Genomic DNA, 56,290 nt, shown 5'->3' on the forward strand with positions numbered 1-56,290 from the left:
TCTGAAGGCCAATCATTCTTCGGCGGCACTGACCGTCGGCCTGTTGGGCGGGCTGTTGAGCATGCTGCTCAGTGCCTTGCTCTACAACCTGTTCAGCCAGCGCCAGCGCGCCTTGACCCTGGTCGAGCAGCGCACGGCCGAGCTGCGGGTCAGCGAACAGTCCTTGCGCGGTACGCACAACCAGCTGCGCAGCGTGCTGGATGCAGCGACTCAGGTGGCGATCATCGCCACCAACCTCAAGGGGGTGGTCAGCACCTTCAATGCCGGTGCCGAGCGCATGCTCGGCTATTCGGCCAACGAGGCGATCGGCCATTTGCGCCTCGAGGACCTGGTGTTGCCCGACGAGCTCAGCCAGCGCGCCCACGCCTTGAGCCTGCAATACGGGCGTCACATTGCCGGCGGCCAGGCCATGTTTGCCGAAACGGTGCAGGAAAGGGGTGAAGAGCCTGGCGAGTGGACCTTGGTACGCACCGATGGCAGTCACCTTGTGGCCAACATGCTGGTCACCGCCATGCTCGATGAACAAGGCCTGTGGGTTGGCTACCTGGCCATCTGCATCGACGTCACCGAGCGGCGCCGGGTACACGAGGCGCTGGCCGCGCGTGACCGGCTGCTGGAAAAACTCAGTGCCGAAGTGCCGGGCGGCATCTACCAGTACCGCCTGGATGGCAATGGCCATTCCTGTTTCCCGTATGCCAGCAAAGGCCTTTACGACATTTATGAGGTCGACCTGCAGCAGTTGCGTGAGGATGCCACGGTGGTGTTCGAGCGCATTCATCCCGATGACCTGGAGCGCGTGCGCCGTTCGGTGGGCTATTCCGCCGACCACCTTACGCCGTGGCGCGAAGAATACCGGGTGTGCTTGCCGCGGGCGGGGTTGCGCTGGGTGCGTGGCGAGGCGACCCCGGAGGTGGGTGAAGCGGGGTGTACCCTGTGGCATGGCTACCTGACCGACATCTCCGACCTCAAGGGGGTGGAGGAGGAGTTGCGTGCCCTGTCGGTGACCGACTCACTGACTGGTATCCATAACCGGCGCTATTTCCAGGAGCGGCTCAAGGCCGAGCTGGACCGCGCCCAGCGCGATGGCGTGGCGCTGGCGGTGATCATGCTCGATATCGATCACTTCAAGCGCATCAACGACCAGTTCGGCCATGCGGTGGGCGACCTGGTGCTGCGCAGCCTGTGCCAGCGCATCGGCCATCGCCTGCGGCGAACCGACGTGTTCTGCCGGTTGGGTGGGGAAGAGTTTATGGTGCTGTGCCCAGGCAGCGATGCCGAGCAGGCGCGGTTGCTGGCGCTTGAGCTGTGGCAAAGCGTGCGCAACGTCCCGATCGAGGGCGTGGGCGAGGTGACGGCGAGCTTTGGTGTGGCGGGCTGGCGGCCAGGGGAGGGTGCTGACGCGTTGTTGTTGCGGGCGGATGCCGGGGTGTATGCGGCCAAGCAGGCAGGACGGGACCGGGTCGAAGCGGAGTTGACCTGAGCGCCAACTCAGCCGGGACCCTGTGGGAGCGGGCTTGCCCGCGAAGCAGGCGCCGCGTTGGATGGCACGGGCTTCGCCCGTGTTCGCGGGCAAGCCCGCTCCCACAGTAATTGGGTCAGCTTTAAGAAGCTGGGCCAGACAGTTGGCCCCACAGGAAACGTGCTGACCTTTTCGCCTACACAGCAATCACTGTGCCGCTGCCGCAGCGCTCGCACCCAGCTTCGGCTGGCGATACAGGTCCAGTAGCACCTGGTCCAGCACCTGCGATGCCCCCCACGGTTTCGGGTCGTTCAAAATCGCCGCCACTGCCCAGGTATGCCCATTGCTATCACGGCTGAAGCCCGCGATGGCGCGCACGGTGTTCAACGTGCCGGTCTTGATGTGGCCTTCACCGGTCATTGCCGTGCGTTTCAGGCGCTTGCGCATGGTGCCGTCCATGCCCACCAGCGGCATGGAACTGATGAACTCGGCGGAGTAGGGGCTCTTCCAGGCGGCCTGGAGCAGCGCCGCCATCTCGCGGGTGCTGACGCGCTCGGCGCGTGACAAGCCGGAGCCGTTTTCCATCACCAGGTGTGGCGCGGTGATGCCCTTTTTCGCCAACCACTGGCGCACTACACGTTGCGCCGCGCGGGCGTCATCGCCATCGGCATCGGTACGGAACTGCGCGCCCAGGCTAAGGAACAGCTGCTGGGCCATGGTGTTGTTGCTGTATTTGTTGATGTCTCGGATCACTTCGACCAAGTCAGGCGAGAAGGCCCGTGCCAGTAGGCGTGCGCTTTTGGGGACATTCTCGACGCGATCGCTGCCCTGAATGCTGCCACCCAGTTCGTTCCAGATCGCCCGCACGGCACCGGCGGCATAGGCCGGGTGATCGAGCAGCGACAGGTAGGTCTGCGAGTTGCAGCCATCACCCAGCTGGCCGCTGACCACCACGCTGACACCATCGGCCTGTTGCACGGGGTTGTAGCGCACGTCACCGGTGCACTGCTTGGACGCCACGGCTTTGACCTGGTTGTCGATGCGAATGTTGGCAATCGGCGGTTCGACCGCGATCGTCACCTTGCCGCCATCGTTGCGGGCAACGAAGCGCAGTGCCTTGAGGTTGACCAGCAGCGAGTCGGGTTTGACCAGGAAGGGCTTGTTGACGTCACCGCCGTCATCGTTGAACTGTGGCAGGTTAGGCTGTACGAAGTGGCTACGGTCCAGCACCAGGTCACCGGTGATGGTGCGCACGCCGTTGGCGCGCAGGTCACGCATCAGCAGCCACAGTTTTTCCATGTTCAGTTTGGGGTCGCCGCCACCTTTGAGGTAGAGGTTGCCGTTGAGCACACCGTTGCTCAGGGTGCCGTCGGTGTAGAACTCGGTTTTCCACTGGAAGGTCGGGCCAAGCAGTTCCAGGGCCGCGTAAGTGGTGACCAGTTTCATGGTCGAGGCCGGGTTTACCGACACATCGGCATTGAACACCGTCGCCGCGCCAGGCCCATCCAGTGGCAGCATCACCAGCGACAGTGCGGTGTCCTGCAGTTTGTTGGCTTTCAGCGCCTGCTGCACCTTGGGCGGCAGGCTGGTATTGACGGCGGCGGCCTGGCTGGGCAAGGCGAAGGGCAGCAGCAGGCCGGCGAGAACGAGGGGACGGAGCGTTTTGATCATATTCAGTAAATACCCTGCGGCGAGGGAAAAGGACATTGGGGCTGTAAGAGATGATGGCCCCAGAACGTAATAGAACGCGCATTATGCCCCAAGCGTAGCCACGATGGGCCACGTTCGACGGAAAACGCCACCCATAAAAAAGGCCACCGCAAAGGGTGGCCTTTTCAGCGTTCAAGCCGCTGGGTACCGCGCAGGTATCACTCAGCCGCGTTGATCGGCTTGTCCGGATACCAGGCGTCGAGCAGTGGGCTGACTTCGATCTTGGTCAGTTCGCCACGGCCTTTGAGCCAGGCTTCGACGGCAGCGCGCTGTTCTTCGCTGACCGAACCGCGTTTGGCCGAGCACACCAGGCCGAAATCGTCACCGCCAACGTAGTCGAGGCCATTGGCGTCCATGGCTTCTTCCAGGAAGGCATCGAGGAATGCATCGATTGCCTGGTCATCCAGATCTTCCTTGAAGTCCAGGTTCAGCTCGAAGCCCAATTCCTGAAACTCGTCGACACACAGCTTTTTGCGCAGGCGACGGGAGCGGTTAGTGGCCATGAAACAATCCTCTTAGGTAATATCGCCGCGCAGTCTACCAGCTTCGGCGTTTGGCTGCCTTGCTGATTGACGTTCGTCGGTACCTGCAAGCTCTCCAGCCAAGGCCATTTCCACGCGGCGCATGTGCCGCGCCAGCGCCTGACGCCTTAGCAGACGTTGCGGGGTTGTTAAAACCATGTTTTCCAGCGCTTCGCACGCCGCCATCAGCTGCGTGGCTTCCAGCAGGCGCGCGGCACTGAGAATCTTGTGCGCCTGGTCGGCAACGGCGGCGGCGTCGTCGGGGGGCAGGTCCATCAAGATCATCAGGTCGGTGCGCAGGCTCTGGTGCAGCGCCGTGAGAAAACGCTTGCGGTCCTTTGGGTCCGGCCCGACGATCGCGCCCAGGCCATTCAGGTCAAAGGGTTTGCCTCGCCACGGCTGCCGGCTCTGCGGCTTGAGGCCGGCCAAGCGCTGGCTGAGCGTACTCAGGCTGATGGGTTTGAGCAGGCAGTCATCCATGCCGGCATCCAGGCACTTGCGCATGACCTCGGGTTGCGCGTTGGCGGTATAGCCGAGGATGGTGCAGCGCGGTCGCCCGCATTGCCGTTCTTCAGCACGTAGCGCACTGGCCAGCTGATAGCCGTTCATGTGCGGCATGTTGCAGTCGAGCACCAGCACATCGAAGGTGCCGGCACGCCAGCTGCTCAGGCCTTCGCGGCCATCCCTGGCGCATGTATGGCCAAGGCCCAGGTAGCCCAGCTGCTGGGCCATCAACTGCAGGTTGGCGGGGTGGTCGTCGATCACCAGCACATTCAAGCGTGGATCGGGCACGTCGAGGTTCTCGATAACCGGCAGCCCGACCGACTCGGCACTGACGGTTTGCAAAGGCATCTTAAGGCGAACCTGGGTGCCAACATCCTCCAGGCTTTTGATCGTCAAGGTGCCGCCCATCATGTCGCAGAGGGTTCGGCAGATGGCCAGCCCAAGCCCGGTGCCCGCACGGGCGCCTGGGCTGTGCGGGTTGGCCTGGATGAACGGGTTGAACAGGCGCTGCAGGTCATCGGCGTGAATGCCGATGCCGCTGTCCCGCACCTCCAGTTCGAGCATCGGGGAGGAGGGCGTGCCTTCGTCCTGCAAACAGACGCAGATGCGCACCTGGCCATGTTCGGTAAACTTGATGGCGTTGTTGACCAGGTTGGACAAGACCTGCTTGAAGCGCAGCGGGTCGAGCAATGCATGGCAGCGGGCCGATGGCTCGATGATCACTTCCAGCGCCAGGCCTTTCTGCCGTGCCTGGCCATCGAAGATGCGCCCCACCGACTCGACCAGCGCCGCCAGGTCGACCGGTTCTGGCGCGAGTGACAGGTGCCCGGATTCGATGCGCACGATGTCGAGGATGTCGCCAATCAGCCCCAGCAGGTCCTTGGCTGAGTGATAGGCCAGCTCCAGCGCGGAGCGGTCCACCCGCCCTTGGTCGGCGCGTTTGACGGCCAGCTCCAGCATGCCGATGACTGCGTTCATCGGGGTGCGAATTTCATGGCTGATGGTGGCCAGGAACGTGCTCTTGGCACGGTTGGCATCCTCGGCTTGCTGCTTGGCCTGGCGCAGCTCCAGCACCAGCTGGCGGCGGTCACTGATATCGATCCAGCCGCCGATGATGCCTTGTACCTCGCCCAGCGAGTCACGGTACGGCAGTATCCAGTGGTAGATGGTCATTTCCCGGCCTTTGACCCGCAAGGGGCGATCGATGATCAGCGGAGTGCCTGCCGCCATGACCTTCAGGTAGTCAGCGTGGATCTGGCGGGTCTGCTCGCGGTCAGCGAACAGGCTTTCTTCCAGGTGCTTGCCCATGACTTCCTCGTTACAGGCCTGTACAGCCTCCAGGTAACTGTCATTGCAGCTTTGCAGGCAGCCCTCACGGTCACGCACATACATGGGGTGGGGGGTGCCGTTAAGAAGCGCACGCATGAACGCCAGTTGGTCGTTCAATGCCCGCTCGGCGCTTTGCCGCTGCCTGATCTGCAGGCGCAGGCGGGCATTCCAGATCAGTGCCAGCAGCAACAGAAGCGCCGTGCCCAGCAGCACTTGCCAGGCAAGCCGGCGAAATTTCTGCCAGGTGCTGTCGTCATGCAGGCTGTAGCCACGCCAGCGGTTATTGATCACCCCCAGTTCTTCCGGCGAAATGCTCAACAGCGCTTTGTCCAGAATCGAAACGAGCGTCGGCGACTGGTCGCTGGCTGCCATGGCGTAGCTGGCAGGCTCGCTGCCGACCGTGGTGCGTATGACTAGGTCGGGGTTGGCGGCCACAGCATGGTTGGCATCGATCAAGGTGGTGATCACGGCATCGACAGCGCCGCTTTTGAGCAAGGCCATGGAATAGAAGGTGCTCTCGGTTTCGATCCGGCCAATGCGCGGATAGCGCGTGGAGAGCATGACGTCCATCGCGCTGTATCGGGTAATCGCGACCCGCCGGTCCTTCAGCTGTTCCAGGGAGGCGAATTGCACCTTGTCAGCGAGGCTGACCAGCACATAGACGCTGTCCAGATAGGGGCGGCTGATTTGCAGGGTCTGCTTGGCCACGCCATCGGTGGTGAGCGCCGCAATTACATCCGCCCGGCCGTCCTTGAGCCGGGCGATCATGTCGGCGATACCGCTGGCACGCTGCACCTCGAAGCGCAGGCCCGTGCGCAGGCGGATGAGCTCCAGCAGGTCGGCAGTGATGCCCCTGAAATAGCCCGAACTGTCGAAGAAGGACACCGGGGCTGCCGTGTCGTCGATCGCCACGCGCATGACGGGGTGGCGTTGCAGCCAGAATTCTTCAGTCTTCGTCAGTTGCAGCTTGCGGTCGGTCAACAGCAGGTCGCTGCCTGCACTCCAGCGCTTGAAGATGCTGGTGCGCAAGGTGGCGGACTGGCTGTCGAGCGTGGCGTTCACCAGCTCCATCAGCAGCGTGTCCTGCTGGCGCACTGCAAAACTGAAGCCGATGGCTTCGTGCTTGCTGAAATTGGCAATGCGCAGGCCAGGCAGGTGGCCGCGGTTGAGTTGATAGTGGGTGGAGATGGTGTCGCCGATGAACACGTCGGCTTGGCCGAATGCCACGGCATTCAAGGCTTGGGAAGACGAGCCGAACGCCAGCAGATGGGCTTTCGGGTAGGCGCTGCCAACCTCCTGCCTTGGCAGGTAGTGGTAGAGCATGCCCAGGCGCATGTCTTCCAGGCCCATGTCCAGTGCGCGGCCTTCGTTCTCACGGGTGACCAGCACCGGTTGGTCAACCGCGTAAGGGTGCGAAAGTGCCAGGCCGTCCGTGGTTGCCTCATAGCCATTGGCGCTGCCGAGCAGGTCGATGTCGCCGCGTTTCAGTGCATCAACGGCAGCCTGACGGTTTGAAAAGCGCAGCACCCGCACCGGCAACTGCAAGGCGAGGCCGATCAGGTTGGCATATTCGGCAGTGAGGCCTTGATAGTCACGCCCGCCACTGGTGATGTCGAAAGGCGGGTAGTCGGGTGCTGAAGTGCCCAGCACCAGCTCGTGACGGCTTTCGAGCCATTGGTGCTGTTGGGGCGTGAGCGAAAGCGGAGCTGGCTTTGCCGGTGAACGTGCCAGCAGCGCGTAGGCAGAAGCGCTGTGTTGGTGGGCCTGGGCCCCAGCGCTGAACAGCGCCAGGGCGAGTAACAGCCGGGCGAGAAGGCGCGCCATGAAACCCTCAGACCAGCGCGTTGCGTTTGGCCATTTCGATCAGGTCCACCAAGGTGTCGACCTGGAGTTTGTGCATCAGGCGCTTCTTGTAGGTGCTGACCGTCTTGTTGCTAAGGAACATGCCCTTGGCGATTTCCTTGTTGCTTCGGCCTTGAGCGAAAAGTTGCAACACCATCAATTCACGGTCATTGACCTGTCGGAAAAGTTGCAGGTCTGCATTGACCGTCTGATTGTGTTTGATGGCCTGGCTGGGGAAATAGTTATACCCGGCCAGCACGGCTTTGATTGCACTGAGCAGTTCGCTCAGGTCTTCTTGTTTGCACACATAGCCTGCAGCGCCCGAGTGCATGCAGCGCACGGCGAACAACGCCGGGGACTGGGCGGTCAATACCAGCACCTTCAGTGGCAGGGACATGGCCTGGAAGCGGGAAAGTACCTCCAGCCCGTCTAGCTTGGGGATGCTGATGTCGAGGATGACCAGGTCGGGCGTGGTCTCTCGAATCATCTGCATGGCATCTACGCCATTGTCCGATTCGCCGACGATCTTGTAGTTCTGATTCTCCAGCAACATACGGACGGCCAGACGGATAACGGGGTGGTCGTCGACTATAAATACGGAATGCATGTTCAACTTCCCTGCGGGCGAGTGAGGGTGACGGCTGGCACCTTATCCCAGTTGGAAGTCATCGGGCATGCGAGGAAGGGCTATTAGCCCTATATGGGAAATGGCTTACAGGATAAAACAAATCGGGCTACGCAATGAGCGTATGGAACTCGATGTCAAACCTTGTTTGGTAACTTTTCATTGATTGTTAGTCGTGTTGTTTATCGATGACGGGCATAGGTAGGAAGTTTCCTAGGTAGACAGGTGCAGCGAGCGCCTTAGCACAGGCTGCACCTGCCTGGCTCAGGTCGGGCTGGAGCGCCCGGTCATTTCGCGGGCCATTTCGCTGGCATAGCTGTCGGTCATCCCGGCGATGAAGTCGATCATGCGCAGGAACGCGCTGTGCAATGAGGCGTGCGGGTCCGGTGCATTGTTGCCAATCAGGTCGAGTACACGGCGGCTCTTGAACGACGGTGTGCGGCCGCCGTGCTGTTCGAGGGCCGCGCCGCAGAAGGTGTTGAGGAGGATCTCGAGCGTGGTGTAGGCGCCGATCTCGTGCAGGGTCTTGCGTTTATCCTGGAAGATCTTGTTGCGCGCCATGTCTTTGGCTTGCAGTACGCAGTGCTTGGCCGGGCCGTGCATGTGCTCGACCAGGTCGCCGCTCAGGTGCCCGCCAAGCAGCGCCGTTTGCTGCTCGACGAAGGCGCGGGCGGCGGCGTTGGTCAGGTGTTCGATGGCCTTGCCGCGCAAGATCGCCAGCTTGCGCCGGCGCGAGTCGCGGGGGCCGAGTTGGCGATAGGTCTCCGGCAGGTCGTCACCTACCAGGTCGAGCAGCAGCGCCTCGACTTCCGCATACTGCAGCAATTCCATTTCCACGCCGTCTTCCAGGTCGATCAGCGCGTAGCAGATGTCATCTGCGGCCTCCATCAGGTAGACCAGAGGGTGGCGTGCCCAGCGCTGGTCCTCCAATTGTGGCAGGCCCAGTTTGCGGGCGATCTGTTCGAGCAGTGGCAGTTCGCTCTGGTAGCTGCCGAACTTGTGTTTCTTGTAGCCCAGGGCATCTGCATGACGGGCGCTCCAGGGGTACTTCAAGTAAGTACCGAGGGTGGCGTAGGTCAGCCGGGTGCCGCCGTCGAACTGGTGATACTCCAGTTGGGTGAGGACGCGAAAGCCTTGGGCGTTGCCTTCGAAGTTGAGGAAATCGGCACGCTCGTCGTCGCTCATGTCGTCCAACCAGCCACGCCCTGCTGCCTGCTGGAACCAGTGGCGGATGGCGTCTTCGCCGGAATGGCCGAACGGTGGGTTGCCAATGTCGTGGGCCAGGCAGGCCGATTGCACGATCATCCCCAGGTCACTGGGCTCGCACCAATCCGGCAGGCTGTCACGCAAGGTTTCGCCTACCCGCATGCCGAGCGAGCGGCCGACGCAGCTGACTTCCAGTGAATGAGTCAGGCGCGTGTGAATATGGTCGTTGCTGGAGACGGGGTGTACCTGGGTCTTGCGCCCAAGCCGGCGGAAGGCGCCGGAGAAGATGATCCGGTCGTGGTCCTTGTGGAAGGGGCTGCGCCCGAGTTCTTCGGGGCTGTACAGGGCTTTGCCCAGGCGTTCGCGGGTCAGCAGGGTATGCCAGTCCAAGGCTCGATCTCCTGTCGGTCGATGGGCATAGCTTCCTGGGTCGAGAGGCACCATGCAAGCTGAAGGTTGACGCGGTTTTTTGTAGGGGTAGCCTTGTGCTGCGAAGAGGCTGGTGTGGGCTGCAGGTATCTGCCGGGCCTGCACCGGCCTCTTCGCAGCACAAGGCTGCTCCTACACGGGGCGTGTTGGGGGCTAAATGTCAGGGTCGCCGGCCATTTTGCAGATACAGCCGGACCAGCGGCAGCAAGCTGCTGCCCAAGCGCACCAGCCGTGTCAGGTTGCCGCTGCGCACGCCCTTGCCAGTCAAAAAGCCCAAGGCGACCACGGCGCCAATGCCCCACAGCGGGGCGTGCTTGATGCCAAGCCCCCCGTGCAGCGAACTGCCCATGCCGCGTATGCGCTGCAGGGGTTCGAGCAGTTGCCCCGACTCGTGGCGGATTTCCTGGCGGTGCATCTCCATGCGCAGGCGCAGCAGCGCTTTGCGCAGTTCGCGTGGGTTACGCGTGTTGGGGAGTTCAGGCAGGCTCATGGCAACAGGCGCTCCCGGTCCTTGGCGAGTTCTTCGAGGGTCGCTCCGAAAGGCGATGACTCGTCGAACACTGCCGCTTTCAAACGCAACCCGCAGTACAGCGCGGCTAATCCATAGAACACGCACAGGCCGATGATGCCCGCCAGGCGATAACTGTCCCACAGCAGCACCAACAGCAACCCTGACAGTGCTGTCAGCAAGAGCAGGGCGAACACCAGTGCCAAGCCTGCGAACAGCAACAAGCTCAAGGTGCGGCCTTTTTGTTCCTGCAGCTCGATCCCGAACAGTTCGATGTGGCTGTGCAGCAGCCCGAGCATGGCCGCGCCCAGGCGCTTGCCGGAAGCGCTGGTGCCGATGGCGTCATTCTCCATGGGTGACCTCTCAGCGCCTGGCCAGCAGGCCGATCAACAGACCGACGCCTGCGGCAATACCGATGGCCTGCCAGGGGTTCTCCTGTACGTACTGCTCGGCGCTGCCGAGGGCCGCCTGGCCACGGTCGCGCACCGATTCCTGGGTCAGCTGCAGGGTTTCGCGGGCCTGGGTCAGGCGGTCGTGGATCTGCTCGCGCAATTCATCCGCTTGGTCGCCGGCCAGGTTGGCCGTGTCGGCAAGCAGCTTCTCGGTATCGCGGACCAGGGCCTGGAAGTCAGCCATCAATATCTCTTGCGCAGTCTTTGCCGATTTGCTGGCCATGGGGTCTCTCCCTGTCGATGTGTGATGGTAGTTCGAGTGATAGCACGCGCGGAAGGTTCAAGTGCCTGTGCTGGTATGGGCTTTGCTAAGTGTTTGCCACGTTGCGGGGCGCCACCGGCGGGCATTGCGCCGATTCAGGGCATCCTGCGTGACGTGTACCGTTAAACCTTAACCCAATCCACGACAAACCCAAGAAAAAACCACGCAGGCCTCGCCCATGTCATCCGATAGGGCAGGGGGCTGGCACCGATTCGGTGCAGGGATGCAGGTTCTTGAACTGTCCTGGTGCCTTTTCAGCAGGTCTGCCTATTTCATGGAACACATGCACAGCGCGATGGACTCTCTGGTCCACGGTTCAAATACCCTGTTCATCCTCATGGGCGCCATTCTGGTGCTGGCCATGCATGCTGGCTTCGCTTTTCTCGAAGTGGGCACCGTGCGGCACAAGAACCAGGTCAATGCGTTGTCGAAGATTCTCAGCGACTTTGCCATCTCGGCGCTGGTGTACTTCTTCATCGGCTACTGGATCGCCTATGGCGTGAACTTCTTCCAGCCGGCGACGGCACTGGCAGCCGACCATGGCTATGCGCTGGTCAAATGCTTCTTTCTGTTGACGTTCGCGGCGGCCATCCCGGCGATCATCTCTGGAGGGATTGCCGAGCGGGCGCGTTTTGTCCCGCAGCTGTGTGCCACGGCGTTGATCGTGGCGTTTGTCTATCCGTTCTTCGAAGGCGTGGTGTGGAACGGCAACCTGGGCGTGCAGGCTTGGCTGCAAGCACGCTTTGGCGCGCCGTTCCATGACTTTGCCGGTTCCGTCGTGGTGCATGCCATGGGCGGCTGGCTGGCACTGGCCGCCGTCGTGCTACTGGGCGCCCGGCGCGGGCGGTACCGCGATGGGCGCCTGGTGGCATTCGCACCGTCGAGCATTCCGTTCCTGGCGCTGGGGTCGTGGATCCTGATCATTGGTTGGTTCGGCTTCAATGTCATGAGCGCCCAGACCTTACAGGGGGTCAGCGGCCTGGTGGCGATCAACTCGTTACTGGCCATGGTCGGGGGCACCTTGGCGGCGCTGCTGGCCGGGCGTAACGACCCAGGGTTCTTGCATAACGGGCCGCTGGCTGGGCTGGTGGCGATTTGTGCTGGCTCCGACCTGATGCACCCGATTGGCGCGCTGGCCACCGGCCTGGTGGCCGGGGTGCTGTTCGTCTGGAGTTTTACCGCGGCGCAGAACCGCTGGAAAATCGACGACGTGCTGGGTGTGTGGCCGTTGCACGGCCTGTGTGGCGTGTGGGGTGGCATTGCCTGCGGCGTGTTCGGCCAGGTGGCGCTGGGCGGCATGGGTGGCGTCAGCCTGGTCAGCCAGTTGCTGGGCAGCTTGATGGGGGTAATGGTGGCATTGCTGGGGGGCTTTACCATCTACGGTGCAATCCGCGCAGTGCACGGCTTGCGCTTGAGCCACGAGCAGGAGTTCCAGGGCGCGGACCTGTCGCTGCACCGCATCGGTGCAACCAGTCAGGATTGAGCGAGGTCAGGTGCGCGCAGGGCGGGACGGACCTAGAATAGGCTTTTCCAAAGCCAAACCGAGACCCGCCCCATGCTGCCTGAATGCCAACTGTTCGGCACCCTCGGCTGCCACCTGTGCGAAGTGGCCGAGGCCGTGCTGATGCCTTTCGTCGATCATGGCCTGTTGGTGGAACTGGTCGACATTGCCGATAACGAGGCCATGTTCGAGCGCTACGGCCTGATCATTCCGGTGCTGCGGCGGTGTGACACCGGTGCTGAGCTGCACTGGCCGTTCGATGCCGAGCAAGTGGTGACGTTTCTCGCGCCGTGAGCCCGAGGCTCTGGCCAATTTGCAGATGCTGTGTGGCGCGCTTGAAGAATACGCGCGCTGTTCGGCGCACCGGTGGTCACGGGGTACCTGCCGGGGCTGCAATGAGCCGAGGGTGAATTGACGACGGCGAGGGCAAGACCGTATGCTGTATATAAATACAGTATCCGAGGTAAAGCCATGCTCAACGTCGAGCAACTCAAGTACAGCGTCAACCGCATGCCTGTAGAGCGGGTGTGCGACGCCGTTCTGGAACTGCGCCTCGAGGGCCTGGTGACCGATGACCGCACACCGTTCGGCAAGGTCCACTTCAACACCTGTTTTGCCGAAATCGAGGCCTTGTTCCAGCGTGCCGGCTACCACCGTGGGCTGGATGTGGTGGGTTATCAGGGGTTGTTGTATGCCTTGTATGACCCCGGCCGCTGGGAGGCGGTGCAGGTGCTGCGCTGGTTGAAGGAGCGCAGCGAGGCGCGGGATCAGGCTGGTTGAGGTGGCGGGCTTGGGGGATAATGCGCGGCCTTGTACCTTTCGAGCACTGCCATGACCCCGCCTTTCGACCCCGCCCGCCAGCAAGCCAGCACGGTGTGCCTGCCACCCGGCAACTGGGCGACGGTGCTCGATTGCCTGTGTGACCATTTCAAGGCCATCGATCGTGCGCAGTGGCTTGACCGCTTTGCCCGTGGCCGGGTGCTGGATGCCCAGGGGCAGGCCATCCCTGCCGAACTGGCTTACCGACGTGGCATGCGCTTGCATTATTTTCGCGAGGTGCCCAACGAGCGACCTATCCTTGTGCAGGAGGCCGTGCTGCACGTGGATGAGCACTTGGTGGTCGCCGATAAACCGCATTTTCTGCCGGTTACACCCACCGGTGAATATGTCGAGCAGACCCTGTTGCGCCGGCTGATCCGGCGCCTGGACAATCCGCACCTGGTGCCATTGCACCGCATCGACCGGCATACCGCAGGGTTAGTCCTGTTCTCTGCCAATCCGCAGACCCGCAGTGCGTATCAGCGCTTGTTCCCCGAGCGACGGATCGACAAGCGCTACCAGGCCATCGCCGCTGCCATGCCGCAGCATGAGTTCCCGCTGGTGCATAAAAGCCGTCTGGTGCATGGCGAGCCGTTTTTTCGCATGCATGAGGTCGAGGGCGCGGACAACAGCGAAACCTTTGCCCAAGTGCTGGAAACGCAGGGCGATTTGTGGCGTTACGGTTTGTCGCCTGTAACCGGCAAGACCCATCAGTTGCGTGTGCACATGGCGGCGTTGGGGGCGGCGATCTGCAACGACCCGTTCTACCCCGATCTGCTCCAGGTCGAAGACGATTACCAAAAGCCGTTGAAGTTGTTGGCGCAGAGCTTGCGTTTTGATGACCCGTTGACGGGGGAAGAGCGCTACTTCGAGAGCCGGTTGCACCTGGACTGGTAACGCCCAGCCTGCCATCCGCGGCCTCTGTAGGAGCAGCCTTGTGCTGCGAAAGGGCCGGTGCAGGCAAAGCAGATATCTGCAGCCCCCACCGGCCTCTTCGCAGCACAAGGCTGCTCCTACAAAAGCGCAGCGTTTCAGCGGTTGAAGCGCTCCACCAGCGAGTACTGGCTCCCCGCCGTGCTGGTCAGCTCTTCGCTGAGCTGTGCCGAATGTTGGGCCTGTTCGGCGGTCTGGTCGGCCAGTGTGGCGATGGTGCTGATGTTGCGGCTTATCTCGTCGGCCACAGCGGTCTGCTCTTCGGTAGCGGCCGCGATCTGGGTCGCCATGTCGGTGATGTTGGCCACCGCTTCGCTGATCCCGACCAAAGCCTCATCGGCCTGCATCACCCGGTCGACCCCTTCCTGCGCCTGGCGATGGCCGGTTTCCATGGTCAGCACTGCATTGCTGGCGGTCTGCTGCAGCTTGGCGATCAGGTTGTGGATCTGCCCGGTGGACTCGGCGGTGCGCTGGGCCAACTGGCGTACTTCATCGGCCACGACGGCAAAGCCACGGCCCATCTCACCGGCGCGGGCCGCTTCGATGGCAGCGTTCAGCGCCAGCAGGTTGGTCTGGTCGGCGATGCCTTTGATCACATCGACCACACCGCCGATTTCGTCACTGTCCTTGGCCAATTGCGTCACCGTCTGGCCAGTTTCACCCACGGCGGCCGACAAACGCTCGATGGCCTCGCGGGTTTCACCGGCAATCTGCCGGCCCTGGCTGGTCAGGCGATTGGCTTCCTGGGTGGCGTCGGCGGTGCGCTGTACGTGGTTGGCCACTTCCTGGGTGGTGGCGGCCATTTGGTTGACGGCGGCCGCCACTTGTTCGGTTTCCACGCGTTGGCGCTCCAGCCCGGAGGAGCTCTGGTGGGCCAGGGCGTCGGATTGCCGTGCCTGTTCGCTGAGGTGTTCGGCACTGTCCTGCAGGCGCGTCAGGCAGGTCTTCATGCGTGCATCCTGGCTGAGCATGGCCATTTCCAGGCGGGCCTGAACCCCACGGCTGTCGGTGTACATCTGCGCGATCAGCGGGTCGGAGGTGGTTTGCTCGGCCAGCCGTAGCAGACGCTTGAGGCCACGCTGTTGCCAGGTCAGCCCGAGCAGGCCGAGTGGTACCGACAGGGCGGCGGCCAGGCCGAAGCCCCAGGAGTGGCCCAGCCAGTTGCCGATCAGGAAGCCCACCTGGCTGACCAGGATAAACGGCAGCCAGTCCTGCAGAATCGGCAGCCACTGATCGCGACGTGGCACCGCCGACTTGCCCTGGTTGAGGCGCTGGTAGAGGGCTTCGGCACGACGGATCTGTTCGGCGGTGGGCTTGACCCGCACCGACTCGAAACCGACCACCTGGTTGTTGTCGAAGACCGGCGTGACATAAGCGTTGACCCAGTAGTGGTCACCGTTCTTGCAGCGGTTCTTGACGATGCCCATCCACGGCTGGCCTTGCTTGAGGGTCTGCCACATGTGGGCAAACACCGCCGCCGGCACGTCAGGGTGACGCACCAGGTTGTGCGCCGCGCCGGTCAGCTCCTCGCGGGTGAAGCCACTAATGTCGATGAACGCGTCATTGCAGTAGCTGATCACGCCCTTGGCGTTGGTGGTGGAGATCAACCGCTGCTGGGCAGGGAAAGTCCGTTCTCTCTGGGTAATCGGCTGGTTGTTACGCATGGGTCGGTAATCCGCAAGAATCCGCAAGGCTTTGGTGAGGTATCGGCAAGCCACTGGTTTTATTGAATGGATATTTAATGTGCTTGATTTGTGGCAATGAGCCATCTTCTGATTTGAGCTAGGGAGCGGCTGATTTCGATGAAGATAGCGGCATTATTGCTAATTTATGACGGGCGGGTCGGATGATGACTTAGTGGGCGGCAAAGAGCCAGCATCCTAATGGTGCGTGATTGGGGAGGCGGTGTAGTGTGTATGCCATCAGAGCGTTGTCGCCTGTGAGATCGAGCGCCGCGCGGGCGGCGCTCGATCTCAAGAGCGCCGCAGAACCACCGTCAATCTACCCCCCAGCAATCAGCTGACGTAGCACGTAATGCAAGATCCCCCCGGCCTTGAAGTACTCGACCTCATTCAAGGTATCGATCCGGCACAGCACGTCGATCTGCTCCTGTTGCCCGTCCTCACGGGTGATGCGCAGTTTCAGGCTCATGCCCGGTCGAATGTGCGCGTCGTTCAGGCCCAGCACATCGATCTTCTCTTTTCCGGTCAACGCCAGTTGCTTACGATCGTGCCCGGCGTTGAACTGCAACGGCAGCACGCCCATGCCCACCAGGTTTGAACGGTGGATGCGCTCGAAGCTTTCCGCCAGCACTGCCTTGACCCCCAGCAGGTTGGTGCCTTTGGCGGCCCAGTCGCGGCTGGAGCCGGTGCCGTATTCCTGGCCGGCGATTACCACCAGCGGCGTGCCGTCTGCCTGATAGCGCATGGCGGCATCGTAGATCGACAGTTTTTCACCCGTGGGCACGTACAAGGTGTTGCCGCCTTCCTCGCCCGCGAGCATCTCGTTGCGGATACGGATGTTGGCGAACGTACCACGCATCATCACCTCATGGTTGCCCCGCCGCGAACCGTAGGAGTTGAAGTCCCGCGGCTCCACACCCTTGTCGCGCAGGTAGCGCCCGGCAGGGCTGTCGGCCTTGATGTTGCCGGCCGGGGAGATGTGGTCGGTGGTGACCGAGTCGCCCAGCAGGGCCAGGATGCGTGCCCCTTGGATGTCCTTGATCGCTGGTGGCGGCCCGCCGATGTCGTCGAAGAACGGCGGGTGCTGGATGTAGGTAGACGCGTCCTGCCAGACATAGGTGGCCGCTTGCGGCACCTCGATGGCCTGCCACTGTGCATCGCCCTCGAAGACTTCGGCGTACTCCTTGTGGAACATCGCGGTGTCGACCTTGGCCACAGCGGCGGCGATTTCCTGCTGGCTGGGCCAGATATCGCGCAGGTACACCGGCTGGCCGTCCTTGCCGGTACCCAGCGAATCGCGGGTAAGGTCCACGCGCACGCTGCCGGCCAGGGCATAGGCCACCACCAGCGGCGGCGACGCCAACCAGTTGGTCTTGACCAGCGGGTGCACGCGACCCTCGAAGTTACGGTTACCCGAGAGCACCGAGGCCACGGTCAGGTCGGCGCTGCCAATGGCTTTCTCGATCGCCTCATCCAGTGGGCCGGAGTTGCCGATGCAAGTGGTGCAGCCATAGCCCACCAGGTCAAAGCCCAGCTCATTTAGGTACGGCGTCAGCCCGGCTGCCTCGAAGTAGTCGGTGACCACCTTGGAGCCAGGGGCCAGCGAGCTCTTGACCCAAGGTTTGCGCTGCAGGCCTTTTTCCAGGGCCTTTTTCGCCACCAGCCCGGCGGCCATCATCACGCTTGGGTTGGAAGTGTTGGTGCACGAGGTGATCGCGGCGATCACCACCGCGCCGTCACGCAGGGTGTGGGTCTGGCCTGCGTGGCTGTAGTCGATTTCGCCCGCCTGGTCGGCGTTGCCCACCGCCACACCGCCGCCGCCCTCACTTTCCAGGCGGCCGACTTCCTTGGCCAGCGGCTTGGGCTGCAGTTCGATGAAGTGGTTGAACGCTTGGCTGACCTGGCCCAGGGCGACGCGGTCCTGAGGGCGCTTGGGCCCGGCCAGGCTGGCCTCGACCTCGTCCATGTCCAGCGCCAGCGTGTCGCTGAACAGCGGTTCCTGGCCCGGCAGGCGCCACAGGCCTTGTGCCTTGCAGTACTGCTCGACCAGTTGCACCGTTGCCTTCGGGCGGCCAGAAAGCCGCAGGTAGTCGAGGGTCACCTCGTCGACCGGGAAGAAGCCGCAGGTGGCGCCATACTCGGGGGCCATGTTGGCGATGGTGGCGCGGTCTGCCAGGGGCAGGTCGGCCAGGCCGTCGCCGTAGAATTCGACGAACTTGCCCACCACGCCCTTCTTGCGCAGCATTTGTGTCACGGTCAGCACCAAGTCGGTGGCGGTGATGCCTTCACGCAGCTTGCCGGTGAGTTTGAAGCCGATCACTTCCGGGATCAGCATCGACACCGGCTGGCCAAGCATGGCCGCCTCGGCTTCGATGCCGCCAACGCCCCAGCCCAGCACGCCCAGGCCGTTGATCATGGTGGTGTGCGAATCGGTGCCGACCAGGGTGTCGGGGAAGGCGTAGGTGCGGCCGTCTTCGTCGCGGGTCCAGACGGTGCGGCCCAGGTATTCCAGGTTGACCTGGTGGCAGATGCCGGTGCCCGGCGGCACGACGCGGAAGTTGTCGAAGGCGTTCTGGCCCCAGCGCAAAAAGGCGTAGCGTTCGCCATTGCGCTGCATCTCGATGTCGACGTTCTGGGTGAAGGCCTGGGGGGTGGCGTAGCGGTCGACCATCACCGAGTGGTCGATCACCAGGTCGACCGGCGACAGCGGGTTGATCCGCTGCGGGTCGCCACCGGCCTTGGCCATGGCGGCACGCATGGCCGCCAGGTCGACCACGGCGGGCACGCCGGTGAAGTCCTGCATCAGCACCCTGGCCGGCCGGTACTGGATTTCCCGGTCGGATCGGCGCGCTTCAAGCCATTGGGCGATGGCGCGCAGGTCGTCGCCGGTGACGGTCTTGCCGTCCTCCCAGCGCAGCAGGTTTTCCAGCAACACTTTCAGCGACATGGGCAGGCGTTGCAGGTCGCCCAGCTGGCGGGCGGCCTCGGTAAGGCTGTAATAGTGATACGTAAGGTCATCGACCTTGAGGGTTTTAAGCGTGTTCAGGCTATCGAGCGAGGGCATTGCCAACTCCTTCTGCGCCGGTGCCCGGCAAATCGGGTGTTTGCCGGTGTCACCGCTCTGTTTCGATCCGCACGGTACGGACCTGGCTGAATGGTCAGGTTAGACCGGTTTGGCTTGGCTGACCCTTTTCTGGACCGGCGGGACGTGTCGCAGGTTCCGAACTTCCTTTATTATCGCCGCCCTGCCGGCGCCTGTTGCGCGCCCGCCGTAGTGGAGTGAGAGATGAGTACCCTGTTCATGCATTGCCGGCCCGGTTTCGAGGGCGAGGTCTGCGCCGAAATCAGCGAACACGCTGCCCGCCTGGGGGTTGCCGGCTATGCCAAAGGCAAACCGCAGAGCGCCAGCGCCGAGTTTGTCTGCACCGAGGCCAACGGCGCCGAGCGACTGATGGGGGAACTGCGCTTCGCTGAGCTGATTTTCCCGCGTCAGTGGGCCCGCGGCGGTTATGTCGAGTTGCCAGAGAGCGACCGCATCAGCGTGTTGCTGGAGCACCTGGCCGACCTGCCTGTCTTCGGCAGCCTGTGGCTGGAGGTGCTCGACAGCAACGACGGCAAGGAGCTGTCGACGTTCTGCCGCAAGTTCGAAGTGCCCCTGCGCAAGGCACTGGAAAAGGCCGGCCGCCTGGTCGAAGACGCCAGCCGCCCGCGGCTGTTGCTGACCTTCATCACCGGCCGGCGCGTGTTTGTTGGCCTGGCCGCAGGCAACAACAGCGCCCTCTGGCCGATGGGCATCCCGCGCCTGAAGTTTCCCCGGGAGGCGCCCAGCCGTTCGACCCTCAAGCTGGAAGAGGCCTGGCACCAGTTCATCCCCCGCGAGCAGTGGGAGCAGCGCCTGGGCGACGACATGACCGGTGTCGACCTGGGTGCCTCGCCGGGTGGCTGGACCTATCAGCTGGTGCGCCGCGGCATGCTGGTCACCGCCATCGACAACGGCCCGATGGCCGAAAGCCTGATGGACACCGGGCTGGTCCAGCACCTGATGGCAGATGGGTTTACCTGGCAGCCGAAGCAGCCGGTGGACTGGATGGTTTGCGACATCGTCGAGAAGCCGGCGCGGACCACTTCGCTGATTGAGACCTGGCTGGGGGAAGGCCTGTGCCGCGAGGCGGTGGTCAACCTCAAGCTGCCGATGAAGCAGCGTTACGCCGAGGTGCGGCGCCTGCTCGACCGGATGGAAGCCACGTTCAAGGCGCGCAAGATCCGGGTTTCGATCGCCTGCAAGCAGCTGTATCACGACCGTGAGGAAGTGACCTGCCATCTGCGCAGGCTGGACCTGAAGCCGCGTTGAGTGCAGGTGCGGCGCGTGGCCCTTGGTCCGCGCCGCACGATGCGCGACAATGACGATCATTTTTGGAGCCACCCATGACTGACTTCACCCCCGACGCCGTCCTCGATGCCACCGGCCTGAACTGCCCGGAGCCTGTGATGATGCTGCACCAGCACGTCCGGGACCTGGCTGCTGGTGGCCTGCTCAAGGTCATCGCCACCGACCCGTCGACCCGCCGCGATATCCCCAAGTTCTGCAACTTCCTCGGCCACGAGCTGCTGCAGCAGCAAGAGGATGCGGGCACCTTCCTGTACTGGATCCGCAAGAAAGCCGACTGAGCCGCTCTGGAACACGCCGCGCGTAGCGCCTACACTGCGTTCCCCTGACAGGAGAGCGCCATGCTGATAGTTGCCGACGAGAACATTCCGCTGCTCGATGCCTTCTTTGAAGGTTTCGGCGAGATCCGCCGCTATCCGGGCAGAAGCCTCGATGCCGCCAGCGTCAAGGACGCCGACGTACTGCTGGTGCGTTCGGTGACCAAGGTCGACCGCCAGCTGCTCGAAGGCAGCCGGGTGCGTTTTGTCGGCACCTGCACCATCGGTACCGACCACCTCGACCTGGACTACTTTGCCGAAGCGGGCATCCACTGGAGCAGCGCGCCGGGCTGCAATGCCCGCGGTGTGGTGGACTACGTACTGGGCAGCCTGCTGACCCTGGCCGAGCTGGACGGTGTAGCGCTGCCCGTGCGCACGTATGGCGTGGTGGGCGCAGGGGAGGTCGGTGGCCGCCTGGTGCGTGTACTGCATGGCCTGGGCTGGAAGGTGCTGGTGTGTGACCCGCTGCGTCAGGCCACCGAAGGGGGCGATTACGTCAGCCTCGAGACGGTGCTGGAACAGTGCGATGTCATCAGCCTGCACACCCCCTTGCAGCGCGGCGGCGAGCACCCTACCTGGCACCTGCTGGGCCAGGCGCAACTGGCGCAGCTGCGCCCTGGCGCGTGGCTGATCAACGCCAGCCGTGGCCCGGTGGTGGACAACGCGGCCTTGCGTGAGCTGCTGCTGGACCGTGAAGACGTGCACGCCGTGCTCGATGTGTGGGAAGGCGAACCGCAGGTCGACCTGCAACTGGCCGACCTGTGCACGCTGGCGTCGCCGCACATCGCCGGCTACAGCCTTGATGGCCGGCAGCGTGGCACGGCGCAAATCTATCAGGCGCTGTGCCGTTTTCTCGGCCAAGCTGAGCGCGTGAACCTGGCCGACCTGCTGCCCAAGCCGCCGCTGGCGCAGATCGAGCTCGATGCCAGTACCGACCCGGCCTGGGCCTTGGCCACCCTGTGCCGCGCCGTGTACGACCCGCGCCGTGACGACGCGGACTTCCGCCGCAGCTTGAGCGACGACCCGGCCGAGCAGCGCGCGGCCTTCGATCAGTTGCGCAAGCAGTATCCGCCGCGGCGTGAGGTCGAAGGGCTGGCGGTGCGGATTCGTGGCGAGTCGCCGCAACTGGCGCAGTTGGTCAGTGCGTTGGGTGGGGTGTTGGTCTGAGTGACGGGCAATAAAAACCCGGCGCACGCGCCGGGTTGTAATGAATTCGCCGATCAGCCCTTCTGGGCGTTTCCGACCCGGCTTTGTTCCAGTTTCTCGCAGGCTTTCTGGATCATCTGCTCGGTGATCGGAACCTCGCGCCCCTGGGCGTCGATGATCGAACCGCACGCCTGAGGTTGCGGGGTGTTCTGCGGTTTTGCGGTGTCGCTGCTGTGCTGCAAGCTCATATCGGTCTCCTCATCAGGTTCAAACTCAGGGTAACCCTGTGCGATGACTGGCCAGTGACAGCCCCTTGGGCGTCACGGCAGAAACAGTCCAACAGAAACGGCGCTAAAGCTCCAGAGGCTGTTTAGATCGAAAAGCTATAGCCACCCTCGGGCGCTCCTCCCGTACCGATGAGTGGTAGTCTGCTGCATCCTCGCCGTTTTGGTTACCGCCATGCCCGAATCCGTTTCTGCAGGTCAACGTCGCGCTTTGCGCCTGAGTTGGCAGTTCGTTTGCCCGTACCGCCGGCAGATGCTGCTGGCGTTGCTGGCGTTGGTGGTCACCGCTGCTATCACGCTGTCGATGGGGCAGGGCATTCGCCTGCTGGTGGACCAGGGTTTCATGACCCGTTCCGCGCACCAGCTCAACCAGACCATAGGCCTGTTCCTGCTGCTGGTGTTGGCACTGGCGGTAGGGACGTTCAGCCGCTTCTACCTGGTCTCGTGGATCGGCGAGCGCTGTGTGGCTGATATTCGCCGCGCGGTGTTCGATCATCTGGTCGGCCTGCACCCAGGCTTTTTCGAGGACAACCGCAGCTCCGAGATCCAGTCGCGGCTGACGGCCGACACCACGCTGTTGCAGTCGGTGATCGGCTCTTCGCTGTCGATGTTCCTGCGTAATGCCTTGATGGTGATCGGGGGCGTGGTGCTGCTGTTTATCACCAACCCCAAGCTGACCAGCATCGTGGTCGTGGCCTTGCCACTGGTGCTAGCACCGATTCTGTTGTTTGGCCGTCGTGTGCGCAGCCTGTCGCGGCAGAGCCAGGATCGGGTGGCAGATGTCGGCAGCTACGTGGCCGAGACCCTCGGGCAGATCAAGACCGTCCAGGCCTACAACCACCAACCGCTCGATCGCAAGCTGTTCGCGGGCACTGTCGAGGCGGCCTTCAACGTGGCCAGGCAGCGTATTGCCCAGCGCGCCTGGCTGATCACCCTGGTCATCGTGCTGGTACTTGGCGCTGTGGGCGTCATGCTCTGGGTCGGTGGCATGGACGTGATCGCCGGGCGTATTTCGGCAGGCGAACTGGCCGCCTTCGTGTTCTATAGCCTGATCGTCGGCAGCGCGTTCGGCACCCTCAGCGAGGTGATTGGCGAGCTGCAGCGTGCCGCAGGCGCGGCCGAGCGCATTGCCGAGCTGTTGGCGGCGCGCAGTGCGATTCTGCCGCCCCACGTAGCGGCCTCGCTGCCGCACGGCCGTGTGACTGGGCATATCGAGTTACAGCAGGTGCACTTTGCCTACCCGTCACGGCCCACAGTCGCTGCCATCGACGGCCTGAGCCTGACAATCGAGCCGGGGCAGACCGTGGCGCTGGTCGGGCCTTCGGGCGCTGGCAAATCCACCCTGTTCGACCTGCTGCTGCGGTTTTACGACCCTCAGCAGGGGCGCATCCTGCTCGACGGGCAGGCAGTTACCGAACTCGACCCCGCCGAGCTGCGCCGGCAGTTCGCCCTGGTGGCGCAGAACCCTTCGTTGTTTCGTGGCACGGTAGAGGCCAACATTCGCTATGGCCGGCCAGAAGCAACGCTGGCGGAAGTCGAAGCGGCGGCCCGTGGTGCGCATGCCGACGGGTTTATCCAGCAGTTGCCGCAGGGCTACCAGACGCAACTGGGGGAGGGCGGCATTGGCCTTTCTGGCGGGCAGCGGCAGCGCTTGGCAATTGCCCGTGCGTTGCTGGTAGATGCGCCGATCCTGTTGCTGGATGAGGCCACCAGCGCCCTCGACGCGCAAAGCGAACACCTCATTCAGCAAGCCCTGCCCAGCCTCATGGCCGGTCGCACGACGCTGGTGATCGCTCACCGCCTGGCCACGGTGCAGCACGCTGATCGCATCGCGGTGATCGACAAGGGGCGCGTGGTGGCAGTTGGCACACATCGCCAGCTGATCGAAGAAAGCCCGCTGTATGCCCGGCTGGCCTCGCTGCAGTTCACCACAGGCTAGCCTGTCTTGGTTCTGTAACATTTCTGTAGGAATTGCCTGACACTATTGGCTTCAACTGTTGCGCAAGTGCTCAAGCTGGCTGCTATCGAACGATGGCAGCCTTTTTTTTGCATGCCAGCCTACGAGGACATGGAGTGTCTTTCCCAGCGCTGCCGGTGTGCGCTGTTCCTTCCCTACTGGTCTTGAGATCTGCGATGTTGCGTAAATCCCTCAGAGTGCAAATTCTCTCCCTTCTGGGCGGCAGCCTGGCAGCCATGCTGCTGATCGCCCTGGTGTGTTTCCAGTTTTTGTCTTCCAGCGTGCGCGGCTATGCCGAGTTAGTCGATGGCCCGCTGCGCGCTTCGCAATTGATCGATGAAGCCAACCTGCAGTTCAAGGTCCAGGTGCAGGAATGGAAGAACGTGCTGTTGCGCGGTCGCCAGCCCGCCGAGCTGGACAAGTATTGGCAGCAGTTTCAGGCACGCGAGCAGCAGGTTCAGCAGTTGCTGGGGCAATTGATCGACAGCAGTGACACTAGGCTCAAAGCCCCCTTGCAGCAGCTGCGAGATAGCCATCGGCAGTTGGGCCAGGCCTATGCGCAGGGCCGCCAGGCGTTTATCGCTGCAGGGGGCGACCCGGTAGCAGGCGACCTGGCGGTCAAGGGCGTGGACCGTGCCGCCAGCGAACAGATGAGCGAACTGGTCGAACAACTGCGCGGCGATGCCCGTGAACGGGCTGCGGCCATCAATGCCAGCGCCGAGCGCACCGTGTGGCTGGGCCTGCTGGTGATGCTGGCGTCGGCGGTACTGGTTGGCCTGCTCAGCCTGTGGCTGATCAACCGCAGCCTGATCGAACCGATCCGCCAGTTGATCGACTATGTCGCACAACTGAGCCAGGGCCGCTTCGGCGCCCGCGTCGACAGCCGCCGCGAGGATGAGCTGGGGCGTTTGGCACGGGCGGCCAATACCCTGCGTGACTTTTTGGCCGAGACCGTCGGCCGGCTGCAGGACAACGCCCAAGAGCTGGAAGGTGCCAGTGGCCAGTTGCGCAGCATCGCCGCCGACATGGCGCGCGGCACGCATGACCAGTTCCAGCGCACCGACCAAGTGGCGACGGCCATGCATGAGATGTCCGCCACTGCCCAGGAAGTGGCCCGCCACGCCGTCGACGCCGCCCGCGCTGCCGATGATGCCGACCACAGTGCACAGGCTGGTGAGCAGGTGATGCAGCAGACCATCGACATCATTGGCGTGGTCAACCGCGAAATCGCCGGCACGGCGGCGGTGATTCGCGACCTGGAACATGACAGTACGCGGATCGGCAAGGTGCTCGAAGTCATCCGTGGCATTGCCGAGCAGACCAACCTGCTGGCGCTCAACGCCGCCATCGAAGCAGCCCGCGCGGGCGAGGCCGGACGAGGCTTTGCGGTGGTGGCGGACGAGGTGCGCAGTTTGGCCCAGCGCACGGCCGCGTCGATTGCCGAAATCAACCAGATCATCGAGGCGGTGCAGTCGGGTGCGGTGGAGGCGGTCAAAGCCATCGAAAGTGGCCAGCAGCGCAGCGAAGAGGGGGCCGAGCAGGTCCAGCAGGCCGGGCAGATGTTGCAGCGCATCACCTTGGCGGTGGAGGCCATCCGCGACATGAACCGGCAGATCGCCACGGCGGCGGAGGAGCAGACCAGTGTGGCCGAGGATATTTCGCGCAACCTGATCGAGATCACCCGCATCGCCACCACCAACCAGGAAGCGGTACAGCAGACCGAACAGGCTGGGCAGCGTTTGCATGGGTTGTCGGGGCAGTTGGGCGAAGTGACGTCGCGGCTGACGGCCTGACCTGCTGTTCAAGGCCGCTCCTACAAGGGGAAACCCGCCACTAGCACTGGGAATCCAGGCGTAAGTGTGGCGGATTGTCGCCATGCGACCCGCTGTCTCACCCCTTAGCCATTGGTCTAAGCCCGGTTGGCACATTCCCTGCTTAAGCGCGCCCGGGCCACGGCCCGAGGCGATCGTGCCCCGATCTCGCGAAACACCCAACGAGAACACAACAACATCCGGGCGTGCATGCCGGGGCCAACGACTGCCAATCCTTCACATCAATTGGATTGAGCTAATGAAAAAAATACTGCTGACGCTCCTTTGCCTGAGCGTCATCGGCTGCTCCAAACCCGCGGAGCCGGAAAAGACCGTCGACGTCCTGCTGATTGGCGGCGGCATCATGAGTGCAAGCCTGGGCACTTACCTCACGGAGCTTGAGCCGAACTGGAAGGTCGACGTCTACGAGCGCCTGGACCAGGTCGCCGAAGAAAGCTCCAACGCTTGGAACAACGCCGGCACCGGCCACTCCGCGTTTTGCGAGCTGAACTACACCAGCGTCGGCAAGGATGGCAGCATCGACATCAGCAAGGCCGTGGGGGTCAACGAGCAGTTCGAGGTGTCCAAGCAGTTCTGGGCCTACCAGGTCGAGCAAGGCGTGCTGAGCAACCCGAAGTCGTTCATCAACAATGTGCCGCACATGAGCTTCGTCTGGGGTGACGACAACATTGCCTTCCTCCACAAACGCGTCGATGCCCTGCAGCACAGCTCGCTGTTCCGTGGCATGGAAATCAGCGAAGACCACGAGCAGATCCGCCACTGGGCACCGCTGGTGATGGAAGGCCGCGACCCTGCGCAGAAGGTCGCCGCCACGCGCATGGCGATCGGCACCGACGTGAATTTCGGCGAGATCACCCGTCAACTGTTCGCGTCGATGACCCGCAACCCCAACGTCACCCTGAACCTTAGCCACGAAGTGCGTGACATCGTGCGCAACGACGATGGCACCTGGCGTGTGGTGGTGGCCGACCTGGCCAAGGGCGGTCACGAGGTGGCGGTCAATGCCCGGTTCGTCTTCATCGGTGCCGGGGGCGGTGCGCTCAAGCTGCTGCAAAAATCGGGCATCCCCGAGGCCGAAGGCTATGCCGGCTTCCCAGTGGGCGGCCAATTCCTCATGACGGATAACCCGGACGTGGTTGCACGCCATCAGGCCAAGCTGTATGGTAAAGCCTCGGTCGGCGCACCGCCGATGTCGGTCCCGCACCTGGACACCCGGATGATCGACGGCAAGCAAGTGTTGCTGTTCGGGCCGTTCGCGACCTTCTCCACCAAGTACCTCAAGCAGGGCTCGTTGCTGGACATGTTCGCCTCGCTGAACAGCCACAACGTGCTGCCCATGGTGAACGCCGGCATCGACAACATCGACCTGAGCACGTACCTGATGGGGCAGTTGATGCTCAGCTTCGATGACCGCATGAATGCGTTGCGCGAGTACTTCCCCAACGCCAAGAACGCAGACTGGAAGCTGCTGCAGGCCGGTCAACGCGTGCAGGTGATCAAGAAGGACCCCGTGCTCGGTGGCGTGCTGCAGTTCGGTACTGAAGTGGTCGCCGCCCAGGATGGCAGCATTGCTGCACTGCTGGGGGCTTCCCCGGGTGCCTCGACCGCAGCGCCAATCATGCTGACCGTGCTGGAGAAGACCTTCAAGGACCGCCTCAAGACCCCTGAATGGCAGGCCAAGCTGAAGCAGATCGTGCCCAGCTATGGGCAAAAGCTGAACAACGACCTGGCGCTGACCAACCAGACCCGGGCGTGGAGCAGCGAGCGCCTGCAACTGCTGTATGTGCCGGTACAAGCCGAGCAATAAGTAGCGTTGCGTCACTGACTGTAGGAGCAGCCTTGTGCTGCGAAGAGGCCGGTACAGGCACCCACTGATGGGTAGGCCTGCGCCGGCCTCTTCGCAGCACAAGGCTGCTCCTACAGGTCAGGGGGATTTTTTCGCGCACAACAAAAAGCCCGCGCAAGGCGGGCTTTTGAATAGGATTTGGTCGGAGAGACAGGATTCGAACCTGCGGCCTTCTCGTCCCGAACGAGACGCGCTACCTGGCTGCGCTACACTCCGATGAACGAAATCCTACTGCATCCCTTTTTTGCACGCAAGCCCTTGTTGTTAAAAGGGCGTTTGCCAAAAAGGGCGGCTGAATCACAGCTCTTTGACGGTACGAATCTGGTCTTTGTTCAGGCGCGTACGCTTGCCATCGAGTTGCTCGAATTCGTAGAAACCAGAGTCCTCATCAAAGGATGGGGTGTCCACAGCCTGGATCTCGCGGCCATCATTCAGGGTAATGACGGTCGGCGATGCGCAGCCGGCGAGGGCGCCCAGGCCCAAGGCAAGCAGGAAGGCGGGAAGGGTCCGTTGAATCATCGTGTTTCTCCAGTGCGACAGTGCTAGATGACTTTAAGACGCAGGGCGTCCACGCAAGTTCCTTTCCAGTGCAGCATAGCGGTAAAGCCAGGGTATTGACCAAGGGCAAGCCATAGGGGCACGAGGTTGTATCGGGGGGGCTGTGTTATAAATGCGCCATCCCATCTTCTTGTGACGGACCCCCATGAAAGCCAAGGCAGATACCCCGTTCGTGCCCCTGAACATCGCCGTGTTGACGGTCAGCGACACGCGCACCTTCGACAATGACACCTCCGGTCAGCTGTTCGTCGATCGCCTGACTGCGGCCGGCCACCAGTTGGCATCGCGGGTATTGCTCAAGGACGACCTGTACAAGATCCGCGCCCAGGTCGCGACCTGGATCGCCGATGACGCAGTGCAGGTGGTGCTGATCACCGGCGGTACCGGCTTCACCGGCCGCGACAGCACCCCGGAGGCCGTGGCTTGCCTGCTGGACAAGCAGGTGGACGGTTTCGGTGAGCTGTTCCGGCAGATTTCCGTGGCCGACATCGGCACCTCCACCGTGCAATCGCGGGCCCTGGCTGGCCTGGCCAATGGCACGCTGGTGTGCTGCCTGCCGGGCTCGACCAATGCGGTACGCACCGGTTGGGACGGCATCCTGGCCGAGCAGCTCGATGCCCGCCATCGCCCGTGCAATTTCGTGCCCCACCTGAAGCAGGCAGCGGCCTGTGAAAGCCGTGGTTGAGTCTGTCCAAGCCCGGCCCCTGATGCCGGTGGAAGATGCACTGGCGCGGCTGCTGGCCTTGGCAGAAGCCGCACCCATCCAGGAAACCGAAAATGTGTCGCTGGCCGACGCCGAGGGGCGCGTGCTGGCGCGTGACCTGGTGGCCTCGCTCGACCTGCCGCCCTGGCCGAACAGCGCCATGGACGGCTATGCCCTGCGCCTGGCGGATTGGCAGGGTGAGCCCTTGCCGGTGAGCCAGCGCATCTTCGCCGGCCATGCGCCGCAGCCGCTGCAGCCGGGTACCTGTGCCCGCATCTTCACCGGCGCGCCGGTCCCGGCTGGCGCTGACTGCGTCGAAATGCAGGAAAACGCCGAAGTGGCTGACGACGGCCGGGTGCGCTTCCTCGAACCGCTGAAGGTCGACCAGAACATTCGTCCGCAAGGCCAGGAAACACGCCAGGGCGAGCAGGTGATGAGCGCCGGCACACGCTTGGGCCCGATCGAGCTGGGCTTGGCCGCGACCCTTGGCCAGGCCCGTCTGGATGTGGTGCGCAAAGTGCGCGTGGCGGTGCTGTCGACCGGTGACGAGCTGATCGAGCCTGGCCTGCCCCTGGGGCCAGGGCAAATCTACAACAGCAACCGCCGCTTGCTGGTCAGCTGGCTGCAACGCTTGGGTTGTGATGTGCGGGATGCGGGGATTTTGCCCGATGACCTGGCGCGCACCCGTGAATGCCTGGCGGCATTGGGCGATGTCGACCTGATTCTGTCCACCGGTGGCGTTTCCGTGGGCGAGGCTGATTACCTGGGTGCCGCCCTGCGCGAGGCTGGCGAGTTGGCCTTGTGGAAGCTGGCGATCAAACCGGGCAAGCCGCTGACCTTCGGGCACTTTCGTGGCGTCCCGGTGATTGGTTTGCCGGGCAACCCGGCATCCACGCTGGTCACGTTCGGGTTACTGACCCGGCCGTATCTGTTGCGCCGTCAGGGCGTGGCTGATGTCACGCCGCTGCGCTTCGACATGCCAGCGGGCTTCGACTGGCCCAAGCCAGGTACGCGCCGCGAGTACCTGCGTGCACGCATCGAGCAGGGCCAGGTGCGTATCTACAAAAACCAGAGCTCTGGCGTGCTGCGCAGCGCGGCCTGGGCCGAGGGCTTGGTCGAGGTGCGTGAAGGCAGTACGCCGAAGCAGGGCGACAGTGTGCCGTTCATCCCTTTCAGCGAGCTACTTGGTTGATCGCCCAAGCCAGCCGCCCGCCAGTGGCGTGGCGCTGGCGGGCTGCACCTGGTTGAGGCGCATGTGCACGTTTTCCAATTGCTGGGCGGCGATGCTCCAATCGTGACGCTGGCGGGCGAATTGCCGGCCGGCTTCGCTCAATTGGGCCATGCGCCAAGGCTGGTTGAGCAGTTGGGTGATCAGCAGGGCCAGTTGGTCGCCATCGTCACTGCCCAGGTAGTGTTCGCCGTTGTTCACGGCCAGCCCTGATACCCCCTTGCTGGTGGTGATGACCGGCAGCCCCGCAGCCATCGCCTCAAGCAGCTTCACCTTGGACCCTCCGCCATACAGCAGCGGGGCGAAGAACAGTGCTGAGCGACGTTGCAGTTCGCGCAGGTCGGGGCGGTAGCCGACCCACTCGATGCGTGGGTCGTTCCAATGCAACTTCCAGCTGGCCGGCAGGGCGTGGCCGGCAATGGCCAGGCGCACGGCCGGGTTACTCATCCACACCTGCGGCATGATCTCTTCCAGCGCCCATTCGATGGCTTCAAGGTTCGAGCCATATTCGAAGTTGCCGACAAACAGCAGGCGCTGGCTGTGCAACGCCGGTTGCACGTGCTGGTAGAAATCGCAGTCCACGCCACTGACCACCACGTTCACCGGGCGCCCGCTGATCTGGGCGATCAGTTCAGCGTCGTGGCTGCTGACCGCCACTACTTCGCTGGGTTGGCGCAGCACCCGTTGCTCCCAGCGCCGATAGCGCCAGCGGTCGAATGCATTGAGCGGGCGCAGCCACAGCGGCAGGCGGTCATGGCAGGCGCCGCCCATCACCGATTCCAGGGTGTGCTCGCTGAGCATGAAGGGCAGCCCGCGCGCCTGCAGGGCTTTTTCGAACGGCTGGAAACTGTAGCTGTGCTCGATCTGGATGACGTCCCAGGGTTCGTCTAGCAATTGCTCGAAGCGGTGCCTCAGGCAGGGCGCCAAACCATTGATGATCGCCCGCATGGGGTAGTCGATGATCGGTGACGCCAGCAGGTTGAGTGGGCTGTGCAGGGCGCGCCTGGGCAACACGATCAGCCGTTCGACCCAGGGCTCAAGGGCGTCACGGGCCGCATCGCTCAGGGGGATCTTGGACTGCACCAACAGGGTGATCCGGTGGCCACGCTGGGCGAGTTCGCGCAGCAGGTGGTATTGCCGAGTCTTGCCGCCGCTGGTGGTCGGCCAGGGTAAGTAGGGCAGTGTCCAGAGTATGCGCATGACCCGGAACCCTCGTAACAGATCGCGGATAAAAAGACGCGCCCGTCGGCAGTCAGCCGATCACTGCTGCCGGGGCGCGTCCATGGCTGTCGGTGAAGCAGGCCTCAGGTGATAAGAGTCAATAGATTGACTCTTTGGAGGATTTATTCACCTGGGTCAAATACTTGTCAATGGTGGCTTTCCTGAGCATAGCCGCGCATTCGCGGGCGTGTAAAAAATGGGTGAAATCCGCTGTTATTGTGCTCGGCATGCAACGATCGGTGTGTGAAGGTGGTCGAGATCTGGGTTAGCTATTTTTTCATGGAGAAGCGCGATGCAAGGGCGCAAGGCAATGTTGATCCTGCACGGCAAGCAGGCGATGAACGAAGCGCTGCGCAGTGCCGTGCTGGCGCTGCGCGAGAGCGGCTGGGTGCTGGATGTGCGGGTCACCTGGGAAGCCGGGGACGCTCAGCGCTTGGTGGGCGAGGCATTGGCCGCTGGCTACACCCATATTGTCGCGGGCGGCGGCGATGGTACGTTGCGCGATGTCGCTGAAGCCATGGGCTTGGCAGCGGCCCAGGCCAGCCTGGCGCTGTTGCCCTTGGGCACCGCCAATGATTTCGCCAAGGCCGCGGGCGTGCCGCTGGAGCCGGACGCCGCACTGGCACTGCTGAACACCCCGGCGCGGCCTATCGACCTGGGCCAGGTCGGTGATCAGCTGTTCCTCAACATGGCCACCGGCGGCTTCGGCAGCCAGGTCACGGCCAACACCTCGGAGGACCTGAAAAAGGTCCTGGGCGCTGCGGCCTACCTGTTCACGGGGCTGTCGCGCTTCAGCGAGTTGCAGGCGGCCTCAGTGGAGCTGCAGGGCCCTGACTTCCACTGGCAGGGTGATCTGCTGGCGCTGGGTATTGGCAATGGCCGGCAAGCCGGCGGCGGGCAGGCACTGTGCCCGGAGGCGCTGGCAGACGATGGCCTGCTGGATGTCGCCATACTGCCAGCGCCGCAGGAAGTGGTGGGGGCGTTGCGCGACCTGCTGGCCGGGGATGGGTTGTTTGTCCGGGCCAGGCTGCCTTGGGTTGAGATCAAGAGTTCGCAGGGGCTGGACATCAACCTCGACGGTGAGCCGCTGCAGGTCGACAGCCTGCGCTTCGAGGCAAAGCCCGCCGCGTTGCAGGTGCACTTGCCGGTCGACTCGCCGTTGCTCAGTCGTCCAGGCTGATGATTTTTTCGCGCACCGCGTACAGCACCAGGCCCGCCACATCGTGAATCTGCAGGCGTTTCATGATTTGCGAACGGTGGGTTTCCACGGTTTTGATCGAGAGCCCCAAGCCACTGGCGATCTCCCGGGTGGATTTGCCCCGCACGATCAGGCGCAGGATTTCCAGCTGGCGTGCGGTCAGGTTGTGGCGGTCGCGGTTCGGTTGCTTGCGGTGCTGGGTATGCAGCAGCGCCTGGTTGATGACGGTGTGGGCGATCGCCGGGCTGAGGTAGCGCTCGCCGTTGCGCAGGGCGCTCAGGGCCTGCAACAGCTCGGTCGCGCTGGTGTCTTTGAGCAGGTAGCCATGGGCGCCGCTTTCCAGGGCCCGCATGATCAGGTCTGGGTCGGTGTGCATCGACAGGATCAGCACCTTGCAGGTGCTGCCGCTGGCGCGCAGTTGTGTCAGGGCATCGAGGCCGCTGGTCGAGCGCATGGAAATGTCCAGCAGGACGATGTCGGGTGCCAGGTTGCGCACGTGCTCAAGCAGCAGGTTGCCGTCATCGGCTTCACCGGCCACGCAGTAGCCCGGGATGTCGGAGACCAGTGCACGGACCCCGGCGCGGATCAGCGAGTGGTCGTCCACCAACAGCAGTCTACAGGTCATGGGCGGTAAAGCTCCTGGCGCGTTCCTGGGTGCGGGGCGGCCACGGGAACAGCACTTCGATCTGCGTCCCCACGCCAAGCTGGCTGGTGATGTCGAGACTCCCCTGCAAAGCCGTCACCCGTTCCTGCATGCCGGCCAAACCGCGTTGCCCTGCCTCGGCCGGGTGCCTGGCGGGAACAAAGCCGCGGCCATCGTCCTGAATGGTCAAGGCAAGCCCTGCGGGGCTGCGTTGCAGGCGGATCGACAGATTGCGCGCCTGGGCATGGCGCAGCATGTTGGTCACGGCTTCCTGGGTGATGCGAAACACCGCCATGGCGACGGCTTCGTCAATACCGCCCAGGCGTTGATTGCAGACCAGGCTCCAGTGCACATCGGTTTTTTCCAGCGTGCGCAGCAGGTGCGCGCGCAGGCTGGCCTCAAGGCCCAGGCTGGCCAGTTGCCGAGGGTTGAGCAGGGCACAGACATCGCGCACGTTGCTCAGCGCGTTGTCGAGCGTGGTGCACAGGGTGTCGCAGTGGCTGTGCAATTCATCGGGCATACGCCGTTGCAGCCATTGCAACTGAAGCTTGGCTGCAGTGAGCAGTTGCCCGATGTCGTCATGCAGTTCGCGGCCTAGATGCTGGCGCTCGCTTTCCTGCACCATCAGCATGCGCTTGGCCAGTTCCGCCGGGTGCAGGCGGATCGACCCGGCCCCCAGGCCCACGTGCAGGCCTACGCCAAGCATCGCCGCGACGTGCAGCAGTAACAAACTGGCCGGTATCGCTTGGCCGGCCATGTACAGCAGCAGGTTGGCGACCACGGAGGCCACGCACAGCACGATCGTCATCCAGCGCAGCAGGGCAGTGCGGGAGCAGCAGCGCAGAAGAATCTTCAAGCGTGGGAGCATAGATAGAAAAGCCACTGAAGTATTGCTGATGGGGGCCTTGCACAAGTCTTACCAGAGGCTTTGGCGCAGTACTTTATATGTTTTGCGGGGCACGTCCTCAATCAGCCTTGATGCCGGCTGCAGGCGGTCGCTGGCGAGCATGGTAACACTTCACACGGCGTTGGTCGCTGTTGGGCAATGCTTTGAAACCTCATGTTTACGGGCTGTTTCGGCACGTTCGTCCGACTCGAGTCAATAGCAAAGTGCCAGCCACTATTCGTCTGCCAATCATGCCGAGTGTAACTAGGGCAATAATCACGCGCGCAGTGCTGGCGACAGTTGGCGAAACTTCCAAGTTTGGCCAACACGCCCTTAGTTGCTCTTTTGTTAGTTAATGTGAAACGCGGGGGTGCGTGCCTTGGGCGGCTGTCGTGGCTGTATGCGGGTGAGTGCAGTGGCTGCCGCGCTCATCGCAGGCGGCACAGGCTTGCGGTAATGGTTGCTCGAGCACGCTGGCCAGTTCATTGAGCAATGTGATTTGTTCGCCGGTATCCAAGTTCAGCTGCCCAGTGCGCGGGTCGATCAGCTCCAGTTGCCAGGCCAGCAGGGTCAGGCAAGCGTCGGTTGCGGGCAGGGCTTCACGTTGCAGGCGCTGCTGCTGGCAGGCCGGTGCGAGCAATTGCTGCAGAACGGTGGCGTAGTGGGCAACTTCGAGCAGGTCAAGGCGGGTGGCGCGCCTCGCGAGCGTGTCGAGGGCGGTGTTCAGGCAACCGCAGGCGTCTGCGTCGTTGTCGATCAGTTCCAGGTGCTGCAGGCATTCCTGGGACTGGCTCAGCAAGACTTGCGCATCCAGCAGAAAGTCTTGCAACGCACCTTCAAACGATAAGGCACTGTCCATCAGGACGCTCGGGCGCGTTGGGCGCGGGCAAGGGGCGGGCACGGCGATACGGTAGCGAACAAAAGCCTGACTCCATTCATGCAATGAGAATGGCGTCACATTAATGGCTAATGGATATCGCGAACATCAGGTTGCACCCGATTGCATCTAAGGGTTTCCCTGATGAGAGGCCAGGGTGCAACAAGGTGCTAACGGGCACGGGCCTGCCTCGATGTGCCCGCAGTAAAGCATGATGGTAAAGTGATATCAATTACCTTCGCGGCATTTTCCCGCAAGGGTCAAGGTGCGCGTGAACCCGCCGATACAGGGTGGATGAATACACTTTTCCGACTCAAGCCTGGGGGTTTCCAATGGCTGGCATTCTCGACACAGTAGACCAACGCACGCAATTGGTGGGCGAGAACCGCCTGGAAATTCTGATGTTCCGCTTGGCAGGTCGGCAGCTGTTCGCGATCAACGTGTTCAAGGTGCAGGAAGTCCTCCAACTGCCCAAGCTGACCCTGATGCCGCAGCGCCATGCCTTTGTCTGCGGTGTGGTCAACCTGCGTGGGCAGACCCTGCCGGTGATCGACCTGTCCCAGGCGATCGGCATGCGGCCCCTGCAACCCGGGCCGGACAGCACCATCATCGTGACGGAGTACAACCGCTCGGTGCAGGCCTTCCTGGTGGGTGGCGTCGACCGCATCGTCAACATGAACTGGGAAGCGATCATGCCACCGCCGACCAGTGCCGGGCGCCAGCACTACCTGACCGCCATCACCAAGGTCGACGAGAAACTGGTCGAAGTGATCGATGTGGAGAAGGTCCTGGCGGAAATCGTGCCTTACAACGCCAAGGTCTCCGGCGAACGGCTTGCCGACCCCGTGCTGGCCCGCGCCAGAGGCCGTGAAGTATTGCTGGTGGACGATTCCAGCGTTGCCTTGGCGCAACTGCGTGACACCCTGTCGCAACTGGGCATGAAGCTGCACGTGGCCAGTGATGGCTTGAAGGCGCTGCGCCTGCTCAAAAGCTGGGCTGACGCCGGTGAGAATGTGTGCGAGAAGTTGCTGATGGTGTTCACCGACGCCGAAATGCCGGAGNNGACCACCGAGATCCGTAGCGATGCCCGCTTGCGTCAGCTCTACGTGGTGCTGCACACCTCGTTGTCGGGCAGTTTCAACGAATCCATGGTCAAGAAGGTGGGCTGCGATAACTTCCTGTCCAAGTTCCAGCCGGATCGCCTGGTCGAGGTGGTCAAGCAGCGCTTGCTGCTGGATACGGCTACTGCGTGATCCCTGGCCCTGCCGGGTATAAGCTTGGCGTTTCGAATGACGCGAGGCGGCAGGGATGTTTCTGAGTGAGTTGTATCGATACCCGGTGAAGTCGGGGCAGGCGCAAAGCCTGCAGGCTTCGCCGGTTGGCCAGTTGGGGTTACTGGGCGACCGCCGCTGGATGGTGGTGGAGGCAGAAAACGGCCGCTTCCTCACCCAGCGTGCCTGGCCACAGCTCGGCCAGCTCAGTGCGAGCGATGACGATGCTGGGCAGTTGCTGCTGGAGGCCCCAGGGCAGGTGCCGTTGCGGGTGCCTGTACCGCTTACCGACGATGACTTGCGGGGCGTGACTATTTGGCGCGACACCCTGCGGGTGCCCGATGCTGGCGAGGCGGCGGCGAACTGGCTGTCGGCGCTGCTGGGCAAGGCCGTGCGGCTGGTGTATTGCCCGGAGCAACGGGCGCGTTACCTACCCAATGGTTATGGCTTGAACAGTGACCGTGCGGCGTTTCCGGATGGTTTTCCGCTGCTGTTGATTGGCCAGGGGTCGTTGGACGAGCTCAGTCGGCGTGTTGGTCGGCCCATGGAAATGCTCCGGTTCAGGCCCAACCTGGTGGTACAGGGCGCAGAACCGTTCGCCGAGGACGGCTGGAAGCGGATCCGTATCGGCACCCTCGAGTTTCGCGTGCTCAAGCCCAGCGTGCGGTGCATTTTCACCACCATCGATCCACGGACCGGCGAACGCAGCCCGGACCGCGAGCCCATGACCACGCTCAAAACGTTCCGCGAGAAAGAAGGGGATGTGTTGTTCGGGCAGAACCTGGCGGTGGATGGCAGTGGCGTGCTGGAAGTGGGGATGAAGGTCGAAGTCCTGTAGGAGCAGCCTTGTGCTGCGAAGAGGCCGGTAAAAACACCCTGGATCCTCGGTGCTTTTACCGGCCTCTTCGCAGCGCAAGGCTGCTCCTGCAAGGGGTAGCTTACATATCGTCGAAGTAGCGCTCGTGCCAATCCACCAGCGGCTGCGGCGAGTTGAGCTTCTGCCCGTAGATCACCGAATACGACAGCACGTTCTGTACGTACTGGCGCGTCTCGTCGAACGGGATCGATTCCACCCACACATCGAAGCTCAGGTGTTTGGCGCCCTTGAGCCACTGGCGTACCCGCCCGGGGCCGGCGTTATAGGCCGCCGAAGCGAGTACCCGGTTGCCATTGAACTGGCTGTGCACCTGGCTCAGGTACGCGGCCCCCAGCTGAATGTTCTTGTCGGGGTTGAACACCTGCGCCGGCGAGGCTAGCGGGATGCTGAACTTGCGCGCGGTTTCCTTGGCGGTGGCCGGCATCAACTGCATCAAGCCGCTGGCACCCACGCTGGAGCGCGCATCTTCCATGAAGGCACTTTCCTGACGGGTAATGGCGAACACCCAGCTTGAATGCAGGCCGCGGACCTTGGCCTCGCGCACCAGGGTGTCGCGGTGGGCCATCGGGAAGCGGATGTCCAGGTCATCCCAGTACTGGGCTTGGCTGATGGTCCGAATGGCCGGGAAGTACCAGCGCAGTTCATAGGCCAGGCGTGCCTGGGCGACCATCTCGTCACGGGTGAAGTGGCGGCTGACGTGGTACCACTCGCGGCGCCCTTCGACGATCTGCCCGCGGGCATGGAATTCCAGTGCACGTTGAATGCCCGGGGTATTGCGCACCTTAGTGACCAACTGCTGGCTCAGCACCAGGGGCTTGTTGTTCAGCTGGTAGGGGGTTTGTGCGCGGTCGGCAGCGAGGAAACCATAGAAGTCACGCTCGCGCGCCACGGTCTTGTACAGCAGTGGAATTTGCGGGTTGTTCGGTTGGGCCAGTTCGAGGCTGCGTGCCTGCCAGTACTTCCAGCGGTTGCTGCTGGCCAGGTCCTGGGGCAGGCGCTTGGTCAGCTCGTAGGCATCTTCCCAGCGGCCCAGGCGCAGCAACAGGCGCAGGCGCCATTCGCTGACGGTGTTGTCGCGCAGCTCGGGGTCGTAGCGGGTCATCAGGTCGAGCGCGCGTGGGTCGTAGCGGCGCGCCAGGGTCAGGCCGATCTCGCGGGCGATGGCCACCTTCTCGTCGCGGGAGAAGTGCATGCGCTGGGCATAGTCGTCGAGCAGGGCCATGGCCCGCTCCGGGTCCTGCCGGGCCAGTCGGCGCAAGCCGAGGCTGACCACGTCGGACATGGCCTCGTTGACCGGGGTGAAGCGCGACGGTTGGTTGAGCAGCTCGGGCTTCTGGGCCACATCGATCAGCAGGCGCCCTTGCGGGCCGAGGGTGGTCAGGGTTTTGACCAGGTTGTTGGCCAGGCCGTAGTTGCGCGCCTGGGCCGCCAGCTTGGTGCGGTTCCAGCGCTTGGCCTCGGTCAACTGGCCCTCGGCGGCCCACATGCCGAACAGCGTGTCACAGGCCGCCGGTTGCGACTTGCCGACATTCCACAGTTTATCGGCCGTGGCATAGCCTTCGGCGCGCAGGCCGTGGCTGAGCTGGTACTGGCCGTTGAGGCAGTCCAGTTCGGTGAAATTGAGCTTGGGATCGTAATACTTGACGAAGGTGTTCCATTCGCCGCGCTCGGCCAGCCAGCGCAACCAGCGCAGTTTCATCCAGTTGGCCTGCGGCAGGTCGCCGTGTTTGGCCAGGAACCCTTCGATTTCTTCGTTGCTGGCGCTCTTCAGGCGTGCGGTCAGCTCGTCGTAAGTCAGGTAGGGCGTCAGCGGGTAATCACGCAATTGCTGGGCATAGCGCAGGTACGGGCCTTTGTCGCCCTTGGCCAGGGCGCGCTTGGCCTCGTCGTAGTACTGGCGCTGTTGAGTGAGGTCGAGGGCCTGCGCCGCGCTGGCGGTGGCGGCGGTAAGCAGCAAGCAGGATGCAATCTGTAACAGGCGGCTGCGCATGATACGTCCGGGCAGTTGAACCATGGGGAAGTGACGGCGAAGCCAGCACTGTTGGAAGCTATGCCTTAGCTTAGCCGTTTGCCGGCGGCAGATGAAAGCACAGCGCTTGTATCAAGACATTATGTTCGACCAGATGTCGTAAAGCCCTCACCGGGTGGTCAACTTAATGCCGTGGGGGCCCAAGTCAGGTAGAATGCGCGCCCGATTTATGGAGACCAACATGACCCTGCTCAAATTCAGCGATGTGTCCCTCGCATTCGGCGCCATGCCGCTGCTGGACAAAGTGTCCTGGCAGATCGCTCGTGGCGAGCGGGTGTGCATCATCGGCCGCAACGGCACCGGCAAGTCGAGCATGCTGCGCCTGGTCAAGGGCGAGCAGAAGGGCGACGACGGCGAGATCTGGCGCGCTCCGGGCCTGAAGATCGGCGAGCTGCCGCAGGAATTGCCGCGGGCCGACGAGCGCAGCGTGTTCGATGTGGTGGCCGAGGGCCTTGATGGCGTTGGCGCGTTGCTGGCCGAGTTCCATCACCTGAGCCAGAACATCCAGGGCGACGAAGACCTGGAAAAACTCATGCACGTTCAGCACGAACTCGAAGCCCGTGACGGCTGGCGCCTGCAGCAGGTGGTGGAAAGCACCCTGAGCCGTCTGCAGCTGCCTGCCGACAAGACCCTGGCCGAGCTGTCCGGTGGCTGGCGCCGCCGCGTGCTGCTGGCCCAGGCGCTGGTGTCGGAGCCTGACCTGCTGCTGCTCGACGAGCCGACCAACCACTTGGACATCGGTGCGATCGCCTGGCTTGAAGAGGCGCTGCGCGGGTTCAATGGCGCGGTACTGTTCATCACCCACGACCGGTCCTTCCTGCAGAACCTGGCCACTCGCATTCTCGAACTGGACCGCGGCGGGCTGATCGACTGGAACGGCGATTACGCCAGCTTCCTGGTGCACAAAGAAGCCGCCCTGGCAGCCGAGGAAACCGCCAACGCGCTGTTCGACAAGCGCCTGGCCCAGGAAGAAGTGTGGATCCGCCAGGGCATCAAGGCCCGGCGTACCCGTAACGAAGGGCGCGTACGTGCCCTCAAGGCCTTGCGCGTCGAGCGCGGCGAGCGCCGTGAGCGTCAGGGCAAGGCGAACATTCAGATCGAGGCGGCGGACAAGTCCGGCAAGCAGGTCATGGTGCTGGAAAATATCAGCTTCGCCCATGCCGACGGCCCGATGCTGGTCAAGGACTTCTCCATGGTCCTGCAGCGTCAGGACCGTATCGGCCTGCTGGGCGCCAACGGTACCGGCAAGACCACCTTGCTCAAGATGATGCTCGGTGACCTGGAGCCTATCTCGGGCAAGGTCGAGCGTGGCACCAAGCTGGAAGTGGCCTACTTCGACCAGATGCGCCATCAGCTCGATCTGGAAAAGACCGTGATCGACAACCTGGCCGAAGGCCGCGATTTTATCGAGATCGATGGCCAGAACCGCCACGTGCTCAGCTACCTGGGCGACTTCCTGTTCAGCCCCCAGCGTGCCCGTACGCCGGTCAAGGCGCTGTCGGGTGGTGAGCGTGCGCGCCTGCTGCTGGCCAAACTGTTCAGCAAACCGGCCAACCTGCTGGTGCTCGACGAACCGACCAACGACCTGGACGTGGAAACCCTCGAGCTACTCGAAGAGGTGCTGTCCAACTACAAGGGTACCGTGCTGATGGTCAGCCACGACCGGGCCTTCCTCGATAACGTCGTCACCAGCACCCTGGTGTTCGAAGGCGAGGGCAAGGTACGCGAGTATGTGGGTGGCTATGAGGACTGGATCCGTCAGGGCGGTTCGCCGAAGCTGCTGGGCGTGACCGAAAGCAAGGGCGGCAAGTCCGAGCTCAACAGCGCGGTGGTGGAGAAGCAGGACGTGCAAGCCGCACCTGCGCCCGCAGCAGCCGTGGCCGACGGCTCGAAGAAGAAACTCAGCTACAAACTGCAGCGTGAGCTGGAGATGTTGCCTGGGCAGATCGATGCGATCGAACAGCGCATGGCCGAGGCGCAGGAAGAAGTGAATGCGGCGGGCTTCTATCAGCGGCCAATCGCCGAGACTTCGGCGGTGCTGGCACAGATCGAGAAGCTGCAAGGCGAGCTGGATGTGCTGGTAGAGCGCTGGGCTGAGCTGGAAGGCTGAGCAGCGGTTAACCTGAGCCGGCCTCTTCGCGGGGCAAGCCCGCTCCCACAGGATTGCCACATACCTCAAGGCCTGTGGCGTACCTGTGGGAGCGGGCTTGCCCCGCGAAGAGGTCGGTACAGGTTAAATCATTCCTTCTTCTGTAGCCGCACCGCCAGCACGTCACATGGCGCGCCATGCAGCACGTCGTTGGCAGTGGAGCCCAGCAGCAAAGCCAGGCCATGTCGGCCATGGCTGCCGACCACGATCAGGTCGCACTTCTGGTCCTTGGCCAGTTGGTGGATTTCCTGGCGTGGCTGGCCGTAGGTCAGGTGGGAATCACCGCGGTTGATGTCCGGGTATTTGTTGAACAAGCGGTCCATGCGCTCCTTGGCCTGGTCGAACTGCTGCTGTTGCAGCTGCGACAGGTCCATGGGCACGTCACCCCCAAATGCCATGGCCATCGGTTCGACGATGTGCACCAGCGAGACCTTGGCGTTGTAGGGCGCGGCCAGCGCCATGGCGCGCTTGATCACCGGGTCGCATTCCTCGGTCAGGTCGACGGCGACCAGAAGATGTTCGTAGGACATGAGCGGTACTCCTGACAATCGCGATAGAAGAAGTATGGTCGCTTTCGGGCGGGTCTTCCGTGAAAAATGGCTAACCAGCTCATTTGCAACGCTTTATGGGGTCTACTGATATGACGGTATTGCTGGTGGTGTCAATCCTTGCGCTGATTCTTAGCCCGCTTTCCTGGTTGCGCACGTCGCGCAAGCAGGGCGAGCAGATGAACCTGCGCCTGGAAGCGCGGCGCATGGGCCTGGCCATGCAGCTAGCGCCCCAGCAATGGCCGCACTGGCTGGAAAAGGAGCCGCCAAGCCCCTGCCCGCAGTACCACCGTGGGCGGCGCAAGGGGCGCGAGGACAGCTTCTGCTACTGGCAGGTCACGCCAGGCGTGTGGTGGAACCAATGGCGCGAGCCGTGTGAGGACCCGCGCCTTGCCGAGGCTTTTGCGCGCTTGCCGGCCAGTGTCTACAAGGTTGAAGCCGACCCCCGCATGATCGCTTTGTACTGGACCGAGCGGGGCGATAAATCTGTATTGCAGGATATTGCGCACGTCCTCGAAACCCTCGCCTGACCCCTCGGCAATTAAAAAGCGGCGTTAAACGACAAAGCGGCGGCTTGGCAGAGCCCCTGAAGGGGTGGGGTGCCAAGTCGCCGCTTTGCGTTCTGCTGCGCAGAAAAGGCCAGGCAGGCCGGGAATGCTTGAAGCCATTGGCAGTGTAGCCGGCTGCCAGCAATCTGCTGGAAAAAATCTTCACTTGGCAGGCACGTGCCTGTTTTCCCATCGTCAATTGCTGACATGAATGTGCAGCGATCACTGACGTCATGCTTTGTACCCAGACCCTACAAAATGACCGGAAAGTCGTGTTTTCACTCAGTGCGTGAGCATTTGACAACGCTGATCTTTTCGGAGAATGTGTGCACACCCAAATCAAACGGGCGTATGAATTGAGCGTTTGTATGTCACACGGCTCGTTCATAGTCCCGACTAGCGCGCTGACGGGTGTGCCTGGGGCAGGGCGGCATGGCCTGCCTGATGCAGCAGCGACCGGCGTGTACAGTTAGCTTCCATATCGTGGAGATCAGTTGATGATTTACGAAGGTAAAGCCATCACGGTTAAGGCTCTTGAAAGTGGCATCGTCGAACTCAAGTTCGATCTCAAGGGTGAGTCCGTCAACAAATTCAATCGCCTGACCCTGAACGAGCTTCGCGAAGCGGTCGATGCCATCAAGGCCGACGCTTCGGTCAAGGGCGTAATCGTCAGCAGCGGCAAGGACGTGTTCATCGTCGGCGCCGACATCACCGAGTTCGTCGACAACTTCAAGCTGCCCGAGGCCGAGCTGGTAGCCGGCAGCCTGGAAGCCAACCGCATCTTCAATGCCTTCGAAGACCTCGAAGTGCCGACTGTTGCCGCCATCAATGGCATTGCCCTGGGCGGTGGCCTGGAAATGTGCCTGGCGGCCGATTACCGGGTCATGGCCAGCACTGCCAAGATTGGCCTGCCTGAAGTCAAACTGGGCATCTACCCAGGCTTCGGCGGTACCGTGCGCCTGCCGCGACTGATCGGTTCGGACAACGCGGTCGAGTGGATTGCCGCCGGCAAGGAAAACCGTGCCGAAGACGCCCTCAAGGTCGGTGCCGTCGACGCCGTAGTCGCCCCTGAGCTGCTGCAAGCCGGTGCATTGGACCTGATCAAGCGCGCCATCAGTGGCGAGCTGGACTACAAGGCCAAGCGCCAGCCGAAACTGGAAAAGCTCAAGCTCAATGCCATCGAGCAGATGATGGCGTTCGAGACGGCCAAAGGCTTTGTCGCAGGCCAGGCTGGGCCGAATTACCCAGCGCCGGTCGAAGCCATCAAGACCATTCAGAAGGCCGCCAACTTCGGCCGTGACAAGGCCTTGGAAATCGAAGCCGCAGGCTTTGCCAAGCTGGCCAAGACGTCGGTTGCTCAGAGTCTGATCGGCTTGTTCCTGAACGATCAGGAGCTCAAGCGCAAGGCCAAGGCCCATGACGAGATCGCCCGTGACGTGAAGCAGGCTGCCGTGCTCGGCGCCGGCATCATGGGTGGCGGCATCGCCTACCAGTCGGCAGTCAAGGGCACGCCGATCCTGATGAAGGACATCCGCGAAGACGCCATTCAGCTGGGCCTTAATGAAGCCTCCAAGCTGCTGGGCAATCGCGTTGAAAAAGGCCGCCTGACCCCCGCCAAGATGGCTGAAGCGCTCAACGCCATCCGCCCGACCCTGTCCTACGGCGATTTCGCCCACGTCGACATCGTCGTCGAGGCCGTGGTCGAGAACCCGAAGGTCAAGCAAGCCGTGTTGGCAGAAGTCGAAGGCCAGGTGAAAGAGGATGCCATCCTCGCCTCCAACACCTCGACCATCTCGATCAACCTGCTGGCCAAAGCGCTCAAGCGCCCAGAAAACTTCGTCGGCATGCACTTCTTCAACCCGGTGCACATGATGCCGCTGGTCGAAGTCATCCGCGGCGAGAAGTCCAGCGAAGTGGCGGTTGCCACCACCGTGGCGTATGCCAAGAAAATGGGCAAGAACCCAATCGTGGTCAACGACTGCCCGGGCTTCCTGGTCAACCGCGTGCTGTTCCCGTACTTCGGCGGTTTCGCCAAGCTGGTCAGCGCTGGCGTCGACTTCGTGCGCATCGACAAGGTCATGGAGAAGTTCGGCTGGCCCATGGGCCCTGCCTACCTGATGGACGTGGTCGGCATCGACACCGGCCACCATGGCCGCGACGTCATGGCCGAAGGCTTCCCGGACCGCATGAAGGACGAGCGCCGTTCGGCGGTAGACGCCCTGTACGAGGCCAACCGCCTGGGTCAGAAGAACGGCAAGGGCTTCTACGCCTACGAGACCGACAAGCGTGGCAAGCCGAAGAAGGTGTTCGACGCCGCCGTGCTCGACGTGCTCAAGCCGATTGTGTTCGAGCAGCGTGAAGTCACTGACGAAGACATCATCAACTGGATGATGGTCCCGCTGTGCCTGGAGACCGTGCGTTGCCTGGAAGACGGCATCGTCGAAACCGCTGCCGAAGCCGACATGGGCCTGGTCTACGGCATTGGTTTCCCTCCCTTCCGTGGCGGTGCATTGCGCTACATCGACGCGATCGGTGTCGCCGAATTCGTCGCCCTGGCCGATCAGTACGCTGACCTGGGGCCGCTGTACCACCCGACCGCGAAGCTGCGCGAAATGGCCAAAAATGGCCAGCGCTTCTTCAACTGAGCGTAGAGCGAGAGATTTGATATGAGCCTGAATCCAAGAGACGTGGTGATTGTCGACTTCGGTCGCACGCCAATGGGCCGCTCCAAGGGTGGCATGCACCGCAACACCCGCGCCGAAGACATGTCTGCGCACCTGATCACCAAACTGCTGGAACGCAACGGCAAGGTCGACCCAAAAGAAGTCGAGGACGTGATCTGGGGCTGCGTCAACCAGACCCTCGAGCAGGGCTGGAACATTGCCCGCATGGCGTCGCTGATGACGCCGATCCCGCACACCTCGGCGGCGCAGACCGTCAGCCGCCTGTGCGGCTCGTCGATGAGTGCGCTGCACACCGCCGCCCAAGCGATCATGACCGGCAATGGCGATGTGTTCGTGGTTGGCGGCGTCGAGCACATGGGCCACGTCAGCATGATGCATGGCGTTGACCCTAACCCGCACCTGTCCTTGCACGCTGCCAAGGCTTCCGGGATGATGGGCCTGACTGCAGAGATGCTCGGCAAAATGCACGGCATCAGCCGTGAACAGCAGGATCTGTTCGGCCTGCGTTCGCACCAGCTCGCTCACAAGGCGACGGTCGAAGGCAAGTTCAAGGACGAGATCATCCCGATGCAGGGCTATGGCGAGAATGGCTTCCTGAAGGTCTTCGATTTCGACGAGACCATTCGCCCGGAAACCACCCTCGAAGGGCTGGCGTCGCTGAAGCCTGCGTTCAACCCGAAAGGTGGTACCGTCACCGCGGGTACCTCGTCGCAGATCACTGACGGTGCTTCGTGCATGATCGTCATGTCTGGCCAGCGCGCCATGGACCTGGGCATCCAGCCACTGGCGGTGATTCGCGCCATGGCCGTGGCCGGAGTCGACCCGGCAATCATGGGCTACGGCCCGGTGCCATCGACCCAGAAAGCCCTCAAGCGTGCCGGCCTGAGCATGGCCGATATCGACTTCATCGAGCTCAACGAAGCCTTCGCCGCACAAGCCTTGCCTGTGCTGAAAGACTTGAAAGTGCTCGACAAGATGGATGAGAAGGTTAACCTGCACGGCGGCGCCATTGCTTTAGGCCACCCGTTTGGTTGCTCGGGTGCACGTATTTCCGGCACCCTGCTCAACGTCATGAAGCAGAATGGCGGTACTCTGGGGGTGGCGACCATGTGCGTCGGCCTCGGCCAGGGCATCACCACTGTCTTCGAACGCGTCTGATCGCGTCGCGGGACAGCAGCCGGGGCCTTGTGCCCCGGTTTTGTTTTTTACAGGTTTTATTAAAAAGGGTGAGCGACATGCAGATACAGCCAGGCGTATACCGGCACTACAAGGGGCCTGAGTACCGTGTCTTCAGTGTTGCGCAGCACTCCGAAACTGAAGAGTGGATGGTCTTCTACCAATGCCTGTATGGTGAATACGGGTTCTGGGTACGGCCTCTTTCGATGTTCCAGGAGTCCGTCGAGGTTGACGGCGAGCAGGTGCCACGCTTTGCTTTGGTCAAGGCCGAAGAAGGGTTGCCTGGGCTGCTGGCCAAGTCGCACGAGTGATCGACCGCGCTTGACCTCACTGTTTTGCCACTATATATAGCGGTGCCGCGTCTGGCACCTGACGCGTTTTTCATCTTCAGATTCAGGAATACTCCGATCCATGGGCAAATCGCTGGTCATTGTGGAATCCCCGGCCAAGGCCAAGACCATCAACAAGTACCTGGGCAACCAGTACGTGGTGAAGTCGAGTATCGGCCATATCCGAGACCTCCCCACCAGCGGTTCGGCCAGCGCTAGCAAAGAGCCGGCCGCCAAGCGTGGTAAGGCTGCGGGTGAGGCGCCGGCCCTTTCGCCGAAAGAAAAGGCACGCCGCCAGCTGGTGGCACGCATGGGGGTCGACCCCGACCACGGCTGGAAGGCCAAGTACGAGATCCTGCCTGGCAAGGAAAAGGTGATCGAAGAGCTGCGCCGCCTGGCCAAGGATGCTGACACCATCTACCTCGCAACCGACTTGGACCGCGAAGGGGAGGCCATTGCATGGCACCTGCGCGAAGCCATCGGTGGTGACGACACCCGCTACAAGCGCGTGGTGTTCAACGAAATTACCAAGAAGGCCATTCAAGAGGCCTTCTCGCAACCGGGCGAGCTGGACATCGACCGCGTCAACGCCCAGCAGGCGCGGCGCTTCCTTGATCGCGTGGTGGGTTACATGGTTTCGCCACTGCTGTGGGCCAAGATCGCCCGTGGCCTGTCCGCAGGCCGTGTACAGTCGGTCGCGGTGAAGCTGGTGGTCGAGCGCGAGCGCGAGATCCGTGCCTTCATCCCCGAAGAGTACTGGGAGATCCACGCCGACTTGGGCACCGCCAAGAACGCTAAGGTGCGTTTCGAAGTGGCGCGCGAGAAAGGCGAGGCCTTCAAGCCGCTCAACGAAGCACAGGCCATGGCAGCGCTGGAGAAGCTCAAGGCTTCCAGCTACAGCGTGGTCAAGCGTGAAGACCGCCCGACCAGCAGCAAGCCCTCGGCGCCGTTCATCACGTCCACCTTGCAGCAGGCCGCGAGCAACCGCCTGGGCTTTGGTGTGAAGAAAACCATGATGATGGCCCAGCGTCTGTACGAAGCGGGTTACATCACCTACATGCGTACCGACTCCACCAACCTGTCGGCCGATGCCCTGGACATGGCGCGCAGCTACATCGAGCGCGAATTCGGCAAGCAGTACCTGCCGGAAAACCCGCTGGTGTATGGCAGCAAGGAAGGCGCCCAGGAGGCGCACGAAGCGATTCGTCCTTCTGACGTCAACACCCATCCGACCAAGCTCAGCGGCATGGAGCGCGATGCAGAGCGCCTGTACGAGCTGATCTGGCGCCAATTCCTCGCCTGCCAGATGCCGCCGGCGCAGTACCTGTCCACCAGCGTCACTGTGGCGGCTGGCGACTTCGAGCTGCGTGCCAAGGGCCGTATCCTCAAGTTCGACGGTTACACCCGCGTGCTGCCGCAACAGAGCAAGCCTGGCGAAGACGATGTGCTGCCGGAAATGGTCCAGGGTGAAGCGCTCAAGCTGATCCAGATCGACCCGAGCCAGCACTTCACCAAGCCGCCAGCGCGTTTCACTGAAGCCAGCCTGGTCAAGGAAATGGAAAAGCGCGGCATCGGTCGCCCGTCGACCTACGCGGCGATCATCTCGACCATCCAGGACCGTGGCTATGTGACGTTGCACAACCGCCGCTTCTATTCCGAGAAGATGGGCGACATCGTCACCGAGCGCCTGTCCGAGAGCTTCTCCAACCTGATGGACTACGGCTTCACCGCCGGCATGGAAGAGAACCTCGACGACGTGGCCCAGGGCGAGCGTGACTGGAAGAACGTGCTCGACGAGTTCTACGGCGACTTCAGCAAAAAGCTGCAGACGGCCGAGTCGGCCGAAAACGGCATGCGTGCCAATCAGCCGACCATGACCAACATTCCGTGCAAGGAATGTGGCCGCCCGATGATGATTCGCACCGCTTCCACCGGCGTGTTCCTCGGCTGCTCGGGCTACAGCCTGCCGCCCAAGGAACGTTGCAAGGCAACCGTCAACCTGGTGCCAGGTGACGAGATTGCCGCGGATGACGAGGGTGAATCGGAATCCCGCGTGCTGTTGGGCAAGCACCGTTGCCCGATCTGCGCCACGGCGATGGACGCTTACCTGCTGGACGAGAAGCACAAGCTGCACATCTGCGGTAACAACCCGGATTGCGCCGGCTACGAGATCGAAGAGGGCAGCTACCGCATCAAGGGCTACGAAGGGCCGAGCCTGGAGTGCGACAAGTGTGGCAGCGAGATGCAGCTCAAGACTGGCCGTTTCGGCAAGTTCTTCGGTTGCACCAACCCTGCGTGCAAGAACACCCGCAAGCTGCTCAAAAGCGGTGAGGCGGCGCCACCGAAGATGGACAAGGTGGAAATGCCAGAGCTGAAGTGCGAGAAGGTCGATGACACCTATGTGTTGCGCGACGGTGCTTCGGGGTTGTTCCTGGCGGCCAGCCAGTTCCCGAAAAACCGCGAGACCCGTGCGCCGCTGGTGCTGGAGATCGTCCCGCACAAGCATGAGATCGATCCGAAGTACCACTTCCTCTGCGATGCCCCGCAGAAGGACCCGGAAGGCCGCCCAGCGGTGATTCGCTACAGCCGCAAGACCAAGGAGCAGTACGTGCAGTCCGAGGTCGATGGCAAGCCGACGGGGTGGAAGGCGTTCTACGACGGCAATGCGTGGAAGGTTGAAGACAAGCGCTGATTGGCGTTGAACTGGGGCCGCTTTGCGGCCCCAGTTGTTTATGCGACATTCAGCTTGCGGCCAGCCAGGCCATCCCTGAAACTGATCCTAATCGCTTACCAGCCTTTAGGGAGGTCACTCGAGATGGCCCAGGAACTCTACACCCGCACCAACCAGAAACTGTTCTTCGCCGGCCTCGCGCTCGAGTCCATGGCCAAAGCCGAACAGGGCCAAGCCATGAACGCTCAGGGCCTGGTCCAGGCCGAACGCGAATCGGCGCTGTTCCACTTGTACGGCGCGCTTCTGGGCCTGTGCCATGAAATTGGTGGCTACTACCGCCTGCCAACAGCGTCGAGTGTCGAGCAACTGCTTGAAGGCGATGCGCTGAATGGCATCGCTATCCCCGAGGTGGCCGAGCTGCTGGAATTGGCCCGTCAGCGCGAAACCTGGCTGGCGCAAATGCTGAGTGCTTATGCCGATTTGTTCCGACCACCGGTCGCGAAAAAAACGCCTAAAACCGATGTCACCCAGCCGCTGATTCAGGCCGTCAACCTCGACGAACCCGAGCAGCCTGCGCTGTCGCGAGAAGAACTGGAAAGCTGGCGCAGCAACCTTAAAAGCTTGGTGAGACGTTTCCGTGACGCGTTGAGTGAGTGCTGATAGCCGCTGCGGCTGATACAATGTTGGCCTTTCGTGGAGAACAGCCTTTTATGTCTACGTCTTTTCTGGAAATTGTCGAGTTGCCTGATGGCCGGATCGAACTGCGTCGTGCGGAGGATGAGGGCTCTCTGGTAACCCTGGATTTCTCGGAAGACGCCAAAGCGTTCCTGCAGGGTCAGCATGTAGAAGTGGCCAAGGCCATGCTCAGTGTCGGCGTGCAGATGGCCGGTCGCCTGATGGACGGCGAGCTCGAACGCGACGAAGGCCCTCGCGTTCTGCATTGATCGCGTTGCGTGGTATCAGTGCTTTTGAAGTAACAGGCAAAGCCTGAACATCAGCCGAGGCGGATGTTCAGGCTTTGTGCGTTTCCGGTGCTGGCTGAACGCAGCAGCAGTTGACGTGCACTGGCATTGACGCTGCCAAGCCAGCTGACCACGGTGTGGCTGCGGCCAAGACGCAGCGCTTCGCAGGTCAGTTGCAGCGGGCTCTGATTGCCACGAGGGTGCAGCAGCAGGATGCGTTCGCGGTTGAGGCCGGCATCGCGTAACCAGGCCTGGGTCAGGCTCGAGGGTGGGGCGATCAGGGTCAGCCAGCGGGCGTCTTCCTCTTCGCTCAGTTCGCGCAGGACCGGGGCCAACAGGCTCTGGCAATGCTCGGCAGCGCCGCGCAGTGACAGCTCGCTGAACAGCTCGGGGTGGCTGCTCTTGCGCGTCTGCTCGCTGGCCTTCAGGCCCGGCAGAATGGGCTGGGCAAGGAATGCTTCGAACAATGGCAACTGGGCTTGCTCGGGTGCGTGAATGAACTGCTGCATGGCGCCTCCTGGATCAGCGGCGTATGACGCCGACGCTCAAGCCCTCGATCACCAGCTCCTGTTCTTTCAGGTCGACTTCGATGGGGGCGAATTCGGGGTTTTCGGCAACCAGCCAGACCTTGGTGCCTTCGCGCTTGAAGCGCTTGACGGTCACTTCGTCACCGATGCGGGCGACGACGATCTGGCCATTGCGGGCTTCGCGGCAGGTGTGCACTGCCAGCAGGTCACCGTCGAAGATGCCGACATCCTTCATGCTCATGCCGTGCACGCGGAGCAGATAGTCGGCGCGAGGGTGGAAGAAGGCAGGGTTGATGTTGCAGGATTGCTCGATGTGCTGCTCAGCGAGGATCGGTGCGCCCGCTGCGACCCGGCCGATGATCGGCAGGCCGCTTTCGTCGGCCTTGGCCTCGAACCCGGGGATACGGATGCCGCGGGATGCGCCGGGGGTCATCTCGATGGCGCCTTTGCGAGCAAGGGCCTTCAGGTGCTCTTCGGCGGCGTTGGGCGATTTGAAGCCCAGCTCCTGAGCGATTTCAGCGCGTGTCGGTGGAAAGCCGTTGTCTTCAAGGCAACGTTTAATGAACGCGAGAATTTCAGCTTGGCGTGGCGTCAGTTTCAACATGGTGAGCGCTCTGTCTTTTTATACAGTGACTGGGATTATATACAGTACTGGATGAGCTGCAAGCACCCTGTACGAAGAAACAGCGAGAATGGCGCTTGCAGCGCGGTCATTGGCGTTTTTAAATGGCGACCGCCCAGTCACCGAGCCTTGACAGACGCAGGCCTGAAACGTATGTTTCAAACACCTGTTTGTCTGGCGGAATAATCATGGCCCAATCGGAAACCGTTGAACGCATTCTCGATGCTGCCGAGCAGCTGTTCGCGGAAAGAGGCTTCGCTGAAACCTCGTTGCGGTTGATCACCAGCAAGGCCGGGGTGAACCTGGCGGCGGTCAACTACCACTTCGGTTCCAAAAAGGCCCTCATCCAGGCGGTCTTCTCGCGTTTCCTCGGCCCTTTCTGTGCCAGCCTCGAACGTGAACTCGAGCGTCGCCAGGCGCGCCCGGAGCAAAAGCCCAGCCTCGAAGAGCTGCTCGAAATGCTCGTCGAGCAGGCCCTGGCCGTGCAGCCGCGCAGCAATAATGACCTGTCTATCTTCATGCGCCTGCTGGGGCTGGCTTTCAGCCAGAGCCAGGGGCACCTGCGGCGTTACCTGGAAGACATGTACGGCAAGGTGTTCCGCCGCTATATGCTGCTGGTCAACGAAGCCGCGCCACGGGTTCCGCCGCTGGAGCTGTTCTGGCGCGTGCACTTCATGCTCGGCGCTGCAGCGTTCAGCATGTCCGGCATCAAGGCGTTGCGCGCCATCGCCGAAACCGATTTTGGCATCAATACCTCGATCGAACAGGTCATGCGCCTGATGGTGCCGTTCCTGGCAGCAGGTATGCGCGCCGACAGCGGGGTCACCGACGAAGCGATGGCAGCCGCCCAACTGCGCCCGCGCAGCAAGACCAGCAGCACAGCCACCGCCAAGGCCTGAAGGCTGGGCGGGGCAGGGCGCTTCGGCTAAGCTAGCGCCCATGCCCGATCTCGATCTATTGCACATCTCCCTTGCCGACCAATGCCTCTATGGGTTCGCCCAGGGACGCTTGTGCCTGCGCCTGGCGGTGTCCACGGCGCGTAACGGCGCCGGCGAGCGCAATGGTTCGGGTTGCACGCCGCGTGGCCTGCATCAGGTACGGGCGAAGATTGGCGCGGGCCTGCCGCTGAACGCGGTGTTGCGTGGGCGGCGCTGGACCGGTGAGGTCTGGTCGCCTGAGCTGCAGGCGCGGTTTCCCGGGCGGGACTGGGTCCTCACCCGCATACTCTGGCTCAGCGGCTGCGAGCCGGGCGTCAACCGCCTCGGCGCCGTCGACACGTTCCGCCGCTATATCTACTTGCATGGCACACCTGAGACCGAACCTTTGGGCGTGCCGCTGTCCCATGGCTGCATACGCCTGCACAACACCGATTTGCTTGGCCTGTTCGACCGCGTGCCGGCCCATTGCCGGGTGCGCATCGAAGAGGCGGCTTGCCCCCAGTGGGCTTCTTTAAGTCTTCAATGAAGGATTTCCCATGACCGTCAGCCTGCAAGGCTCCTTGATGGTGGACATCGCCGGTAAATGGCTGACCGCCGAAGACCGTCACCTGCTGCGCCAACCTGAAGTGGCCGGCCTGATCATCTTTGCCCGCAATATCGACAGCCCGCGCCAGGTGCGCGAACTGTGCGCGTCCATTCGCGCGATTCGCCCGGACTTGATCCTGGCCGTCGACCAGGAAGGCGGGCGAGTGCAGCGGCTGCGCCAAGGCTTTGTGCGCCTGCCGGCCATGCGTGCATTGGCCGACAACGACAACGCCGATTACCTGGCGGAGCAGTGCGGATGGTTGATGGCCACCGAGGTGCTGGCGGTAGGCCTGGACCTGAGCTTCGCCCCGGTGCTCGACCTGGACCACCAGCGCAGTGCGGTGGTCGGCAGCCGCGCCTTCGAGGGTGACCCACAGCGCGCCACGCAGCTGGCGGCGGCTTTCATTCGCGGCATGAACGCTGCGGGCATGGCGGCCTGCGGCAAGCACTTCCCGGGGCACGGTTGGGCCGAGGCCGACTCGCACGTGGCCATCCCCACTGACGAGCGCAGCCTTGAACAGTTGCGTCAGGCGGACCTGGTGCCCTTCACCCGGCTCAGCGGCCAGCTGGCAGCGGTGATGCCGGCCCACGTGATCTACCCGCAGGTCGACAACCAGCCCGCCGGCTTCTCGCGGCGTTGGCTGCAGGACATCCTGCGCGGTGAGCTGGGCTTTGACGGGGTGATTTTCAGTGACGACCTGTCCATGGCTGGTGCGCACGTGGTTGGGGATGCGGCCAACCGCATCGAAGCAGCTTTGAGTGCTGGCTGCGACATGGGCCTGGTGTGCAACGACCGCGCGGCGGCAGAGCTGGCATTGAGTGCGGCGCAGCGGCTGAAGGTCAAGCCTTCGCCGCGCATTGCACGGATGCGCGGGCAGGGCTTTGCGCGCACCGATTATCGCCAGCAGCCGCGTTGGCTGGAGGCGTTGGGGGCGTTGAAAGAGGCGCAGTTGGTCGATTGACTGTGCCGGCCTCTTCGCGGGGCAAGCCCGCTCCCACAGGACTGCACCGCTCTTGAGGGCTGTACACCACAGGGCTGCACCGCTCTTGAGGGCTGTACATTTTCTGTGGGAGCGGGCTTGCCCCGCGAAGAGGCCGGCACTGGCTGCTAGCGGCCGCGCTTCCCGGGCAAGGGGGCAAACAGCGCCTCGATCTCATCATCCCCCAGCCGCCACTGCCCGACCTGCCCGCCATCGAGCAGGCTTGCCGCCAGGGCCGCCTTCTCTTGCTGCAACAGCTGAATCTTCTCTTCCACCGTGCCGCGGGTAATCAGCTTGAACACGAACACCGGTTTGTCCTGGCCGATGCGGTAGGCGCGGTCGGTGGCCTGGTTTTCGCTGGCCGGGTTCCACCAGGGGTCGAAGTGAATCACCGTGTCTGCAGCCGTCAGGTTCAACCCGGTGCCACCCGCCTTGAGGCTGATCAGGAACACTTCGCTGTCACCCTGCTGGAATGCTTGCACCGGCGTGCGGCGGTCGCGGGTGTCGCCGGTCAGCAGGCTGTAACGCACCTTGCGCTTTTGCAGCTCTTGCTCGATCAGTGCCAGCATTGAGGTGAACTGGGAGAACAGCAGTACCCGCCGGCCTTCACTGAGCAGCTCTTCGAGCATTTCCAGCAGGGCGCCGAGCTTGCCTTTATCGGCCTGGTTGCCCTTGGTCTCGACGCCCTTCACCAGGCGCAAGTCGCAGCACACCTGGCGTAACTTGAGCAGGGCATCAAGGATGACAATCTGGCTGCGTGAGGCGCCGTTGCGGGCGATTTCGTCGCGCACTTTCTTGTCCATCGCCACCCGCACGGCCTCGTAGGTATCGCGCTGGGCATCGCTGAGCTCGACCCAGTGCACCATCTCGGTCTTGGCGGGCAGTTCGGTGGCCACTTGTTCCTTGGTGCGGCGCAGCAGGAACGGTCGGATGCGGCTGACCAGGTGGGCCATGCGTTCGGCGTCGCCGCGGCGTTCGATCGGGGTGCGGTAATCCTGGTTGAAGCGCTTGAGGTCGCCCAGCCAGCCCGGCATCAGGAAGTGGAAGATCGACCACAGCTCGCCGAGGTTGTTTTCCATCGGCGTACCGGTCAGGCACAGGCGCTGCTCGGCCTGCAGCTCGCAGACGGCGAGGGCGGCTTTGCTGGTGCTGCTTTTGATGTTCTGCGCCTCGTCGAGCACCAGCACGTGCCAGTGCTGCGTACGCAAGTGTTCGAGGTCGCGGGGCACGAGGGCATAGGTGGTGAGCACCAGGTCGTAGTCGTGTAGCGTGGCGAAATGCTTGCTGCGCCCTGGGCCCTGCAGTGCCACCACGCGCAGGTCGGGGGCAAAGCGTCTGGCCTCGTCGAGCCAGTTGGGTATCAGGCTGGTCGGCATCACTGCCAGGGCGGGAGTGGTCAGGCGGCCGGATTGTTTCTCCAGCAACAGGTGAGCCAGGGTTTGCAGGGTCTTGCCCAGGCCCATGTCGTCGCCGAGGATGCCGCCCGTGCCCATTTCGCGCAGGGCTTGTAACCAGTTCAGGCCTTGTTGCTGATAAGGTCGCAAGGCCGCGTTCAGTTGCGCGGGCGGCTCGACCTGCAGGTCGCGTGCGTCACGCAGGCGCTTGCCCAGGTCGCGCACGTGCGCGCCGCCTTCCCAGTGCAGCGGCAGGTGATCGAGCGCGTTCAAGCGCGCGGCATCGGCCCGGTCCAGGCGCAGTGAAGGGCCGGCGGCGTCTTCATGCAGGTAAAGCTCGCCAAGGGTGCCCATCACCGCCTTGATCCGGCCGTAGGGTAGGGCGACGCGCAGCGCGGGGCTGTCGAGGCGGCCGCGGTTAAGGTCGATCAGCAAGTGTTCGTCGTCACTGCGCCGGGCCAGTTCGCTGGCGCGCAGCAGCTCCGGGTTGCTGCGCAGCAACTGCAGCACGATCGGCAGCAGGCTGTGGCGCTGGCCATCGACCACGATGCCCAGTTCCAGGTCGAACCATTCATGCCCGGGGGCTTCGTCGATGCTGGCGTACCAGTCGTCCACCTCGTGCAGGTTGAAGGAAAAATCGCGGTGGATGTCGATCACCCAGCCGGCTTCACGCAGTTGTGCCAAGCCATTGCGGGCGAAGTGCAGCCAGGCCTCGTCATCCGGCAGTTGGTGCATCTCGCCCGCACTGTCGGGCAGGGCCTTGCTCTGCCGGGTGGCGGCCTTGAAGCCGAGGTCGCGTAGCGTCTTGCGCAGCGCCTGTTCGGCCTTGGGCTGGCGGCGAATGCGCTGGCTGGTGGCATCTACCAGGCGGGTCAACGGCTTGTCGTCGTTGCCGCTGGCGCGCAGGCCGTCGTAGTCGAACGACAGCGCGGCGCGGTGCTGCATCTGGCGCTGCATGCGGCCGGTCTTGGGCATGTAGGCGCTGTACTCGAGGCTGCCCAGGGTCAGGTGAGGGCGAGGCTCGATCGTGTCGATCTGCTCGCTACGGACCTTGGTGGGGGTCGGAACCTGGCGGTTCAATGCGTTCAAGCGATGGCTCAGGGGGATGATCAGGTGCTCGGGAACCGTCGGGGCG

Annotated in this window: 48 protein-coding genes, 1 tRNA gene and 1 pseudogene (2 of these 50 only partly in view); 28 read left to right on the forward strand and 22 right to left on the reverse strand. The window is 62.8% G+C overall.

All coding sequences use genetic code 11. The annotated features are described in order from the left end of the window. On the forward strand, nucleotides 1–1,480 hold the 3' portion of the coding sequence (locus MFF34_RS13715; protein WP_238214638.1) for a diguanylate cyclase. It extends 926 nt beyond the left edge of the window; the window shows 1,480 of its 2,406 coding nt (coding positions 927–2,406); the start codon falls outside the window, past its left edge; it ends in the stop codon at nucleotides 1,478–1,480. A 186-nt stretch (nucleotides 1,481–1,666) separates the two neighbouring features. Here MFF34_RS13715 and dacB read toward each other — a convergent pair whose 3' ends face one another. From dacB to MFF34_RS13755, 8 genes are all read right to left on the reverse strand, one after another. Next, the gene (gene dacB, locus MFF34_RS13720) at nucleotides 1,667–3,130 is read right to left on the reverse strand and encodes a D-alanyl-D-alanine carboxypeptidase/D-alanyl-D-alanine-endopeptidase (protein WP_238214640.1); all 1,464 of its coding nucleotides are present in this window, start codon (nucleotides 3,128–3,130) and stop codon (nucleotides 1,667–1,669) included. Between the two features lie 197 nt (nucleotides 3,131–3,327). Further along, nucleotides 3,328–3,672 carry a YggL family protein gene (locus MFF34_RS13725; protein ID WP_027596660.1) on the reverse strand — a complete coding sequence of 115 codons (345 nt, stop codon included), beginning with the start codon at nucleotides 3,670–3,672 and terminating at the stop codon, nucleotides 3,328–3,330. A 12-nt stretch (nucleotides 3,673–3,684) separates the two neighbouring features. Then, nucleotides 3,685–7,347: an ATP-binding protein gene (locus tag MFF34_RS13730; protein ID WP_238214642.1), complete on the reverse strand. Its 3,663-nt coding sequence runs from the start codon at nucleotides 7,345–7,347 to the stop codon at nucleotides 3,685–3,687. Nucleotides 7,348–7,354: 7 nt separating this feature from the next. After that, a complete protein-coding gene (locus MFF34_RS13735) occupies nucleotides 7,355–7,972 on the reverse strand; it encodes a response regulator transcription factor (protein ID WP_027596659.1) in 618 nt (205 codons plus the stop codon). A gap of 282 nt (nucleotides 7,973–8,254) precedes the next feature. Beyond that, nucleotides 8,255–9,586 (reverse strand): deoxyguanosinetriphosphate triphosphohydrolase, encoded by a 1,332-nt coding sequence (locus MFF34_RS13740; RefSeq protein ID WP_027596658.1) that lies wholly within the window; start codon nucleotides 9,584–9,586, stop codon nucleotides 8,255–8,257. Between the two features lie 199 nt (nucleotides 9,587–9,785). Beyond that, nucleotides 9,786–10,115: a hypothetical protein gene (locus MFF34_RS13745; RefSeq protein ID WP_099453366.1), complete on the reverse strand. Its 330-nt coding sequence runs from the start codon at nucleotides 10,113–10,115 to the stop codon at nucleotides 9,786–9,788. After that, nucleotides 10,112–10,486, reverse strand: a complete 375-nt coding sequence (locus MFF34_RS13750) for a phage holin family protein (RefSeq protein ID WP_027596656.1) — start codon at nucleotides 10,484–10,486, stop codon at nucleotides 10,112–10,114. Before MFF34_RS13750 ends, MFF34_RS13745 begins: the two co-directional genes overlap by 4 nt. A 10-nt stretch (nucleotides 10,487–10,496) precedes the next feature. Continuing rightward, the gene (locus MFF34_RS13755) at nucleotides 10,497–10,808 is read right to left on the reverse strand and encodes a YqjD family protein (protein WP_027596655.1); all 312 of its coding nucleotides are present in this window, start codon (nucleotides 10,806–10,808) and stop codon (nucleotides 10,497–10,499) included. 313 nt (nucleotides 10,809–11,121) lie between these two features. Here MFF34_RS13755 and MFF34_RS13760 point away from each other — a divergent pair, with 313 nt between their 5' ends. The 4 genes from MFF34_RS13760 to MFF34_RS13775 all read left to right on the forward strand — a co-directional run bounded on the left by MFF34_RS13760 (nucleotide 11,122) and on the right by MFF34_RS13775 (nucleotide 14,064). Next, on the forward strand, nucleotides 11,122–12,330 hold the full coding sequence (locus MFF34_RS13760; RefSeq protein ID WP_238214646.1) for an ammonium transporter: 1,209 nt from the start codon (nucleotides 11,122–11,124) through the stop codon (nucleotides 12,328–12,330). 72 nt (nucleotides 12,331–12,402) lie between these two features. Continuing rightward, on the forward strand, nucleotides 12,403–12,642 hold the full coding sequence (locus MFF34_RS13765; protein ID WP_099430055.1) for a glutaredoxin family protein: 240 nt from the start codon (nucleotides 12,403–12,405) through the stop codon (nucleotides 12,640–12,642). A gap of 177 nt (nucleotides 12,643–12,819) precedes the next feature. Then, nucleotides 12,820–13,128: a hypothetical protein gene (locus tag MFF34_RS13770; protein ID WP_027596652.1), complete on the forward strand. Its 309-nt coding sequence runs from the start codon at nucleotides 12,820–12,822 to the stop codon at nucleotides 13,126–13,128. 51 nt (nucleotides 13,129–13,179) lie between these two features. Further along, the gene (locus tag MFF34_RS13775) at nucleotides 13,180–14,064 is read left to right on the forward strand and encodes a pseudouridine synthase (RefSeq protein ID WP_238214648.1); all 885 of its coding nucleotides are present in this window, start codon (nucleotides 13,180–13,182) and stop codon (nucleotides 14,062–14,064) included. Nucleotides 14,065–14,198: 134 nt separating this feature from the next. Here the strand turns inward: MFF34_RS13775 and MFF34_RS13780 are convergent, their stop codons facing one another. Continuing rightward, nucleotides 14,199–15,764, reverse strand: coding sequence for a PAS domain-containing methyl-accepting chemotaxis protein (locus MFF34_RS13780; RefSeq protein ID WP_238214651.1), 1,566 nt, complete (start codon nucleotides 15,762–15,764; stop codon nucleotides 14,199–14,201). A 337-nt stretch (nucleotides 15,765–16,101) separates the two neighbouring features. Further along, nucleotides 16,102–18,846: an aconitate hydratase AcnA gene (gene acnA / locus MFF34_RS13785; RefSeq protein ID WP_238214652.1), complete on the reverse strand. Its 2,745-nt coding sequence runs from the start codon at nucleotides 18,844–18,846 to the stop codon at nucleotides 16,102–16,104. Nucleotides 18,847–19,068: 222 nt separating this feature from the next. Between acnA and rlmM the strand changes: the two genes are divergently transcribed. The 3 genes from rlmM to pdxB all read left to right on the forward strand — a co-directional run bounded on the left by rlmM (nucleotide 19,069) and on the right by pdxB (nucleotide 21,653). Beyond that, nucleotides 19,069–20,133, forward strand: coding sequence for a 23S rRNA (cytidine(2498)-2'-O)-methyltransferase RlmM (gene rlmM / locus MFF34_RS13790; protein ID WP_027596648.1), 1,065 nt, complete (start codon nucleotides 19,069–19,071; stop codon nucleotides 20,131–20,133). Nucleotides 20,134–20,207: 74 nt separating this feature from the next. Beyond that, nucleotides 20,208–20,450: a sulfurtransferase TusA gene (tusA, locus tag MFF34_RS13795; protein ID WP_027596647.1), complete on the forward strand. Its 243-nt coding sequence runs from the start codon at nucleotides 20,208–20,210 to the stop codon at nucleotides 20,448–20,450. 60 nt (nucleotides 20,451–20,510) lie between these two features. Further along, a complete protein-coding gene (gene pdxB, locus MFF34_RS13800) occupies nucleotides 20,511–21,653 on the forward strand; it encodes a 4-phosphoerythronate dehydrogenase PdxB (protein ID WP_238214653.1) in 1,143 nt (380 codons plus the stop codon). 53 nt (nucleotides 21,654–21,706) lie between these two features. On the opposite strand, the gene MFF34_RS13805 is transcribed toward pdxB, so the two are convergent. Next, complete coding sequence (locus tag MFF34_RS13805; protein WP_238214655.1) at nucleotides 21,707–21,880, reverse strand: PA1571 family protein; 174 nt, start codon at nucleotides 21,878–21,880, stop codon at nucleotides 21,707–21,709. A 211-nt stretch (nucleotides 21,881–22,091) separates the two neighbouring features. Here MFF34_RS13805 and MFF34_RS13810 point away from each other — a divergent pair, with 211 nt between their 5' ends. The 4 genes and pseudogenes from MFF34_RS13810 to mqo all read left to right on the forward strand — a co-directional run bounded on the left by MFF34_RS13810 (nucleotide 22,092) and on the right by mqo (nucleotide 27,512). Then, nucleotides 22,092–23,855, forward strand: coding sequence for an ABC transporter transmembrane domain-containing protein (locus MFF34_RS13810; RefSeq protein WP_238214656.1), 1,764 nt, complete (start codon nucleotides 22,092–22,094; stop codon nucleotides 23,853–23,855). A 767-nt stretch (nucleotides 23,856–24,622) separates the two neighbouring features. After that, nucleotides 24,623–24,733, forward strand: a pseudogene (locus MFF34_RS28315) (hypothetical protein); the annotation flags it as partial. A 228-nt stretch (nucleotides 24,734–24,961) separates the two neighbouring features. After that, nucleotides 24,962–25,666: a methyl-accepting chemotaxis protein gene (locus MFF34_RS28320; RefSeq protein ID WP_374707402.1), complete on the forward strand. Its 705-nt coding sequence runs from the start codon at nucleotides 24,962–24,964 to the stop codon at nucleotides 25,664–25,666. Nucleotides 25,667–25,943: 277 nt separating this feature from the next. After that, nucleotides 25,944–27,512: a malate dehydrogenase (quinone) gene (mqo, locus tag MFF34_RS13820; RefSeq protein WP_027596643.1), complete on the forward strand. Its 1,569-nt coding sequence runs from the start codon at nucleotides 25,944–25,946 to the stop codon at nucleotides 27,510–27,512. Between the two features lie 178 nt (nucleotides 27,513–27,690). Here the strand turns inward: mqo and MFF34_RS13825 are convergent. Further along, nucleotides 27,691–27,767: transfer RNA gene (locus MFF34_RS13825), tRNA-Pro, on the reverse strand. A gap of 81 nt (nucleotides 27,768–27,848) precedes the next feature. Beyond that, a complete protein-coding gene (locus tag MFF34_RS13830) occupies nucleotides 27,849–28,070 on the reverse strand; it encodes a YgdI/YgdR family lipoprotein (RefSeq protein ID WP_027596642.1) in 222 nt (73 codons plus the stop codon). Nucleotides 28,071–28,254: 184 nt separating this feature from the next. On the opposite strand from MFF34_RS13830, the gene moaB reads away from it, so the two are divergent. Beyond that, nucleotides 28,255–28,794, forward strand: coding sequence for a molybdenum cofactor biosynthesis protein B (gene moaB, locus MFF34_RS13835; RefSeq protein ID WP_027596641.1), 540 nt, complete (start codon nucleotides 28,255–28,257; stop codon nucleotides 28,792–28,794). A 22-nt stretch (nucleotides 28,795–28,816) separates the two neighbouring features. Beyond that, on the forward strand, nucleotides 28,817–30,004 hold the full coding sequence (glp, locus tag MFF34_RS13840) for a gephyrin-like molybdotransferase Glp (protein ID WP_238214687.1): 1,188 nt from the start codon (nucleotides 28,817–28,819) through the stop codon (nucleotides 30,002–30,004). Here glp and MFF34_RS13845 read toward each other — a convergent pair. Then, on the reverse strand, nucleotides 29,993–31,240 hold the full coding sequence (locus tag MFF34_RS13845; RefSeq protein ID WP_238214658.1) for a glycosyltransferase family 4 protein: 1,248 nt from the start codon (nucleotides 31,238–31,240) through the stop codon (nucleotides 29,993–29,995). The genes glp and MFF34_RS13845 overlap by 12 nt on opposite strands. A 313-nt stretch (nucleotides 31,241–31,553) precedes the next feature. Here MFF34_RS13845 and yegS point away from each other — a divergent pair, with 313 nt between their 5' ends. After that, on the forward strand, nucleotides 31,554–32,441 hold the full coding sequence (gene yegS / locus MFF34_RS13850; RefSeq protein ID WP_238214659.1) for a lipid kinase YegS: 888 nt from the start codon (nucleotides 31,554–31,556) through the stop codon (nucleotides 32,439–32,441). On the opposite strand, the gene MFF34_RS13855 is transcribed toward yegS, so the two are convergent. From MFF34_RS13855 to MFF34_RS13865, 3 genes are all read right to left on the reverse strand, one after another. Then, entirely contained in the window at nucleotides 32,425–33,084 is a 660-nt protein-coding gene (locus tag MFF34_RS13855) for a response regulator transcription factor (RefSeq protein WP_238214661.1), read from the reverse strand. The genes yegS and MFF34_RS13855 overlap by 17 nt on opposite strands. Next, entirely contained in the window at nucleotides 33,074–33,970 is an 897-nt protein-coding gene (locus MFF34_RS13860) for a sensor histidine kinase (protein ID WP_238214666.1), read from the reverse strand. The genes MFF34_RS13855 and MFF34_RS13860 overlap by 11 nt, the downstream gene beginning before the upstream one ends. A gap of 370 nt (nucleotides 33,971–34,340) precedes the next feature. Further along, nucleotides 34,341–34,847, reverse strand: coding sequence for a histidine kinase (locus MFF34_RS13865; RefSeq protein WP_238214668.1), 507 nt, complete (start codon nucleotides 34,845–34,847; stop codon nucleotides 34,341–34,343). A 350-nt stretch (nucleotides 34,848–35,197) separates the two neighbouring features. Here MFF34_RS13865 and MFF34_RS13870 point away from each other — a divergent pair, with 350 nt between their 5' ends. Further along, the gene (locus MFF34_RS13870; RefSeq protein ID WP_238214670.1) at nucleotides 35,198–36,118 is read left to right on the forward strand and encodes a chemotaxis protein; all 921 of its coding nucleotides are present in this window, start codon (nucleotides 35,198–35,200) and stop codon (nucleotides 36,116–36,118) included. Between the two features lie 55 nt (nucleotides 36,119–36,173). Beyond that, entirely contained in the window at nucleotides 36,174–36,974 is an 801-nt protein-coding gene (locus MFF34_RS13875) for an MOSC domain-containing protein (RefSeq protein WP_238214671.1), read from the forward strand. A gap of 100 nt (nucleotides 36,975–37,074) precedes the next feature. On the opposite strand, the gene MFF34_RS13880 is transcribed toward MFF34_RS13875, so the two are convergent. Continuing rightward, nucleotides 37,075–39,003, reverse strand: a complete 1,929-nt coding sequence (locus MFF34_RS13880) for a transglycosylase SLT domain-containing protein (protein ID WP_027596633.1) — start codon at nucleotides 39,001–39,003, stop codon at nucleotides 37,075–37,077. A 220-nt stretch (nucleotides 39,004–39,223) separates the two neighbouring features. Between MFF34_RS13880 and MFF34_RS13885 the strand changes: the two genes are divergently transcribed. Next, complete coding sequence (locus MFF34_RS13885; RefSeq protein ID WP_238214674.1) at nucleotides 39,224–41,152, forward strand: ATP-binding cassette domain-containing protein; 1,929 nt, start codon at nucleotides 39,224–39,226, stop codon at nucleotides 41,150–41,152. Nucleotides 41,153–41,280: 128 nt separating this feature from the next. Here MFF34_RS13885 and MFF34_RS13890 read toward each other — a convergent pair whose 3' ends face one another. Next, nucleotides 41,281–41,721 carry a universal stress protein gene (locus MFF34_RS13890; protein ID WP_099430039.1) on the reverse strand — a complete coding sequence of 147 codons (441 nt, stop codon included), beginning with the start codon at nucleotides 41,719–41,721 and terminating at the stop codon, nucleotides 41,281–41,283. A gap of 110 nt (nucleotides 41,722–41,831) precedes the next feature. On the opposite strand from MFF34_RS13890, the gene MFF34_RS13895 reads away from it, so the two are divergent. From MFF34_RS13895 to MFF34_RS13925, 7 genes are all read left to right on the forward strand, one after another. Beyond that, nucleotides 41,832–42,269 carry a hypothetical protein gene (locus tag MFF34_RS13895; protein WP_027596630.1) on the forward strand — a complete coding sequence of 146 codons (438 nt, stop codon included), beginning with the start codon at nucleotides 41,832–41,834 and terminating at the stop codon, nucleotides 42,267–42,269. 515 nt (nucleotides 42,270–42,784) lie between these two features. Further along, nucleotides 42,785–44,932 carry a fatty acid oxidation complex subunit alpha FadB gene (fadB, locus tag MFF34_RS13900; RefSeq protein WP_186703866.1) on the forward strand — a complete coding sequence of 716 codons (2,148 nt, stop codon included), beginning with the start codon at nucleotides 42,785–42,787 and terminating at the stop codon, nucleotides 44,930–44,932. 21 nt (nucleotides 44,933–44,953) lie between these two features. Beyond that, entirely contained in the window at nucleotides 44,954–46,129 is a 1,176-nt protein-coding gene (gene fadA, locus MFF34_RS13905; protein ID WP_238214676.1) for an acetyl-CoA C-acyltransferase FadA, read from the forward strand. Between the two features lie 77 nt (nucleotides 46,130–46,206). Further along, nucleotides 46,207–46,458 (forward strand): DUF1653 domain-containing protein, encoded by a 252-nt coding sequence (locus tag MFF34_RS13910; RefSeq protein ID WP_027596627.1) that lies wholly within the window; start codon nucleotides 46,207–46,209, stop codon nucleotides 46,456–46,458. A 100-nt stretch (nucleotides 46,459–46,558) separates the two neighbouring features. Beyond that, nucleotides 46,559–49,168, forward strand: coding sequence for a type I DNA topoisomerase (topA, locus tag MFF34_RS13915; protein ID WP_027596626.1), 2,610 nt, complete (start codon nucleotides 46,559–46,561; stop codon nucleotides 49,166–49,168). 123 nt (nucleotides 49,169–49,291) lie between these two features. Beyond that, entirely contained in the window at nucleotides 49,292–49,807 is a 516-nt protein-coding gene (locus MFF34_RS13920; protein ID WP_027596625.1) for a DUF6586 family protein, read from the forward strand. 50 nt (nucleotides 49,808–49,857) lie between these two features. Further along, entirely contained in the window at nucleotides 49,858–50,091 is a 234-nt protein-coding gene (locus tag MFF34_RS13925) for a hypothetical protein (protein WP_004376430.1), read from the forward strand. A 50-nt stretch (nucleotides 50,092–50,141) separates the two neighbouring features. Here the strand turns inward: MFF34_RS13925 and sulA are convergent, their stop codons facing one another. After that, nucleotides 50,142–50,618, reverse strand: coding sequence for an SOS-induced cell division inhibitor SulA (sulA, locus tag MFF34_RS13930; protein WP_027596624.1), 477 nt, complete (start codon nucleotides 50,616–50,618; stop codon nucleotides 50,142–50,144). A 13-nt stretch (nucleotides 50,619–50,631) separates the two neighbouring features. Continuing rightward, the gene (gene lexA, locus MFF34_RS13935) at nucleotides 50,632–51,240 is read right to left on the reverse strand and encodes a transcriptional repressor LexA (protein ID WP_027596623.1); all 609 of its coding nucleotides are present in this window, start codon (nucleotides 51,238–51,240) and stop codon (nucleotides 50,632–50,634) included. Between the two features lie 206 nt (nucleotides 51,241–51,446). On the opposite strand from lexA, the gene MFF34_RS13940 reads away from it, so the two are divergent. From MFF34_RS13940 to nagZ, 3 genes are read left to right on the forward strand one after another with little or no spacing between them, the layout of a single operon-like run. Further along, nucleotides 51,447–52,157: a TetR/AcrR family transcriptional regulator gene (locus tag MFF34_RS13940; RefSeq protein WP_027596622.1), complete on the forward strand. Its 711-nt coding sequence runs from the start codon at nucleotides 51,447–51,449 to the stop codon at nucleotides 52,155–52,157. 40 nt (nucleotides 52,158–52,197) lie between these two features. Then, nucleotides 52,198–52,722, forward strand: a complete 525-nt coding sequence (locus MFF34_RS13945; RefSeq protein ID WP_238214678.1) for a L,D-transpeptidase — start codon at nucleotides 52,198–52,200, stop codon at nucleotides 52,720–52,722. 22 nt (nucleotides 52,723–52,744) lie between these two features. Further along, on the forward strand, nucleotides 52,745–53,743 hold the full coding sequence (nagZ, locus tag MFF34_RS13950; RefSeq protein ID WP_238214689.1) for a beta-N-acetylhexosaminidase: 999 nt from the start codon (nucleotides 52,745–52,747) through the stop codon (nucleotides 53,741–53,743). Between the two features lie 146 nt (nucleotides 53,744–53,889). Here the strand turns inward: nagZ and MFF34_RS13955 are convergent, their stop codons facing one another. Continuing rightward, nucleotides 53,890–56,290: the 3' portion of an SNF2-related protein gene (locus MFF34_RS13955; protein ID WP_374707401.1), read on the reverse strand. It continues 947 nt past the right edge of the window; 2,401 of the gene's 3,348 nt are visible here — the last part of the coding sequence; its start codon lies off the right edge, out of view; it ends in the stop codon at nucleotides 53,890–53,892.

The organism is Pseudomonas sp. PAGU 2196 (assembly GCF_022179005.1).
Taxonomy (GTDB): Bacteria; Pseudomonadota; Gammaproteobacteria; order Pseudomonadales; family Pseudomonadaceae; genus Aquipseudomonas; species Aquipseudomonas kermanshahensis.

What these genes read in the sequence shown, in the direction of transcription:
- dacB (WP_238214640.1), bottom strand. Translation starts at nt 3,130, where the DNA reads ATGATCAAAACGCTCCGTCCCCTCGTTCTCGCCGGCCTGCTGCTGCCC.
- MFF34_RS13725 (WP_027596660.1), bottom strand. Translation starts at nt 3,672, where the DNA reads ATGGCCACTAACCGCTCCCGTCGCCTGCGCAAAAAGCTGTGTGTCGAC.
- MFF34_RS13730 (WP_238214642.1), bottom strand. Translation starts at nt 7,347, where the DNA reads ATGGCGCGCCTTCTCGCCCGGCTGTTACTCGCCCTGGCGCTGTTCAGC.
- MFF34_RS13735 (WP_027596659.1), bottom strand. Translation starts at nt 7,972, where the DNA reads ATGCATTCCGTATTTATAGTCGACGACCACCCCGTTATCCGTCTGGCC.
- MFF34_RS13745 (WP_099453366.1), bottom strand. Translation starts at nt 10,115, where the DNA reads ATGAGCCTGCCTGAACTCCCCAACACGCGTAACCCACGCGAACTGCGC.
- MFF34_RS13750 (WP_027596656.1), bottom strand. Translation starts at nt 10,486, where the DNA reads ATGGAGAATGACGCCATCGGCACCAGCGCTTCCGGCAAGCGCCTGGGC.
- MFF34_RS13755 (WP_027596655.1), bottom strand. Translation starts at nt 10,808, where the DNA reads ATGGCCAGCAAATCGGCAAAGACTGCGCAAGAGATATTGATGGCTGAC.
- MFF34_RS13760 (WP_238214646.1), top strand. Translation starts at nt 11,122, where the DNA reads ATGGAACACATGCACAGCGCGATGGACTCTCTGGTCCACGGTTCAAAT.
- MFF34_RS13765 (WP_099430055.1), top strand. Translation starts at nt 12,403, where the DNA reads ATGCTGCCTGAATGCCAACTGTTCGGCACCCTCGGCTGCCACCTGTGC.
- MFF34_RS13770 (WP_027596652.1), top strand. Translation starts at nt 12,820, where the DNA reads ATGCTCAACGTCGAGCAACTCAAGTACAGCGTCAACCGCATGCCTGTA.
- MFF34_RS13775 (WP_238214648.1), top strand. Translation starts at nt 13,180, where the DNA reads ATGACCCCGCCTTTCGACCCCGCCCGCCAGCAAGCCAGCACGGTGTGC.
- MFF34_RS13780 (WP_238214651.1), bottom strand. Translation starts at nt 15,764, where the DNA reads ATGCGTAACAACCAGCCGATTACCCAGAGAGAACGGACTTTCCCTGCC.
- acnA (WP_238214652.1), bottom strand. Translation starts at nt 18,846, where the DNA reads ATGCCCTCGCTCGATAGCCTGAACACGCTTAAAACCCTCAAGGTCGAT.
- rlmM (WP_027596648.1), top strand. Translation starts at nt 19,069, where the DNA reads ATGAGTACCCTGTTCATGCATTGCCGGCCCGGTTTCGAGGGCGAGGTC.
- tusA (WP_027596647.1), top strand. Translation starts at nt 20,208, where the DNA reads ATGACTGACTTCACCCCCGACGCCGTCCTCGATGCCACCGGCCTGAAC.
- pdxB (WP_238214653.1), top strand. Translation starts at nt 20,511, where the DNA reads ATGCTGATAGTTGCCGACGAGAACATTCCGCTGCTCGATGCCTTCTTT.
- MFF34_RS13805 (WP_238214655.1), bottom strand. Translation starts at nt 21,880, where the DNA reads ATGAGCTTGCAGCACAGCAGCGACACCGCAAAACCGCAGAACACCCCG.
- MFF34_RS13810 (WP_238214656.1), top strand. Translation starts at nt 22,092, where the DNA reads ATGCCCGAATCCGTTTCTGCAGGTCAACGTCGCGCTTTGCGCCTGAGT.
- MFF34_RS28320 (WP_374707402.1), top strand. Translation starts at nt 24,962, where the DNA reads ATGTCCGCCACTGCCCAGGAAGTGGCCCGCCACGCCGTCGACGCCGCC.
- mqo (WP_027596643.1), top strand. Translation starts at nt 25,944, where the DNA reads ATGAAAAAAATACTGCTGACGCTCCTTTGCCTGAGCGTCATCGGCTGC.
- MFF34_RS13830 (WP_027596642.1), bottom strand. Translation starts at nt 28,070, where the DNA reads ATGATTCAACGGACCCTTCCCGCCTTCCTGCTTGCCTTGGGCCTGGGC.
- moaB (WP_027596641.1), top strand. Translation starts at nt 28,255, where the DNA reads ATGAAAGCCAAGGCAGATACCCCGTTCGTGCCCCTGAACATCGCCGTG.
- glp (WP_238214687.1), top strand. Translation starts at nt 28,817, where the DNA reads ATGCCGGTGGAAGATGCACTGGCGCGGCTGCTGGCCTTGGCAGAAGCC.
- MFF34_RS13845 (WP_238214658.1), bottom strand. Translation starts at nt 31,240, where the DNA reads ATGCGCATACTCTGGACACTGCCCTACTTACCCTGGCCGACCACCAGC.
- yegS (WP_238214659.1), top strand. Translation starts at nt 31,554, where the DNA reads ATGCAAGGGCGCAAGGCAATGTTGATCCTGCACGGCAAGCAGGCGATG.
- MFF34_RS13855 (WP_238214661.1), bottom strand. Translation starts at nt 33,084, where the DNA reads ATGACCTGTAGACTGCTGTTGGTGGACGACCACTCGCTGATCCGCGCC.
- MFF34_RS13860 (WP_238214666.1), bottom strand. Translation starts at nt 33,970, where the DNA reads ATGCTCCCACGCTTGAAGATTCTTCTGCGCTGCTGCTCCCGCACTGCC.
- MFF34_RS13865 (WP_238214668.1), bottom strand. Translation starts at nt 34,847, where the DNA reads ATGGACAGTGCCTTATCGTTTGAAGGTGCGTTGCAAGACTTTCTGCTG.
- MFF34_RS13875 (WP_238214671.1), top strand. Translation starts at nt 36,174, where the DNA reads ATGTTTCTGAGTGAGTTGTATCGATACCCGGTGAAGTCGGGGCAGGCG.
- MFF34_RS13880 (WP_027596633.1), bottom strand. Translation starts at nt 39,003, where the DNA reads ATGCGCAGCCGCCTGTTACAGATTGCATCCTGCTTGCTGCTTACCGCC.
- MFF34_RS13885 (WP_238214674.1), top strand. Translation starts at nt 39,224, where the DNA reads ATGACCCTGCTCAAATTCAGCGATGTGTCCCTCGCATTCGGCGCCATG.
- MFF34_RS13890 (WP_099430039.1), bottom strand. Translation starts at nt 41,721, where the DNA reads ATGTCCTACGAACATCTTCTGGTCGCCGTCGACCTGACCGAGGAATGC.
- MFF34_RS13895 (WP_027596630.1), top strand. Translation starts at nt 41,832, where the DNA reads ATGACGGTATTGCTGGTGGTGTCAATCCTTGCGCTGATTCTTAGCCCG.
- fadB (WP_186703866.1), top strand. Translation starts at nt 42,785, where the DNA reads ATGATTTACGAAGGTAAAGCCATCACGGTTAAGGCTCTTGAAAGTGGC.
- fadA (WP_238214676.1), top strand. Translation starts at nt 44,954, where the DNA reads ATGAGCCTGAATCCAAGAGACGTGGTGATTGTCGACTTCGGTCGCACG.
- MFF34_RS13910 (WP_027596627.1), top strand. Translation starts at nt 46,207, where the DNA reads ATGCAGATACAGCCAGGCGTATACCGGCACTACAAGGGGCCTGAGTAC.
- topA (WP_027596626.1), top strand. Translation starts at nt 46,559, where the DNA reads ATGGGCAAATCGCTGGTCATTGTGGAATCCCCGGCCAAGGCCAAGACC.
- MFF34_RS13920 (WP_027596625.1), top strand. Translation starts at nt 49,292, where the DNA reads ATGGCCCAGGAACTCTACACCCGCACCAACCAGAAACTGTTCTTCGCC.
- MFF34_RS13925 (WP_004376430.1), top strand. Translation starts at nt 49,858, where the DNA reads ATGTCTACGTCTTTTCTGGAAATTGTCGAGTTGCCTGATGGCCGGATC.
- sulA (WP_027596624.1), bottom strand. Translation starts at nt 50,618, where the DNA reads ATGCAGCAGTTCATTCACGCACCCGAGCAAGCCCAGTTGCCATTGTTC.
- lexA (WP_027596623.1), bottom strand. Translation starts at nt 51,240, where the DNA reads ATGTTGAAACTGACGCCACGCCAAGCTGAAATTCTCGCGTTCATTAAA.
- MFF34_RS13940 (WP_027596622.1), top strand. Translation starts at nt 51,447, where the DNA reads ATGGCCCAATCGGAAACCGTTGAACGCATTCTCGATGCTGCCGAGCAG.
- MFF34_RS13945 (WP_238214678.1), top strand. Translation starts at nt 52,198, where the DNA reads ATGCCCGATCTCGATCTATTGCACATCTCCCTTGCCGACCAATGCCTC.